The following is a 44,347-nucleotide window of genomic DNA, read 5'->3' as shown; positions in this document are numbered from 1 at the left end:
ATCTCTGAAGAGCCACCAGGCTCTTCAGTTGGCCTGGCGGCCAACCACGGGCCTGACGGCCCGTTAGGTAACGCGTCGTCATGCCTGACGGCATGACTGTGTGTTGACTGGGTCGGCCCTGACGGGCCGACTGGGAAGGAAGGGCGGGGCCTGGTGGCCCCGCTGTCGTGTGTTCAGGTGTCATGCCTGGCGGCATGACTTTGGGGTGCTGGGTGAATCGGTCCCTGCCCTGCCGGGCAGGTTCGGGAACCGTGCGTCTCGGCGCCTACGGCGCCGTGATGTCGTAAGGGTTTTTTAGACAGTTATCCGGTTCCCCTCTGGCGTATCTGGGCGTGTGGGCTTTGGCCCTGACGGGCCAGCAGAGCGGGGCCGTGAGACACGCCTGCCGGCGTGTCCGGTTCCCTGTAGCGCCCCGCTGCCGCGGGGGGGCGTCTTTGCCGGTTTTGAAGTGCGTTGTCAGTGGCGGCTTGTATGTTCCGGAAGCTGTTGGCCCGTTTGGAATGAGCCCCGAATGCCACTGGTGGGGCGTGGAGGGGTGATGAGCTGTTCCTGTAAGTCAACATGTTGCCGCTCAGAGGATCATTACCGCTGCTCTGCGGGCCGGAGCAGCGTGGATCAACTGGGTTGAGGAGCCTCGTGCGTGGCGGGAGCTGTCGCGTATGCACGGGGTGCTCTTGTCGAGTCTGCCGGTGGGGGCAGGCCCTTCGACTCCTGCCGAGATGATCGATCCGTTGCCCTGGGGCGAACTGCCCTCTGCCATGGGCGATTTGATTGTCCTGACGGACAACAGTGAGCCGACCGAGGATGCTTTCGAGGCGGGAATGAACTATCTGGCGGCCCTGTACGGAGACGACGGATACTTCGAACTCGGTGGGACGTGCTCCCTGCGTGGGTTCGACAGACGGCTGAGCAGACAGAGCGGGCTGCCTTTCGGCACATCCGCTCCGATGGGCAGGCCGGCTACGTGGCGGCGCGGACCATGCTGACCGAGGTGCCGTACGGCACGGAGCGCGCGTTGGTCGAGGAGTACTCGCGACGTGGCGCGGCACGGCGCGGATGGACGTGTATCGGCTTGTTCCCTCGGACCGGGTGTGGGCGGGGGCATCGTCGTGGTTGTGGCCGTGCCAGCAGTGCCGGGATTCCCCCCTCCTCACCGCTATGGTCCGCCCGCGCTGACAGCGCCCCGTCCGGCCGAGCCGTTCAGCTCCGAAGAGCGGTGCCCAGCGCGATGATGCCGCAGAGCAGGGTGAGCGCGACCGCGAAGGCGCCGCCCGCGCGGATGATGGCACCGGGCAGCGTGGCTCCGTCCCAGCGTGCGAGGAATCCGGCCGCGGCGGCTGCGACAAGTGCGACCAGGACTGCGGCGAGGACCGCGGCCGCAAGCATCCAGACCGCCGCGCCAAACTGTGTGATCATCGTTCAATCTCCCTTTTCCCGTGGGTCGTTGTCCGCAATTCACGATGCCCCCCGGTGTGTACGCTGGCGTTCGGGTGAACGCATCTGAACACCCCGGTCGGCTGCGCGGCCGGGGCCCGGAGGGTTCTGTGGCAGATTCGAACGACGCGGGGCGAGACCGGCAGGATGACCGCTCGGCGGCGGACCGGCTCCGTCGACTCCTTCGCAACCGCCGTGCTGAGCTGCGGATGACGATGATCGCACTGGCACGCCAGGCATCCCTTGGCCGCACCACGGTCAGCAAGGCGCTGAACGGACCGGAACTGATGTCGTCGGAGACCTTGGACGCGCTCGCCAAGGCCATGAGGATGAAGGTCGAGCCGCTGCACGAGCTGTATGACCGAGCGGAGGAGGAGCAGACCGATCCCCCCAGGCCGCAGCTGAAGGAGTTCTTCGACAACCTCATCGGGCAGCACACGCATCTCTTCGCCGGACGGCAGGTCGAGACCGCGCTGATCACGGCGCACATCCGGGACCGGGGCTCCGGCTACGTCTTCGTCGAGGCGAAGTCAGGCTTCGGTAAGACTTCCCTCCTTGCGGACCTCGTCCACCAGAACCCCGATTTCCACTATCATTTCATCAGCCAGGCGTACCGGGGCGGCAGCGGCTTCGATCCCACCAGCCTCGTCCACGTGCTGAACTGCCTGTGCGAGCAGCTGGATCCCGCGCACGTGCCGGGCCTCGACCCCACCAGCCTGCAGCAGCACTTCCGCGGCCTCCTCGCCCGCCAGCCCAGGAAGCAGACCGTCGTCGTCCTCGACGCCATCGACGAGCTGGCGGAAACCTCCGAGCTCGGTCCTCTGCTTCCGCACCGACTGCCACCGGGGATGACGGTCGTGCTGTCGGCCCGGTGGCTGGACGGGAGGTCCTACCTCGACGACATCGGCTTCAGGGCGGACCACCTGGGGCTTCGCGTGTCCCTTCCGGGCCTGGACCTGGCGGCGCTTGTGGAACTGCTTGGCATGGCGGGCGGCGAAGCCCTGGCGCTGGCGGCCGACGAGGACTTCGTCGCGGAGATGTACCGGGTCTCCGCGGGCGACCCGTTCTACATACGGTTCCTGGTCGACGACGCCGCGACCGGACGGCTGACACGCCAGACCGTCAAGCGCATGCCCACGGGCCTGGAAGGCTATCTCGACCAGCAGTTGGAGCAGCTGTACCGCAGCGCGCACCAAGCGGAGCACCTTCGGATTCTCTCCTACCTGCTGAAGGCCGGCACCCTTAGCGGGAGTGACCTGGTCAGGGGCGTCCCGGGCCTGGCCTGGTACAACTTCGATCCGATCATCCGCGAGATCCACCGCTTCCTGCTGGTGCAGTACCTCGACGGGCCCCTCGCCGGGCTTAACCGTCGCAGCTACAGCTTCTGCCACGACCGCTTCCGGCAGTATTTCCTGAGCCGGCTCCAGGACGGGGAGGCATAGTCGATGGGCGACTTCCTCAGCGAGATGCGGGCCCTGTGGAGCAGCGGCGAGCTCGACGCCGGCCTGTCCGCGCTCGCTCGCGACTGGCGGGCGGACCCCACCGACTACTCGATCGGGAATGCCGTCCGGTGCGCCGCCGACGAGAACCGCGGCGACGACCTCCTCGACACGCTCCTCGACCCGGAGTTCCAGCGTCTGCGGCGGCTGACGACCGGTCCGGTGGGACGCATGGACGACGGGCCGAACGCCCTCGGAGCCGACCTGCGCATCGCGCGCGACCACTTCCTGAAGAGCAGTCCCGATCTGGTCCGCTACCTGCAGGTGGTGCTCGTCCAGCAGCACCCGTTCGCCAGGCCCGGGAGCATGGAGGCGCAGCGGGCGCACTGCCAGGCCTACGCCGAGTTCCTGCAGCTCGACCTGCTGCCGGACGAGCGGTCGGCCGCCGGGCTCGACAAGGTGGTGAAGCGCCTCTTCGCCTCGAAGGCCCGCTACGGCTTTCGGCTGCGGCTCGCCGGCTACGAGCTCGGAGAGTGGACCTGCTCCTGCGGCCGGGTGACCGGGCTCGCCCGCCGGTTCGACCACCACTGCCCGTGCGGCGAGGTCGCGGGGCACGGCCGGATCCCGCACCCTCCCCCCGACTGTGCCTCGTGCGGCGAGTCCGTCTGTTACGCCGTCTGCCCCGACTGCCGCACCAGAGTGACCCTGGCCAACCTGTGGCAGGTGAGGCACGGCGGGGCGGGGCCGGACGATTTCCTCGTCCCCCTCACCGTGGACGTCCGCGTCGAGGACGAGTCGGGAGAACTCAAGGAGGAGCAGCGCCTGTTGCTGATGTGGCTGCCGCTGCCGATCGGTGTCCGCGAGCGCGACGGGACGGTCGGCTTCGACCCGCCTGCCGTCTTCTGGGCCAGCGGCCGGGCGGAGCGGGACCGGCCGGAGGTCGGCGACCGGTTCCTCGGTTTCGAGGACACGGTCGCGTACGACCGGCAGACCGGGTTTCAGCCCCCTCTGCTGGAGGCGATGCTGCGGCGCACGCTGCTGAGGCACCGTAGTGGATACGACCGGTTCACGGACCTGCTGCTGGGCCAGCTGATGCAGTGGGACGACCACGAAGGCGTGCGCCCTCACCTCTACACCCGCGGATTCTGGAACCGGCTACGGAAGGTCGCCGTGCCCGACCTCAGTCCGGGCGAGTTGGTGAGCCGGGGCACCGTCACGTTCCAGTGCACTGTCGCCGCGTCACCCAGACTACGGGGCAGGGCCGCGGTGGTCGCAAAGGACTTCGCGGCAGCGGACGATCGTGCGGTGCCCGTGCTGCACCAGGCCGGTGTCGCTCTGACGAACGGTGCGTTCCTCACCGCAAACCCCCCGTCCGTCGACACCGAACAGGCGTCAAGCCTCGATGAGTCCGGCCTGCCCGTGCCAGGTTGCTTGGTGCTGCCCGGCCAGTTGCTGGTGGGCATCGCCGCGCCCATGGGGCCGGAGACACCCCGTACGCCCGAGCAGAAACTGCTGGAGGCCATCTACCCGGGTCAGATGATGGAGGACCGGTCGCTGCGCATGCCGGGAGACCAACCGGGACACGTGCTGGACCAGTGGATCGATCCCGGCTTCCCGGCGAAGCACAGGCTCCCGGCTGCGTTGGGGCGCCGTTCAGACGCCGGGAACGGGCTGCAGACCCGGGTCACGGTGACCGTGGCCACCGAACACCGGGTACGGGACGGCGATGTCCTCACCGACGCGGACGGCGCCGATGCCGTGGTGTGCGGCCTGATCGGGAGAGCCCTACTCGAGCGGCTCGCCGCCACCGGCGCCTCGCCAGACATCGTGGTCGCACCGGACCACCCCTGGGCACCACCGCCCGGGACGCCCCTTCGCACGGTCGTGGTGAGCTTGTCCGCACAAGGTCTGGCGAGCCTCGACACGACGGCGCGCGGCGCCGGCGGGTACTCCCTGCTGAACCACCAGCCCCTTCAGGGCGACGGCGGTGCCCAGCTGGTCGAGCCCGCGGACTTCCGGTGGCTGACCGCTCACGGAGCCCGCCACCTGGCCATGGAGCTCTACGGCCCGCGGAGTGACTGTGCGGCCTGGCGCGAGAGCCTCACCACGAGGCTGGAGACGGACGGGGTCACGCCACTCGGCCCGCCCGCCAGCGGCCCCGCGAACCTGGGCGAGGCCGCGAGCCACGCCGTGCGCAGCCTCGGCTCGACGCTGCATGCCGCCCGCGTCCTCCCCACGCTGACGGCCGACCGCATCAGCCTCCAGCTGATGACCGACAACGACGTGGTGGACCAGTCGCACGGCGAGGTGCGTGACCCGGAAGGGATCAACTTCCGCACGACCCTTCCGAATCCCGGCGGTATCCACTGCCAGCGGATCTTCGGTCCCCTCCGGGACGATGTCTGTCCGTGCGGGGAACCCCGCCACCCCACGGACTCCGGGCGCACCTGCCGTGCCTGCGGGCAGGCGACCGTCCCGTCCGGCGAACGCGGCCGCCGGTTCGGCCACATCGAGCTCCCGGTGTCCGTCGTCCACGGCTGGTACCTGCACGGCCGGGCCTGCACCGAGCTGGCCCGCGCCATCGGAGTGACCGAGCACGAGCTCCGGCAGATCGCCGACTGCATGACACACGTGGTGACGGAGCCCGGGTCCACGGGCCTGCGACCCGGGCAGCTGCTGGCCGACGACGAGTTGGCGGCGCACCCCGGCAGATACGAGATCTCGACTGCCACCGGCGGCCGGGCGGTGAAGATCCTACTGCACCGGGCCTCCGGCCGTAGCCCCTCCGGTCGGTACGGCCCACCACTCGACACGGTGGCCATCCGGCGGATCCCGGTCCTGCCACCGGATCTCCGCCCGCACGTGCGCACGCTCACCGGCTACTGGGCCACCAGCGACCTCAACACCCTCTACCGGTCGGTGCTCACCCGCGCGGCCGCCTACCGCCGCCGCCAGGAGGAGGGAGCCAGCCCCAGGTACTTGGACCGCGAGCAGCGTGAACTCCAGCTGGGCGTCACGCGTCTCCTGGCCAACCGCGACTGCCCCGATCCCGCCGTGGGAAGCGAACGGCACACGCTGGTCGGCCTGTCCGACCACTTCACGCCCCGGCCGACTACCACCGGTACGCTGCGCGAGGCGCTCCTGCTCCGGGCCGTCGACTACAGCTCCCAGGCGCGGTTGGTGATCGACCACCCGTCGGCCCCCGGTACGGAACACCAGCCGGAGGCGGACCTGCCGACGGACGACCCGGGCGCCGTCGTCCTCGACCGCGGCATGGCCTTGCGGCTCCTCGGTCCCCTGGTAGTGCATGCCCTCACGTCCTCGGGAGCAGCCCTGCGGCTGCGGGACGCCCGTGCGATGGTCCGGGCGCGCTCCACGGCGGCGTTCGACTGCCTGGACGCGGTGTGCGAGCGCGCGGTGATGCTCCTCGGCCTGCCGCACGGGCCCTGGCGGCTTCTCTCCGTCCGCGTCCGGGCAGCGCACGCGTCTGCCGCACCGATCGGGTCCGGCGTCGTCGTTCCGCCTGCGCTCCTCGACCAGGTCGGCTGGGAGAATTTGGGCGAGACCGTCCGGATCTTCAGCGTCCTGTCCCAAGAGGCACGGCAGGAGGCGGACCGCTTCCTCGCCGCCGCGGCGTTGCGGCGCCGATCGGTTCCACGACAGGTCGAACCCGCCGCGGAGGGCGCGTTCTTCGACCTGCCGTGCGACGGACTCGACGGTCGCCTCGCCGACGCCGCACGGACACACGGCTCGATGCCCCTGGTACCGGACGACGCCCTGCTGCTGTGCGACCCCGCCTGGCTCACCGGCCACCGACCGGGGCCCCCGGCTGACCCAGGTAGGTGAGCAGTTTGCGGATGGCCCAGTGGGTGAAGGGCTGCCCGAGCTTGGCCGGGCGGGTGGTGGCCGTCTGGACGACGAAGTCCTCGTCGTCAGTGCTGAGCAGGAGGGGACGGCCTCCCGCCCATCGAGGGTCCAGGCAGGCCAGGCCGATCTCGTTCAACCGATGGATCAGGTCCCGGACGGTGTCCTCGTCAGCCTGGACGAGCTGGGCGATCACTGGCACCCGGTTGCCGTCGGCCGAGGACGTCGCGAACTGTTCGCCGTGAGCACCGTCGCCGAGCTTCATCTCCATCAACGCGCGTTCGATGCCGTCCAGCAGGACGACGCAGTCGACCCCGCCGGTAGGTGTACCTCTACGCGCTTTCATCTGGCTTGTCTTGCAGGGCTGGTGGGACGGATGTCGCTGTACCCAGGCCTTGCCCGGAAAAGTTCCGCGAGGAGGTTGTGCGGGCAAGGTGCGGCTTTGAAGCCGGGTGGGCCGCAGGCTTCGGGTGGCGGTCCGGGTCCTCGCTCAGACTTTCCATCTCGCCGCTCACAGTCCCGTTATGAAGTCACTTGGAGTAGGTCTGTTTCCAGCGTGATCGGTGGCTGGCTCCTCCTTGTCCACGTCCGTTGACTTCGGCCAGCGACAACAGCGGTGTCCCGTTGTTCCACAAGCCGAAGAAGTCACGGTGCAGGGTGAGGATCTGATGGCTGACAGCGAACGCCTCGGCCTGGCGGCTGAAGCGTGTGGTGGCGACGAAGATGGCCACATCGGCAGCGAAATGCACCTTTGCTCCGAGCAGATCACGTACTTCGCGGCTGGCGATCGTTCGGTGGGGTGCGTATCGCTTGCACTGGATCACCATGCTCCGGCCATCTGGCAGTCGACCGAGTACATCAGCTCCGTTGTCTCCGGTGCCGCCGACTGTGTGTACCTGTGTGCAACCGTCACGGCGGCACAACTCTGCGACCACTTCCTCGAACTGAGTTCCGGACAGGGTGTCGATCACCGCCAGAGTCCGCTGTCCCGCCGCGATCTGGTCCTGTCTTCTCCACGCGGCGTCCTTGCTGCGCAGCACCCTGTTGGTGCGCCACAGCCGCCAGGCCATCCAGCCGACTCCCACGGCGGCAAGGGCTGAGCCGATATACAGCCAGATCATGGGGCGCAGCAGAGCCAGCAGGATCAGTGCAGCGAGCGCGCCTGCTGCTGCCTTGTACCGGACGGTGCGGAGTCTGCGGGCAGTTCTGCTGTTGCGTTTGGCCGCCATGTACGCCCCCTCATGCGCCGAGCCGGATCGGTTCCTCCTTTCTGTGCAGTGTGGGCATGCCGAGCAGCTTTACCAGGTCGCGGTTCCGGCCACTGGCTTGAACTTCTCATCCTCTGCAGGCGCCGGTCGTTCTTTGAGGTAGCGGAATCGCCTTGTTTACAGGCCGAGTTCGGCCAGTGCTGCCTGTTTGTGCTGGCTGAGGCCTGAGCGGCGGCGGCGCAGGTTGCTCAGCCACTGGCCCAGGCGCACGGGGTCGCCTTCGATCTCCTCGATGTGGCGCTGAGGGACATTGAGGTGGCCTTCTCGCGTGCGGAATGCCTGTGCAGCGGCCAGTCCGCGTTGGAAGGCACGCTCTCGTGCAGGCAGGTGGCCCTCCCCGCGCGGCGCGGCGGACTTGGCAGGCAAGTCGGCGAGTCCGAGCTCCTTCAGCAGGCTCTTCTGTTCGGGATGAAGGCGGTCGGATCGGGTGCGCTGGGTCTCGAGCCACTTCTCTTCCTCGGAAGCCGTCCCGTTGTGTTCCAGGTTCTGGCGGGCGGCGTGGTAGGTCCGCTGCCAAGTGATCGGCCAGGGCGGGTTCCACCAGCGGTCCAGAGAGGTGAGGGCGGCGGCACGCTGGTCGGTGAGCGCCTCCGCGCGGGTGCGCTGGGTGGCGAGCCAGCGGCCGAGGGGGAAGCCGTCGTGGATTTCCTCTACGGGCGCGGCGAGGTGGCCGTTGTGGACGGCGTAGGCGGCGGCGTGGGCCAAGGCGCGGTCGAAGGCCTGCTGGCGGGGGTCCCAGATGATGCCGAGACGTTCGAGGGCGTGGACGCGTGCGGCGTCGAGGGTGTTCTTGGCGTGGAGGTGGCGTTGCCAGGTGAGCCAGCGCCCCAGGGGGTAGCCGTTGGGGTCTTGGTAGGCCTGTGGGACGTCGAGGTGGTGGTGGGTGTGGCGGTAGCCGCGGGCTGCGGTCAGTCCGCGGCGCCATTCGGCGCTCTTGGGGGCGAGGACGCGCAGGGTGAGGGCGAGGGCGACTTCTTCCGTCTGGGTGGGGCGGTCGAAGCGGAGCCAGGCTTCGGGGTCTTCGCCGGGCATGGTGGGGCGGTGGGTGCGGGGGTCTGACAGGCGGGCGTCGAGGCGGTCGTCGTGGGCGCGCAGGGCTTGGATGGTGCGCCACAGGGGGGTGTAGGCGTCGGCGCCGAGGAGGTCGTCGGGGTCTTCGTCGGGGGTGAGGTAGACGGGGACGACGAGGGTGGCCTTCTTGCCGGCGCCGGGTTTTTGGCGCAGGGCGCGGCCGACGGCCTGGACGGTGTCGACGGGGCTGTTCTTGGGGTCGGCGAAGACGACGGCGTCGATGTCGGGGACGTCGATGCCCTCCCCCAGGACGCGGGCGTTGGACAGGACGGCCGGGGTGTCGGGGCTGGTGTGGGAGGTGAATTCGAGGAGGAGGCGGCGGCGGACCTGGGGGGCGTGGCTGCCGCTGATCCAGTCCGCCCACAACCCCTGGGGCCGCAGTTCGGCGGGGAGGGTGGCGGCGGTGTCGGTCAGGGTGGTGGCGAAGGCGCGGGCGTCGGCGACGCGGTGGTGGAAGGTGAGGATGCGGCGCAGTTGGTGGTCGTGGATGGCGCGCAGGGCGGCGACCTGGCGGCCGGCCAGGCGTAGTCCGTCGACGCCGGCTCCGGGTCCGGTGGCGAGCCAGTCGCGCAGGTCCGTGTCGGTGACAACGGGGACGAGGATCTGGTAGTCGGCGAGCAGTCCGAGGTCGATGGCGTCGGAGAGGTTGAGGTGGTAGGCGACGGGACCAAAAAGGTGTTCGTCGTCCATGGAGGCCACTGCCTCTGCTCCGTCGCCGTCCGTGGCGTCGTCGGGGTCCCAGATGCGGGGGGTGGCGGTCAGGTAGAGGCGGCGGGCGGCCGGGATCTGGTCGTCGTGGTGGACTGCGGCCCAGGACTTGCCCAGGCGGCCCGCGGTGCGGTGGGCCTCGTCGACGACCACCAGGTCCCAGGGAGGCAGTTGGTGGTCACGGTGCGCGGTGACCACTGCGGTCAGGGAGGCGTAGGTGGCGTAGGCGGTGACCGGTCCGGGCCGGGAAGCGGTGATGAGAGCGGACAGTTCCCCCGGGTCGGTGGTGAGGGGGACGTCGGCGCCGAGCGGTTCGTGGTCGAGGGCCTGGCGTTGGGAGCACACGGCAATGGCGGTGCCCTTGCGGCCGGCCAGGCGCCAGGACCGGATCGTCTGCGACAGCAGGTCCAGCGTCGGCAGCAGCACCAGGACCCTTCCACGTGGGGCGACGCGGGCCGTGGTGCGCGCGGCGATCAGGGTCTTGCCCGTGCCGCAGGCCGCGATGACGCTCGCGCGGGGGTGCTGGGCCAGGGTCCGAGTGGCTGCGGCGACCGCTTCCTTCTGGTGGGGCCGGAGTTCGATGTCAGCTTTCGGCATGCTCTCCTGCCGTGGGGACGCGGGTGACGAGGTGCCTGGCGGGTCTTCTGCGGCCCATCATCCTCCCTGCACTGATGCCGCAGGCTCGCTGTTGGCTTGCTTCAGGCCAGTGTGGACGGGGTGAGAAGAGGTCCGGCAGGGGCTCGCTGCCGTAGGAAACGAGCCCGGTGCGGCATGGGCGGCCAGGGTCATAGGTCGGTGGAGGCCAACGGCCGCAGTGTGGAGCCGTTGCGTTGTTTCATCACGCTGAGCTGGCTGGGGATGCGGCGTCCGAGTTCGGCGACGTGGCTGACGATCCCGACCGCCCGGTTACCGGCGCGCAGCTGGTCGAGGACGTCCATCACATCCTGCAGGTTCTGCTCGTCGAGGCTGCCGAAGCCTTCGTCGATGAACAGGGTTCCCAAGGGGCGGCCGCTGGCTTCCTGGGTGACCACGTCGGCCAGACCGAGGGCCAGGGCGAGGGACGCGGTGAAGGTTTCGCCGCCGGACAGGGTGGAGGTCTCACGTTCCGTACCAGTCCAGTTGTCCAGGATCCGTAGGCCCAGTCCTGCCTTGAGACGGCCGCGTCGGCCGGCGTCCTTCTCGTCGCTGTGCACGAGGAGGTAGCGGTCCGAGGTCATGGCCTGCAGCCGGATGTTGGCTGCGTCGGCGATCTCTTCGAGGCGGGCGGCCAGGACGTACGCCTCCAGTTCCATGCTGAGTGCGTTGGCTGCGCTGGTGGCCGAGGCGATGCCTGCCAGGCGGTCGGCCAGAGCGTAGCGGGCCTGCAGGGGTTCGAGTTCGGCCAGGCGGTTTTCAAGATCGGCGACGAGTACGGTCAGGGCGGCGAAGCGGTCTCGGGCTTGCTGGGATGCGCCTGCGGTGTTCTTCATGCGTGTTTCGGCTTGCAGGAGCGCCTGGCTGGCGGCTTGCGGGTCTGCGGGGGGCTGGGCGCCAGCCTCGAGTAGGTGCGGGGTGTCCAGGGTGTCGGTGACAACGGCGTTGTCCTTGTCCCACTGCTGGAGTTCTTCTCGCCACTGTTGCAGGAGTGCGGCGGGTTGCAGTGCGGTGACGGCTTCTTCGCGTGTGGGGAATCCTGCGTCCTGGGCTGCTTCGTCGGCGGTGGTGAGGGCGTCGCGGTGGCGGTCGGCCGCGGTGGCTGTGGTCTGCGCGGCGTCGATGGCGGCTGTGAGGTGTTCCGCGCTGCCGGTGAGCTCGGTCAAGCGGTCGCCCAGAGTGGTGGCGGTGCCGCGGGCGGCGTCCAGGGCGAGGGCGATGGTGTGCTGCTGCTGTGCCAGGCCTTTGTGACGTGTCCTGCATTCGGTCAGGCGGTCCTTGGCCTCCTGGCTCTGATGGGCGCGGGTGTCACGCTCATGTTGCAGCCGGGTCAGTTCGTCTTGGGCGGAGGGCAGTTCGCCGGCCTGGTCGCAGGCGGTCTGGTGGGCTGTGCGAGCGGCCTGAAGTTGGAGTTCAAGCTGGTCGGGCGGGGTTGACCCGGCTGTTCCGAGCGCCTGTGCGTGCTGCTCGGCGAGGTCGCTGCGGGCGCGGGCGGCCCGGCTGTGCGCGGCCTCGGCCCGTTCATGGACGGTGCGGGCCTTCTCCTCGTCTTCGCGCGTGGGCTGGTCGGGCCGAAGCTGTGCCGGGGCGGGGTGGACGGCTGAGCCGCACACCGAGCAGGCTTCTCCGTCCGTGAGTTCGGCGGCCAGTTCACCGGCCATGCCGTCCAGGCGGCGTTCGCGCAGGTCGAGCCAGTCCTTCTTGGCGTGCAATGCCTCCGCTTCACGTTTGGTCTCGCTCTCATCGGCTGTGGCCAGCCGGGCGGCGAGACTGTCGCGGGTGCGGGCTGCTGTGAGCTGTGTGTCCAGGGCCTGGATGTCACGCTCGAGCTGGGGGATCTGGTCGGCTGCCTTGACCATGGCCTCCACGCGGCCGGTGTACTCGGTCTGCAGGGCGGGCCATTCCTCCAGCCACTGTGCGGCCTCGTCGTGATCGGCTTGGGCCTGTTCTTCCTTCTTGTTCAGCTCCCTCATCTCGGCGCCGAGTTGGGTGTGGCGTTCCTCGTCGGGCAGGAGACCTTGGAGGCGGCCTCGCTCGGCGTGGTGTTGTTCGAGGGCCAGCTGCAGCTGAGGAATCTCGGCGTGGGTGTGGGCGGCCGGCAGCGGGGTGCGAGCGGTGTGCTCCGCGGTCTGGGCCTTTTGGAGTGCAAGAGCGCTGCGTTCAAGGCTCTCCAGCAAAGGGCGTAGCGCTTCGGCGCGTTGGCCTTTCTCGAGCAGTTCACGCAGGCGCGGGTGTTCGGCGGCTTTCTCGTCTAGGGCGGCGCGCTTTAGGAGGAGCTGGCTGCGCTGGCGCTGGTGGGTGTCGAGGTCGACGGCGCGCTGGTGGTCCTGTTTGGCCCTCTGGTGGGCTTCGTCGCTGTGCTCCTCGTCTGCCAGAGCGGCGGTCTGGGCAGCGCGGGCGCGGGTGAGCAGCTCTTGGGCCCAGGAGTGAGCAGCAGTGGGGTGTTCGGCGTCGGGGCGGGCGGGTCGGTCCGAGGCGGGGCCGGCTTCCTGGAGGGCTGGGCCGGCTTCTTGGTCGATGCGTTCGCTGAGCTGCTGTACTGCTGTGGCGACCTCGTCGAGGTCTTTCTTCGTGGTCTTGCTGCGCGTGGTGAGCCAGGTTTGCAGCTCTTGGAATCGGCCGGTGTCAAAAAGCCTGCGGAGCAGGGTGGCGCGGTCTTTGGCGTCGGCCCGCAGGAATTTCGCGAAGTCTCCCTGAGGCAGGAGGACGACCTGGCAGAACTGTTCCTTGGACAGTCCCAGCGCCGCCTCGATCTCTCGGCTGGCGTCTTCGTGTCTGGCGCTGACCGGCTCCCAGGCGGCGGAGCCGTCCGCGGTGCCGGTCTGTTCGTGCAGCTGGACGGTGGCTTCGGCAGTGGCGGTGCCGGTCTTGGCGCGTGTGCTGGGATAGGTCTGCTTGGGTGTCCGTGTGATTCTCAGGCGGCGTCCGGCTGCGGTGAACTCGAGGACGACTTTGGTGCGTGTGTCTACGGGGGCGTGGTCGCTGCGCAGCCGGTGGGTTGGGCGGATGCCGGGCACGGTGCCGTAGAGGGCGAAGCAGACGGCGTCCAGGATGCTGGTCTTTCCGGCGCCGGTGTCGCCGCGCAGCAGGAATAGGCCCGCGCTGGTCAGGGCATCGAAGTCGACGTCTTCGGTGCGGGCGAACGGGCCGAATGCCTGGACGGTCAGATGGTGGAGATACATCAGTTGGCCTCTCGCGCGGCGGCTTGGGTTCGGACGCCTTCCAAGCCCTCGTGCAGCAGGTCCTGCTCCGCGCGGGTGGCCGTGATGCCGCTGACGTGGTGGAGGAATCCCAGGGTGATCTCGTGGTCGGTGCGGCCCTGGACACGGGAGCGGTAGGACTCGCCCCCGGGCTGACGCTCGTGAGAGAAGCTCAACTTCAAGGCGTGGGGGAAGCGTTGCTGCAGGCGCTCCATGGCCATGTGCGGCCGGTCGGGATCGGTGAGGGTGATGTGCAGCCAGCATGTTTCGTACTCGGTGTACTCGGGGCTGGTCAGCAGGTCCTGCAGGGTGCCGGTCATCTGGCGCAGGCGGCGCGGGACAGGGCAGAGGATCTTGCGTGCCGTGAGGGAGGCGTCGGCACCCAGGTCGACCAGCCACATGGCCTTGGGGTGCTCTGCTTCAGAAAAGGAGTAGGCCAGCGGGGATCCGCTGTAGCGGATGCGCTCGCTGATCTTCTGGCAGCGGTGCAGGTGCCCCAGCGCCACGTAGTCCACCCCGGTGAAGACTGAGGCGGAGACTGACGGAACGCCGCCGGCGGTGATGTCGCGCTCGCTGTCGCTGGTGTCCGCGCCGGTGACGAACGCGTGGGCGAGGACCACTGATCGGGTGCCGGAAGGCTGGGCTGCCAGGTCGGCCCGGACCTGGTCCATGGCCGCGCTGAGTACCGCATGATGGCTGGCGCCTTCTGCGCCGAAGTGGGCGTGGACGAGGCCGGGTTCGAGGTAGGGAAGGCCGTATAACGCCACGGGTCCGTGGTTGTCCTGCAGGACGACCGGACGGGCGCAGTCTTCTACGCCGGTGCGCAGATGGATCCCGGCGTGCTCGATCAGACGGGCGTTGACCCCCAGTCGGCGGGGGGAGTCGTGGTTGCCGCTGATCATGACGAGCGGGACCCGAAGGGCGGCGAGTTCTTCGAGGACCCATTTGAACAGGTCTATCGCGTCCAGCGGTGGGATGGCGCGGTCGAAGACGTCGCCCGCGACGGCGACAGCCTCGACGTGTTCTCGCCGCACCGTGTCCAGCAGATGCTCCAGGAAGGCACGTTGCTCAGCGAGCAGCGGGACTCGGTGCAGCTGGCGGCCCAGGTGCCAGTCCGAGGTGTGCAGGATCCTCATGAGCACAGACCGTAACCATGGAGGTGGCAGGTGCGGGCGGTTTTCCCGATAAACGGTCATGTTTGAGGTGGCATCGTGACAGATGGAGCCCAGGGTTGCCGACGAGCGGGCCTTCCCGCTCGCCGGGCACCCCGGCGCTGCGTGTGCAGGAGTTCAGGTTCTCCTCTCGAGCCGGAGCGGGCTCCTGGCCGTCTCGCCGGCGTCCCGGCAGAGAGTCCGGCGCACATGCCGACGGACGGGACGTCATCCATGGCGCCTCCGCGGCCGTGCGATGCATCCCGTCCCGCAGACGGGGTGTCACGGCCCGCTCCGGGGTCTATGAGCCGAGCGGCTGACGCAGATCCAGGTAGCAGCGCAGCCGTACACCGGGCTGGCCCGGGTCGCGCGTGACACGGTCTGCGGTCGCCGTCGCCCACTGGGCGGCGAGAGCCTCCTGGAGGGCGAGCGCGGTCGTGGCGTCGGCGGCCGTGATGTCGACGACGGCCAACCCGGGCTCCTGTACATGCACTTCGTTGATCGGGTTCACGTACGGCACTACGTCCTGGCGGCGGGCAGGGTTTCGCTGATGCGTCAGCATCAGCCGTCCGTGTAGCGGCTGCCCCAGCTCCGTTCCTGCGCCAGGTCCTCCAAGGCGTGCTGCAGTTCACACGCCCTGGCGGCATCAACGGGGGAACAGGCAGGGGCAGTTCGCTGTTCTTGTGTACGTGGCTGCGGAGGGGACAGCGTCCCCGGGCCTCACCTATAGCCCATGGGGACGATCGTTCGGCTGAAGCCCCATGGAGCACTTCGCCGAGAGGCGACCGCCCTCCGCACGCCACCACCCACGGCCCCGGCTGGCCTCCCCCGTCCAGCCGGGGCTTTCTGCTGCCCGGTTCCCGCGCCCGCGCCGCGACTGGAGCAGGAACCGTGATCCCGCCGCGGCGTATGTCTGCCCGCGAGTACCCTCCAATCTGCGGGACTGGCACGGGAGGCGGGGGACCCTGAACTGGAGGTGCACGAGGCGCTGGAGGTGCTGCGGTCGACCGCTGGCGCGGCTGACGTTGTAGCGCTGGGCCAGGTCGGACTCAGCGAGACGTGGTGGAGGGGTTGGAGTGGTCCCAATCACCGCCGCTGGGAAGCCCTGCAGGACCCTCAAGGGAGTGCCCATGCTGGGGGGTGCACTTCACCCCCGATGGCCTGGCTACGTAGGAGCCTCCGGAGTCGTGCATTCCGTTTAGCGCAAGGTGTAGATGCCACTAACTGGCATCCACCATGGTGGAATAGGGCCCTGAGCTGCGGTTTCATTAATTGCCACTTATTGGGGCTACCTCGTTAGGGGACCTAATCCTCATTGCGTCCGCAATAAAGAATCTGGCCTAGGCCGAAGCGAGGCGCGGAACGCCTCTAGAGTGCGCCGTGGAGTACCGCTCGTGATGGTATTGTTCCCTATACTTCCTCGGCTGCCGGGTGGACGCCAGCTGGTTTCATCCAGCGAGAGGAGGTAGGTGTGAGCATCGGCACCGGTTCCCAGGACGGGGACAAGGAGTCGGTGTGGGCGAAGCTGCTTCGCCGGTCCGCTGACGCGGCCCGGTTGGCGGGGGCCTTGCTTCAGGCCGTCTGGTACGGCACGAAGATCTGGTGACCTGCACCTAGATGCAGAGATGGGCCCTACCCTGTCGCGAAGGGCGGGCCCATCTGCAGTCCGACACCGGTGTGGTACCTGCGCCCCGCGTTGTGCTTGATAGAGCCGCGTGGGGCGCAGCCATGTGGACTGTTGACAACCAACTCAAGGTTGTGCGGTCACGATACCACGTCTGGCAATTATTCGGTGGAAGCTCCCGAATTTGAAATCGCGTCGCCGATTCCTCCCACTGCAGGAATTTTCCCGCGAACCAAATTCATACTGAGCACCAAATCTGAACCCTCCTGACATGCGATGCCAGGTAGCAGATTCAAAATTTCCCCGCAGTCCGCAGGACACTGCAAATCACTTTCACCGCATCGAAAAAGCGAGGATTTCAGTCCCCCGGAGGGATCACATTCGCGGCTCTGAAACCGGTCTCCGGCAACGGCCCTGGACGCCTCTCGGATAACGGGCCAGGCCGGCGCAGCGTCGCACGAGGGCGTCGCGACGGGCCGTCGTGCAAGGAGGACAACGGCGACGGCGCGGGGGTCAACGCCTCCGGGTCCGCGGGTGTTGAGTCGGTCAACTCCGGGGGGTGCCCGCAGGATGACCGCTTCTGTCGACGACGGTGCACGGTGTGTAGACGACGGCCCGTCGGCAGTGGGCCGGTTGGCTACGACGCTGGTCAGACCGCTGGAACAGTCGGTCAACTGAGGGAGGTTGCCTGCCGGATTCACTGGGGTGGCCGCATCTTCCGACGAGGAGTGCATGGCGTGTAGACGACGCCCGGTCGCCGGTATACAAGCGGCGACGACGCTGGTCAGAGTCGCTGGAACGGGAGGCACACAACGGGGGCAAACGCCCGTTGTGTGCCTCCCCAACGCGCGTTTGCCTGGGGCCACGGTCAGGCAGGCCCGTTATCCGGAAGCGCCGACGGGTGGGCTCGCCTGTCGGCCGAACGGTGGACGTGGCGTAACCCGAAGCCCTCAGGATCGTTCAGGGACGTCTCGCCCGGTGACCTATTGGTGCTCGTCAGCCATGGGTTTTTGCCCACCTGCAGGTGCCGAAAGACGTGTCCGGTGATTCGTTCCTGGAGGACTGGCGATACTCACCTGCTGCTCTTAATTGGTGGGCCAAATGTTGCCACGCGGGGCGGAGTTGCAGTGTCCCTGACGTTCACAGCGACGTTCTCCCAGCTCACAACCAAACACGTCCGCTGAGCTGAGTGGCTGGTCCGGCGTCAGCTGCGCCGGCGGAGGGTTGGCGAACACGGTCTGCCGGTGCTCTCGGGCGGGGGCGACATGGGCGTCCGCCTGGTCGAGGACCTCCCCGGCCTCGGCGGCGAACCGTTGCCCTCGGGTGGGCTGGCCGGTGGCCTTCTCCTGGTCGAGCCGCGCGGCGAGTTCCCGGGCCTCCGTCTCCACCTCGGCATCGGCATCGGCATCGGCATCGGCGTCGTGCCGGTCGCCCTCGGCGATGAGGCGGTTCAGCTCCTGTCAGCTCCTGACGGAAGGCGGTGCCGTAGATGCGCTTCGTCCAGGACGGGACCCGCGCGTTCCTCGGCGCCAGCCCGGAGGCGGGCGAGCAGTCGCTTGGCCTTCTCCTCGGAGCGCCGAGCCTTCTCCTCGCGCTGGGCTTCATCCTGAGCCTGGCGATGGAAAAGGGACACCGACTTGGCCCGCCCGTGTCGTGCCAAGCGGGCCTGCCGGGACCTACGTTCGGATGCGGCGCGGGCCTCCTCGGCGGACAGGTCGCGCTGCCGGGGGGAGCGGCGTGGGGGCCGGCGGTTCCTGCAGCAGGTCGGAGACCATGCCGTCCGGCCGGTACTCCCAGGAAGCGGGCGAAGGTGTCGACGGCCTGCTCCAGACAGGGGCTCACCGAGCCCGGCCCGGGTCTTCTCGTCCTCCAGTACGGCCAGCAGCAGCCACCCCGACCTGGTGGAGACCTCCCCCACTCTGCTACTGGACGTCGTGGCGCACTCGCCGGCCCCGTTCGCCGAGAAGACCGGCGCGGCTGCCGAGGACGGCAGAGAGGGGCGGTGACGCTGTACCGGGCGATCCTGCGGTTCACCGCGGGCGGCCCGGCCGTCACCGGCGCGTGGGAGGACAACGGCGCCGTCGCCCGCCGCACCTACAAGCATGGGAGTGGCAGGGCCGCCGTCACCTCGCGTGAACGCCTCGCGGTACTCCGGCCCGGCACGGGGTGCTGAGCATGCACCTGTCCTACTGGCCGGAGGAGATCCGTGATCCGGGGCCCGCGCCCGCCGGGCCGGTCACCGAGCGGGAGACGGAGCTAGCCGAGATGCTGCTGACGCAGTGACGGGCGTCGACCCCGGCGCCCTGCGGGACGAGTACGCCGAGGCTCTGGACCAGTTCGTCGAGGCCGCCTCCGGGGGCAGGCAGCTAGAGGCAGCCGGGGCGGAAGAGGTGAGTTACGGGGAGTCCCGGCAGAGCACGGCGGAACGCCCGGCGCGGGTAGCCAACGCCCGGCGCGTGTAGCCCATGAACTGAGATCGGATGGAATCGGCCGGAACCTGCCCGGGCGGCTCCGTCGGCGCCCTAGGGTTTCGTGTGCCCTCGGAGACCGCCGGGGCTGGCTTGGCCCGCGGGGACCTCAGTGTACCTCGCGAGGTGTACGAGTGTGGGGTGCCGTCCTTGTTCCACCGCGTGGTGACGGCCTGTCGGCCGCTGCGAATTCCCCTGTTCCGACGGCACGTCACCGCACGCGTCCTGTCCTGGACCGGCACCGCCGTCTCCCCGGTCGCACTCTCCTTCGCCGTGCTGCACATCGGCGGCGGGCCCGGAGGGCTCGGCCTGGTGCTCGCCGCCGAGATGGGTTCGCTTCTGCTCATGCTGCTGATCGGCGGGGCCGTCGCCGACCAGGTCTCCCGTACCTGGGTGCTGGCATGGGCGAACGCTGGCGCGGGGGCCGGGCAGGGGGTGGCGGCATTGCTGGTGGCGTCGGGGCGGGCGGAGGTGTGGCACCTGGTCGTGCTGGCCGTGGTCGGCGGGGTCACCAGCGCGTTCAGCGGTCCGGCGGCCTCCGGGGTGGTGCGCGAGGTGGTGCCGGTCGACGAACTTCAGCAGGCGAACGCCTTGCTGCGGCTCGCCCAGAACACGGTCAAGGCCGGAGGTCCCGCTCTCGGCGGCATGCTGGTCGCCGTTCTCGGTCCGGCGTGGGCGATCGGCTGGGACGCGGTCACCTATCTGGTCGCGGCCATGCTCTACGCGCGTCTGCGGCTGCCTGTGCAGCGGGTGCGGATCGGTCCGCCTGGCATGCGCGGGGGGATCGCCGAGGGTTGGCGGAAGTTCCTCGCGCGCCGGTGGCTGTGGCTGATGGTGGGGCAGAGCGCGCTCGTGGTGCCATGCTGGCTGGTCTCCTATCAGACGTTCGGGCCGGTCTACGGGCAACAGCACCTGGGCGGGGCGCCGGGCTGGGGGCTGGTGATGTCCGGTTTCACGGTCGGGCTGATCGGCGGGGCGTCGGTGGCGCTGGTGTGGCGGCCGCGTCGGGTCGGTTGGCTGGTGTGCGCGGGGACGGCCGCGATGGCGGCGCCCATGGCGGCCATGGCGGCGGGCGGCGGGCTGCTCCTGGTCGTGGCCGGGGCGGTCGTCGCGGGGTGCGGGCAGACTCTCGCGTCGACCGTGTGGACCTCCTACGTGCAGCGGCAGGTGCCCGAGCACCTGTACGGCAGGGTGTCGTCGATCAGCACGCTCGCCCAGCTCGCGCCCGTCCCCGTCACCGCCCTGCTGGCCGGCACGGTCGCCGGGCGCACCGGCGTTCAGCCGGGGCTCGCGGTGTGCGCGGCGGTCACGGTGGCGGCGGCGGGTGCGCCTCTGTGCCTGCGCCGGATCCGCGCGCTCGCTGTTCCGCAGGCCACTGAGAAGGCCCTCGTACGCCGCTGACCGGGCCAGCCCGCCGCGTGCGTCAGGCCGTCGCCGCGGCGGCGGGCGCGGGCAGGAAGCGGCGGGCGCCGATCGCGTGCAGGTAGAACGGCCGTACGGCTTCCACGGCCGCATCCGTGCTGGGGAAAGCCCGGTCGCGGGCGGCGGCGTCGAGTTCCCGGGGTCCTCCGGGGCTCTGCCAGGTCTCGGCGAGGTGGGCGTGCAGCCGTTCGGGGTCGAGGAGGTGGACGTGGCGGCCGGGTCCGGAACGGGCGATGGCGCGGTTGAGGAGCCATGCTTCGGCGGTGTGCTGCCCGCTGTCGATGCGGGGGCTGAGCAGGCCCGCCGCCTCGTCGCGGGTGGAGGGCCAGACCAGGGTGGCCGCGTCGATGCGCGCCGAGCGGACCAGCAGGCGCAGCAGTTGTTCGCGTTCGTCACATTGTGCGGTCTCGGCTGGGGTGATCCAGTACCCGGCTTGGTCCGGGGTGAGGGTGTTGAGGGTGATGCCGCGCCCGGCCGCTGTGCGCAGGGCGGCGTCCTCGGTGCCGGGGGCGCCGGCGGGCAGGCCGGTGATCCAGGCCAGGACGCGGCCCCGCCAGCGGCCGGGGAAGCCGGGGTCGTAGAGCTGCTGGTGCTGGAGTTCGGCGCGGAAGGGCACCGTGGCGCCCGCGATGTCGCGGACGGTGTAGGCGGTGGTCCAGTGCCGCAGGAACGATGTCCGCCACGGCGTGCCTGCCCAGGTGCTGGTGGCGGGCGGGGGCAGGGAGCCGGTGGCGGCCCGCAGGGCGGCGACGGCGTCGCGGTGCTTGAGGTCGGCCGACCGGGACCGGCAGGCGTAGCGGTCGGTGACGGCGTCGACGGCGGCGGCGAGGTGGGGGTCGTGGCGGGCGGCGCGGCGTACGGCGGTCCAGGAGCGGCGGCTGTAGTGCAGAGACCGGGCCAGGGTGCTGAGGCGTTCGGCGTCCGCCGCGCTGATGGTGCCCGCTGCGCTCGCGGTGTTGAGGGTGTGCAGGAGGTTGACCAGGGGTTCGCCGAGTGGCTGTCCGTCGGGGGTGTGTTGGACGGTGACCGCGTCGTCGGCGGTGATCCGTCCGTCCCGGTAGGCCTGGTAGATCTCGCCGATGCCGTGCATGCCGTACGGGTGCAGCTCGGCGGCGCGCAGGGCGCCCATCGAGGAGGCGCCCACGACGGTGACGCCGTCGGCCAGGACGGAGAGGATCTCCTTGTGGCGGATCGGGGCCGCTCCGTGGAAGAGGCCGTCGATGATGACCACGATGTCGTCCGGTGTGGGGGCGAGGGTGATGAGGTCGCCGTGCTGGATCGGGGGGTGGTGTACGGCCTGCGGGCAGAGGGCGGTGACTTCGGCCGGGGTGATGGTGGGCCCGCTGTAGACGTGGATCATGCGGCGGCTGCCTCCTCGTGGCGGGGGATCTCGTGGCGGGCGAGGTACGTCAGGCCGGGGCACAGGACCTTGACGACGGCGAACTCGGGCCGGTCGGCGAGGTCGACGGCCATCGGCTCGTGTCCGGTGTGGGCGGCCACCGCGGCGGCGAGCGCGGTGGCTTCCTCGGCGCACGTCGGGTGCGGGGTGGTGGTGCCGTAGGCGGCGGGTTGCCAGGGCCGGGCGGCGGCGGGTGTGACGGGGCGGGCGAAGCCGTCGGGGGGCAGGTAGGTGGAGGTCACGATGTCGTCGCGGGTGCCCGCGATGAACGTCAGCCGGGACTGGGCGGCCTCGGTGACGGCGCGGGACAGGGCCACGGCCGGATCTGCGTGGGCGCCGGAGCCGACGACCATGGCGGCGGCCGCGTCCTCGTGCCACAGATAGGCGGCGAAGGCGGGGACGCCGAAGCGGGAGGGGGCGTGCACGATCTCCAGCCAGGCCCCGGCCGCCCGGATGCGGTCGATCAGCTCTGCGCAGTAAGGCTCGTCGACCGTGGCGGGGTCGACGTAGTGCCGCTGGTGGACGGGGACGGTGCTGAGGGCGCTGGTGGCGTCGCGTTCGATGACCTCGTACAGGGCGTGGACGTCTGCCTCCGCGCGGGTGTTGCCGGAGGCGAGGCCGTTGGAGGAGGCGGTGAGGGTGTGGCTGCGCCAGCCTTCGCGCAGGTCGCGGCCCATCCGCACGGCCTGGCGCGGCACCAGGGCCGCGGCGTTGTCGCTGATCCGGCGGGCGGTGATCCAGTCCAGCGGGGTGTCCTCGGTCAGGAGGCTGCCTGCGTGCTGCTCCAGGGCGAGCACCGGGTACGGCAGTCTCAGCTGGGCGGCGGGGACGTCGCTGAGTTCGGCCGCCGGGACGGCGTGCTCGGCGTGGTGGAGTTCGATGGCCTCCATCGCGGCGGAGATCCGGGCGAGGTCGAGGGTGGCGCCCTTGCCCTGGGACACCGACAGGGTGCGGGCCAGCGGGCGGACGGACATCACCACGGGGACGCCGAGGACGTCCAGGCCGGTGACGTCGGCGAGCCGGGTGATCCCGAACTCGGGCAGCAGGGGGGTGATCGCGGTGAGCGTGTCGTGGGGCGGGCGTTCGCGGTGGGTGCCGGAGAAGAAGACCTTCACGATGCCTCCGAGGGTGGCTGTGGGCAGACGGCGAAGCCGGGGCGGGGACCCGGGCGCAACTCCGGACCTCCCGCCCCGGCCGGTCGGCAATCGCACTGTCCGGCCGGTGGCCGGGGCGCGGGATCAGCCGGTCAGGCGGTGGCCGTGTAGACCGTCTCGTCGCTGAACTGTCCGTCCGGTACGGCCGCGTCGCCGCCGGCGTTGTGCGCCGGGATCTGGCCGGTGGCGAACAGCTCCTCCAGGTACACCGGAGTCGGCTTGACGGTCACGGTCTCGGTGATGTCGATCGCCATGAGGTCCTCCTCATCGGGTGGTGCCTTGTGTGGGATGTGCGGTCCCCGCGGTCACAGGGCGCAGTAGCAGAAGGTGCCCAGGACCCCGAAGTCGTGCTCGAACGGCGGGCGGTGGTGCGGGATGCCCCAGCCGTCGAAACCCTGAAGCCGCCGGTAGGGGATCGGCAGCGGCTCCTCCTCCTCGGGGAAGAGGCCGTGCCGTCCGGCGTACTCGATCACGGTGGTGCTGTCGGCCGCCCGCAGTGAGGGCACCCAGCCCATGACGCCGAGGTCGCCGATCAGGCCGGTGCTGAACGTGGCGGTGCACCGCACGTCGTCCCGGTGCAGGGCCATGAAGTCGCCCGGCCCGTACACCTTCAGGCCCCAGCGGACGGGGACCACGTCTGTCGTCCCGGTCACCTCGCGGGCCAGGTCCAGCACCCGGGCGGACGTCGCGAGAGCCGCCAGCGCGGGGCCGCCCGGGTGCGCGCGGCAGCGCTGCGGGGAGATGATGCTGCCGTCGCGCCGGGGGTGGAGGCCTTCGCGGTCGTTGACCCTGTCGAAGGCGGCTTTAGCGCACACCTGTGCCTCCGCCGCGATCTCCTCCCACTCCCCGGCCGTCACCAGGTCCTCGGACAGAAGTGCCGCCCCGGTCGTGCGCCACTGGTCGTGGAGTTCGGACACGGTCCGCCGCCTCAGAGGTTGAAGTAGCAGAAGGTGCCGAGCACTCCGGCCTGCCCGGGGCCGGTGACCAGGGGCCGCCAGTGGGGGATGTTGTAGCCGTCGAACGCCGACAGCCTGCAGAACGGCACCTCGCGCTCGGTGAAGCCGTCGGGGAAGCGGCTCTCGCGCTGGACCAGGGCGGCGAGGTCGTCGCCGGTGGCGTCGGCGAGTTCCGGCGCCCACCCCATCGGGGGAAGCCCCTCGGTCAGCGCGAACGTCACCGTGAGCGTCGCCTTGACGCTGTCGCGGTGCAGGCCCATGTAGTCCCCGGGCCGGTAGTAGTTGTAGCCGCAGCGGACCGGGATCAGCCGAGGGAGGGCGGTCGCCTCACGGATCACGGCCAGCAGTTGCGGGTTGCGGGACACGGCCGTCAGCACCGGCCCGCCGGGCACTGAGAGGTACTGCGAGGGCGTGCAGAAACTGCCGTCCCGGTGGGAGGCGGTGTTCGTGAACCCGGACTCCGATGCCTCCTGGCGCCGCTGCTTGGACTCCGCGATCAGCCGGTCCCATGTGCCGGCCGTCAGTGCGTCCTCGAACAGCAGACCCTCCCGTTGCCACGTCTGTGCCGCATCCGCCGGAGCACTCGTCTGCATCCGTCCTCACCCCTGCCATCAGCCGGTCGGGAATCTGACGAACAGTGAAGTCACCGCCACGCAGGGTCGGTAGCCTGCGGGGTGCCCGACCCTGCTGCACGTGCTGCACGCCCACCCGCATCCGCCGATCCCGGGGGTTCCTGTGACACGGACACGCGAGCGCAACCAGCAGCTGGAAGGCCTCGTGAAGGCCTCCGGCGCCACCCATGACGTTCTGGCCCGGCTGGTCAACCGCGTCGGCGCCGAGGCGGGCGAGCCGCTGCGCTACGACCGGTCCGCCGTCGCCCACTGGATCGGCGGCCACTACCCCCGGGGCGCGGTCCCGTACTACATCGCCGAGGCCCTCGCCCGCCTGCTCCACCGCGGCGTGTCCGTCACCGAACTCGGGTTCGGCGAGCCTCCCTCCCCCGGCGGACGGGTAGATACCGTGGAGGAGGTCGCCGAGATCGGGAGGGCCTACGTGGACAGGCGCCAGTTCACCCGCCGTGCCGCCTACTCCCTCGCCGCCCTGTCGTTACCCCACTGGGCCGAGATCAGCGAACGCGGGCGTCTGGCCGCGACCAGCCCCGGCATCCGGATCGGCGACAGCGACGTCCAGGCCGTCACCGACATGGCCGACATGTTCTCTCTGGCCGACCACCGCTACGGCGGCGGCCACGCCCGCGCCGCCGTCCACGCCTACATCGCCCACGACGTCACCGGATTCCTGCGGGCGGACGCCCCCGAAGCCGTCCGGCGGCAGCTGCACGCCGCGGTGGCAGACCTCGTCTATCTCGCCGGGTTCATGGCGTGGGACGACGAGGACCACGGCCTCGCCCAGCGCTGCTACCTGGCCGCATCCCGCCTCGCGACCCGGGCCGACGACCCGCTGACCTACTGCCACGCCCTGCGGGGTCTGAGCATCCAGGCCCTCCACCTCGGCCACCACCGCAGCGCCCTCGCGCTCGCCGAGACCGCGCACGACGCCGGGCGCTCACGCGCCGAGCCCCGCACCCGGGCCTTCCTCCTCGGGCAGATCGCCGCCGCGGCGGCCGGCGACGGCGACCGTCACCTCGCCCTCAGCCAGTTCACCGAGACCGAGCGGCAACTGGAGCGCTCCCTGTCCGGGCCGGCGGTGTTCGGCACCTACCACCGCGCCGCGCTCGAATTCCAGCGCGGGCAGATCCTGGCGTTCCTCGGCGACCTCCGGGGCGCCGGCCGGGCGTACACCGCGAGCCTGCGCCACCGGCACAAAGAAGAACGCCGCTCCCGCGCCATCACCCTCGCGCCCCTGGCCGAGATCCAGCTTCGCCAAGGGCATCTCGACCAGGCGTGCACGACCTGGGGAACCTTCATCGACACCGCCGCGCAACTCCACTCCGGCCGCGTACGGAAAGCAGCCGTCCACGCGGACGAGCTCCTACGTCCCCACCACAGCCACCCAACTGCACAGGCGACGATCCGCCGCGTCCGCAGCTACCTCGCGACGAGCTGAGAGGCCGCTTTCGACAGCCACCACATGAAGAAGGACCGCACGGCATCGGGCCAGAGAGCCGCCGCTTGTTATCAGCCTGAGCCGACCGACGGGTGTCCCTGCCCGATGCAGTCTGCTGTTCGGTGTTCCGCACGATGACGCATCCAGAGCACGACATCACAGATCCGTAGCGCACTGACCGTCTCGGGGATCCTGGCGGACCGGCGCAGTGCCATCAGTTCGTGGTGCAGGGCCCGGTCGTCGGCGCTGAGCGCGGCATGCAGGTCGAGCCAGAATGATGCGGGCCGGCCAAGGGCACAGCGCACGACTTGGTCGTATACGGGAAGGAGCCGTGGTCGCTTGCGAGCGAGGAGTTTGCCAGCGGTGACCCACCCTATGCCGGGTTGGCCGGTGAGAAGACGCCAGGAGGCATCAGCCGGCGATCCGGAGGCTAGATCAGCAGCGTCAGCCTCGGCCATGTCGAGGTGGTTGGGGATGTGGTGCAACAACTCGGACAGCTGCACGCCAAGCTGGCCTTCCAGAAGATCCAGGGCAGCTTCTGCCGGAATGGTGACCGACAGGGTCTGCACCGCGATGAGGTCGTCGGCAGTCACTGCGTTAGCGGCTTCGGGCCGGTCTCCCCCGCCTGCCAGATGCTCGAACCGCCTCCCAGTGAACGACACGGCGCCTGGCGGCTGGCCGATGCCGAAATACCGTCGAAGATCTTCAATTGCTTGATCACTCGCAAGAAAAGGCTGCAGTCGGCTGATGAGCAGCTGCGGGTCAGAAAGCACAGACTCCTCCGAGGTGCCGCCGACAGTGGGACGGTGCCGGAGCACAGGACCGTTGCGGCCGCTCGGGCATGACGGCTGGTGCGCTTTCAGCGGCGGCCTTGGGCGCGGCGGCGCGACGGAGCAGCGCGGTGCTCACGATCGCATCCAGGTGGCGAAGGCATCGACGAGGCCGGTGTAGAACTGTTCGCCCGGCACCGAGCCCGGGTTCTTGCTGGCGTCGTAGAAGGCCACGTTGGTGAAGGTCGCTGAGGCGGAGGCGTTGAGGTTCTTGTAGAAGGCGAGCTTGCCGCGGCCGAATCCCACAAACAGCCAGAACACCCCCAGGGACGCGGTGTTCTGCAGGAGCGAGCGGACTTCGGCTTTGTCCCAGGGTTCGTCCCCGACCTGGGTGATGATGAAGGCGGGGTCAGCCGCGCCGGCTTCCTGGTAGTGGCTGACCGCGCGGCGCATCGCGTCGGCGACATTGCCCCAGCCCCAGTCGACTTGAGTGTGCAGCTGCCCGATGCGGCCTCGGTAATTGTCCAGGCGGATCTCTTCAAGGAACGGCTCTCGTCCGCTGGAGAAGACCACGGGCACGGTGCCGTCATCGTCCAGGTTGGCCGACAAGGCAAGGACCCGTTCAGCGAAAGCCTGGACCGCGAAGGACTCGTACAGCTCTTCCATGTGCCAGTCGTGGTCCAGGATCAGGTACACCGCTGCCCGCCGACCGGAAATCCCTCGGTTCACGAGAGCCTGGCCGGCCTGTCGTGCGGGATCCAGCAGGCCAGGAGCCTGTCGTTCCACCTTTGCCAGATTCACGGTTGCCGGCGCAGGGGCAGGACGCGTCTGTGCGGGAAGTGGTGCAGAGGGCGCAGTGGCGGGTTCTGGGTCGACGTCGACGCCGTAGTCCGTGGCCAGCCCTGACAGGCCAGAGGCGTAGCCCTGCCCGACGGCGCGGACCTTCCAGCCGTCGCCACGCCGGTACAACTCCGCCAGAACCACGACGGTCTCTCCCGCAGCGAAATCCGGTGCGGTGAACGAGCAGGCGGGCGCACCGCTCTGGTTGATCGTCAGTTGGGGTGCATGCGTGAAGACGGCACCGGGTTGCAGCGGATCAGCGCTCGCTACGATCACCACCTGGTGCACGTCGGAGGGTAGGCGGGGCAGGTCAGCGGTGACCGCCGGGCCGGTGACCGACACGCCGTCCTGTGCCGGATGATTGTAGAAGACGAGGTCCTTGTCGCTTCGGACCTTGCCGTCCGGTCCGAGCAGCAACGCGGACACGTCTGCCGCAAGCCCCTGCACTGCCACGGACAAGACCGTCGACGCCGTCGCCAGTGCTGTGTTCTCGCCCTTGCGCAGCGATGTCGTCTGCATCCCGTCCTCCTTGATCAGTGGAAAGACACGGTAGTCACCCACACGCCCAACTGTCGCCGCTTTGATCGGAATTCGCCCCACCAGCACCCGCCGAAACGGTGCAGTCTGTGGGCTCTCGACTTTCCTGCGCGGTATTCGGGGGCATGTCGTCCGGGACGCATCAGCCTCGAAGGACGGCTCGTCTGTCCGCAGGTTCACGGCGGGCACGTCCCAGCTCCGTGCCCGCCGGCCTGGCACAGCCAACACGCTGCGGCCCGACGGGCATTGCGAGCATGCGTCCTACGCATCGGCATGGACCGCAACGTCGCATCCCTCGGCCGCCACCACGAGGATTCCTTGCTCGTCACCGGACGGCAGTGAGGCGCGGCGCACTCGGGTTTCCCACTGCGCCGGCCACAAGGTCGTTGCATCCCACAGAATTCCCTCCAGGGGCACGTCATCCAACTTGGCGTTGGTGAGGTCTGCTCCGACGAAGTCGTTGCTGGCCCGCTCGACTTCTGCGACAGCCTTGACCAGCGCGTCGGCGTACTCGCAGCTTTGGACCAGATCGTCGATGAGGTCCTGGGCTACTACCTCGACACCGAACAGGTAGGCGCGTCCGGTCGTCACGAGGGCGGCGACAGATGGAGCCAGTTCCTCGTCCACGAGTTCCCGGATGCTGTGGAGTTCATCGGCGAGGCGCTCGGCCGGATCGGCGAGTGCGGACTCGACTGCGTCGAGATAGTCCAGGCCGGTGACGGCGGCCTGGGACCGATACGGTGCGGGCCGCAGGGACATGCCCTCCAGGTGCTCGCGGAGTTGTTCCACCGCAGTGTCGGCGCGGCTCAGCGGCTGCGTGCTGTCGCCCGCGAGTTCACACAGGTCCTCAACGATACGGACAGCGGTGCGCACCGCATCTGCCAGGTTGAGAGGCAAGTAGTTGCGGACCAGCCGGAGTGCCTCTTCGCGGTACTTCACCCGGATTGTTGCAGGGCGGCGTGCCAGGGGGCCCCGGGTGCCCAGACGTGCTTGGAGGGCGGAATCGCGCTGAGCGGCATAGGCGTCCCGGGACAGACGGCGGCTGACAGCTGTCCCCGTGGCGCGGTGGGTGGCAGCCAGCAGGCGGTCCAGTGCAAGGTCCGGGGTACGCAGTTCGGGCGGCCCGCCATGGGCGTTGAGGCGGTCGACCACGGCAATGCCCAGTTGACGGTGCGCGCTTGTCAGCAGGGCGTCGAGGCGTTCGTTCTCTTCCGCTGCGCGGGACTCGCTGCCCATCACGCCTTCCTCCTCTCGGTGGTGAACCGGCCCTCGAGCCGCATGCCTTGCCTGAGTGCGGCTCTCGCGCGGGCCAGGTTCTGGCGTACGGCCGCCTGGGTGGTGCCCATGGCACGTGCGCTTTCCTCAGTGGTGAAACCGTCCAGATGCCAGGCCATCGCGGCACGTTGCTTGGCCGGCAGTTGATGCAGTAGAGAGATCACCTGGCGTTCCTCCTCCCCTAGTTCGGCGGCGTGAGCCGGCGTCTGCCAGCGCAGGCTGGGCTGCGGTTCCGGCAGGTCCGCACAGGTCTCTTCGAGTTTCACCTGCTGGCTCACCCAGAACCGCCAGGCCACCGTGCGCAGCCAGGCGCGGGGGTAGGTGATCGTGACGCCTGGCGCGCACATCTGAGTGAAGGCGTCCTGCGCGGCATCCTGGGCCTCTGTCCAGGATGCTCCTTGCAGAAGCAGGAAGCGGACCAGAGCGGGATACTGCTCGTCGTGCAGGGCACCGGCGAGCTTGATACCCGGCAGCGGGGTGGCATCTGCCTCCAGCGGCTCGGCAAGGTGCAAGTCAGTGCTGACGGAGTCGTCCACGCTCGCCACCCCCGCTCCGGCCGGCGGGCTCCGCCTCGCGGCCGCCGCGGTAAGCGACGGATGTTGCGGACCGCCCGCTGATGCAGCGAACCCGCTCGGTCTGTGCCGCCTCACTGATGCGCGCTATCTCCACGGAGACGTTCAACCTTCGCTGAGCGATCTTCACTATGGCGTTGATGACACTGACGGCCACGGTCACCACCGCTGCGGTGATCACAGGCTCCATTCCGCACCTTTCCCTCTTCCGTACGGGCTTTTCGCCCGCTCCCACGCGCCCCGCGCACCTCAACAGTGCGATTTCCCCTAGGAGTTGTGACATTTTGCTGGTCACGAGACTGCACCGCACGGAAGGAGGCTGTAGAGGCAGGGCGGCAGCACACCGCCATCCGAATGGGTGCGCCTTCTGTGCGCGCCGAGGACAGGCGTCGGACGGGAGGGCTGTGGCAGGAGACGGAGCGCCGTGGGGTGATCCGGTGTATGCGGGGCAGCGGTCTGCCTCCGGTCACTGATACGGCCAGAACTCGTTCGTCATCACTTTCATCTGTGCCTGCATCAGGTGGAGCAGCCAGACGCGCCCAGATTCACCCGGGCCGGCTTGTCTGGTCTGCTGTCGCGCCATTGAGTGCCCCGAGCACGCACAGCGTCTCGCTGCACAAGGCCAGTTCCGACACTCCCGCCTCGACTATCGACTGATCCCGTCCGCGCCGAGGGAGCCATCCTCATCCGTGCAAGGGTGCAGCAGGCAGCTGCAAGGTGCACGCCCCCTTCACTGCGGAGTCGGCAGGACCCAGTGAAGGTCTTCCGTATCGGCGGAAATCCGCCACGCGTTCAGCAGCCCTGCTGTCGTCATCTGCTGGAGTACGTGGGGCAGTTCCTCGGGTTGGATACCGCACTCGTGGGCTGTCCGGTCAGCTTCGTTCAGCCCGTGGCCGGTTTCGGAATCGCTGTGTGCCGCGAGATAGACCCTTACTACTTGCGGCAGCGGACCGAGTCCCCCTGCCTGATCCCGGCAACTGGCGCGCAGCGCCCAGTCAGCTGCGTGACAGCGGTCGGTGCGGGTGGGCGCCTGGCCGAGCAGCGCGGCGTCCAGTAGGACGGCAGCGACTTTGGCGGTGGCGTGGTCGGGGATCCGGCGCAGCCATCGCGCTTGTTCCAGTTCCCGCCAGGGGGTCGGGTCGGAGCCGAGCCGGAGGCTGCGCAGCAGGCCCGCGGGAAGGCTGACCTGCATGCTGGCGCTTATGCGCAATGCGCACTGCAGGGCGATCAGCCGGGTGGCGGGTGAGGTCCCGGCCGGGAGCGCGGCAGCCAGATAGCTGAGCATGTCCCGGACTCTGGTTTGCCTGTCCGGCTCGCTGCGCCGCTGCCGTCGGCGGCGGGGGCGGGGGCGGAGGGTGGCCGGCGTCTGTCGGGGGGTGGGCAGGGCGGTGTCGGGTACGACGGCGGCGTGGGTGGTCGCTGCGGCGCAGGCGGTGCAGGTGTCGGTGAGTCGCCATACGCGGCCGCCGTGTTCGCAGGCGAGGAGCAGGCGGATGGGGCCGGCGCAGCCGCGGTGGCGGCGGTGCCAGTGGCAGCCGCGTTCGTGGCACTGGCAGGTCCTCAGGTGGGGCGGGAGGGTGTCGCTGCGGGCGTGGCGTGCGAGGTGGGCGAGGGCGGCCGCGCGGGCGGATACGGCGGGGATGGGGCTGGCGTCGCGGGGGCACTGCCGGCAGGTGAGAACGAGTCCGCCGGTGTGTGAGCGCAGCTCCACGGTCCAGGTGCGTGGGGTCGTGGGGCATGGTGCGCGCAGCCTCATGGGCGGGTGGCCCTCCTTATCGGTGCCTCCGCTGGTGTCCGTCCGGGAAGGGGCGGCGGCGGACACCGTAGTGCAGACCTCTGCCCTTTACTTGTCGCTGCCACCTGGGCAAATAGGGCAGAGGTCTGCACTGACAGGGCAGGGGTCTGCACCGTCGGATGGTCGGGTGACGATCTTGCCGCCCGATCCGGACCTCAACGCGCTGCGGCTGGAGCTCGCGCGCCTGCGGGCGGTGCGCGGGTGGACGTATGACGAGCTCGCCGCCCGCAGTGGCCTGGCCAGGCGCACGGTCATCGAGATCGAGCAGGGCCGCACCATCGGCACCCTGAAGACCTGGCACGCTCTCGCGCACGCCCTGGGAACCCCGTTCGAGCAGCTCTTCGGCACGCTGTGCCACGACCACGATCTTCCCGGCCCCGCCGAGGGCTGACGGCTTCCCAAGGGCTGCCGCGGATCACCTGATGCAGCGACGGCGAAACGAACGTTCAGGCGCCTCTTCGCACACCCGTAGCCTCATAGAGGGCCGACCGGGCGACGTGGCGGCGCCAGTTCCGCAGGTGCGGCGTGTTGGCTGGCAGGTTCACGCGTATGCGCTCCACTCCTTCGTCTTCTGCCCGGCACTGGGACGGCAGCCCCGTCACCGCCCCAGCCCTCCGTTCTTTGCGGGTGAATCCTGGCGGCACCAGCCGGCTGCTGCGCTGCGGCCAGCACAGCCGTTGCCGTGAGTGCGGCAACCGGATCGAGTGGTACCACCGCAGCGGCCCGCGAATGGTCCGTCTGCACCCGCGCGAACTCCCCGCCGCCCGGGTACCTGCCGACTGCCGCTGGCACGTCAGTTCCGGCATCGCCCACCCGGCCGGGGACGGCAGCAGCTGGTGCCGCATCCCGCACGCCCTGCTCTGCCCCGCCCGGGACACTCCCCCGGCAGCCGGGCTGGCAGCGCTGCGCAGAGCGCTCGCGGTGAACACCCGGCGCCTGATCGACGCCGACACCTTCATCCCGGCCGCCGCCCGGCCGGACGGGGCAGCGGCGCAGCAAGCCGTGTGCCGCCCGGTCCGGCCTGTGGTGCAACTGCTGTACGTCCGCTATCTCGCCGCCGGGCCGGTGGAGGACATCCAGTGCGTGGCCCTGACCCGGCGCCGCCGCCGCTGCACCCGCCCGGTCCTCGCTCCCCACATCCCGGCCGGCACCTGGACCCTGATGCCCGCCACCTCCTCTGCCACCGGCCAGCTGGCCCTGCCCGCCGACGTGATGGCCGTCTACGACCTCAGCGCCCTTTCCTACGCCGAGCAGCTGCGCTGGCGCGCCCAGCACTGCCCCCAGCACGCAGCCACAGCCGTCGTACCCGACCTGACGGTGCCGGACTGGGAGCCCTTCGACCCCCTCCTGCACCGTGAGCACATCCACACCCGGCTGCCCAACCTCAGCCGCCCCGGGCCCTCGGGCCGCGCGCGGAAGGCGGCCCGGCCGTGACGCGACACCATGCCGTCGAGATCCTCCTGACCCGCCCCCTCTCCCCCGGTGAACTCAAGCACGCCCGGCGGACCGTACCGCTGGCCGTGAACGCCGACCGCACCCGGCTGATGGCCGTACAGGACGCCCGCAGCCCGGGCGACGCCCTGCACCGGCTGCGGCGCCGCCTGGGTTCACGGCTGCCCATCGACGTCCTGAGCACGCACTACCCGGACCGCAAAGGGCAGGTGCGGCTCAATATCGCGTTCGGCCGGAGCGATGATGCGGCCATCCGCCAGGCCGCGGCCTGCCGAGGCCAGCGGCCCGCAGAGTTCCTCAGCCGGCGCGTGACCGCGGCCCTCGCCGAGCAGGAACGGCAGCGCCTTCGCTCATTGGAGGACCGGCTACAGGTCCTGCTGGTTGACCACGCCCTCGAAGAAGTGCTGACCTGCGCCATCCATGCCCTCAGCCGGCACCGCCGTTCACCGGCGGCACCGTAACGCCCCTTTTCCCGTGAGGGTTCGCCTTGGCTGAAGGAAGCCCGGGGGCTCCCCTCGTCTTCATGCTCGCTGCGGAGTTTCGTTGCCTACGCCCACCGATGAACAGATCCACGCCACCGACGCCTTCCGCGCCGGCCGCCACCTCGTCCTGCAAGCCGGCGCCGGCACGGGCAAGACGGCCACCCTCGTCATGCTCGCCGCCGCCACCAGCCGCCGCGGCCGCTACCTCGCCTTCAACAAGAGCATCGCCAGCGACGCTACGGCCCGCTTCCCCCGCACCGTGCACTGCAAGACCGCGCACGCCACCGCCTACGCTGCCCTCGGCCACCGCTACACCCACCGCCTCAACAGCCCCCGCCAGCCCGCCTGGAAGACCGGCCAGGCGCTCGGCATCACCCGGCCCGTCCGCATCGGCGAGCACGAGATCACCGCCAGGTCCCTGTCCAACACCGTGCTGCGCACCGTGACCCGCTTCTGCTACTCCGCCGACCACACCCTGGCCCGCCACCACGTCCCACCACTGCGCCGCCTGGGGGCACCCGGCGAGCACGCCGAACTCGCCGAAGCAGTCCTGCCGTTCGCCAGGCGCGCCTGGGCCGACCTGCACAACCCCGACCAGGGAGCAGTCCGCTTCGAACACGACCACTACCTGAAGATGTGGGCGCTCACCCAACCGCGCATCGACGCCGACTTCCTGCTCCTGGACGAGGCACAGGACACCAACCCCGTCCTGGAACAGGTCTTCTCCGCCCAGCGCGACCGCGCCCAGCTCGTCATGGTCGGCGATTCCGCTCAGGCCATCTACGGCTGGCGCGGCGCCCGCGATGTCATGACGGGCTTCGACGCCACGCACCTCACCCTCACACGCTCCTTCCGCTTCGGCCCTCTGATCGCTGACCAGGCCAACCGGTGGCTCGAACTCGCCGAGGCACCCATCCGCCTGACCGGCACCGAGACCGTCCCCGCCACGGTCGGGAGTTTCGACCGACCGGACGCGGTGCTGTGCCGCACCAACATCGGCGCCATGACCGAAGTCATGCGCCTGCTCGCCGAAGGCCGGCGCGTCGCCCTGACCCGCGGCGCACAAGCCCTGGCCGCGCTGGCGCTCGCCGCCCGCGACCTCAAAGAGGGCCGCTCCACGGCCCATCCCGAGCTTGTCCTCTTCAGCTCCTGGGGCGAGTTGCAGGAGTACGCCGAACACGACCCCGCCGGACGCGACCTGCAGCCCTTCGTCAACCTCGTCGACACACACGGACCCGACGCCATCCTCACCGCGATCAACCAGCTCACCGACGAGGCAAACGCCGACGTCACTGTCTCCACCGCGCACACCGCCAAGGGCCGCGAATGGCCAGCTGTGAGAATCGCCGACGACTTCCCCCCGCCCAAGGACACCGATCAGCAAGACACCCAGGGCCGCCCGATCCCCGAACCCGTCAGCGACACCGACGCCCGCCTCGCCTACGTCGCCGTCACCCGCGCCCGCCACCACCTCGACCTCGGCGGCCTCTCCTGGATCAACACCCACCCCACCACAGCAAGCGCAGGCTGAAACGACGCCTGCGCCACCGATCTCACTGAGGTGCAATGCCTTGAGAGCTACTCGTCGTCAACATCCTGATCAGCCAATGGAGTTGATCCCAGCCTGCACCCACCGGGAAGACCGTCTAGGCACTCGCATCGCCACCACTGGCTTTGTACACGAGAACGGGGTTGGCACAGATCTTGGGGAGCGGTCGCGGAGGGTTACCGCGGTGTTCGATTGCGAGGGTCCGGGTCCGCGTGAGACCGCGTACGCATCGCCGTCTGACAGGCGGAGTGACGCTTCGTCAGGTCTTCGGCTGTCTGTGCCGTGGCTGGATATGGCCGGTGACGGTGTTGGCCATGCAGGCCGACGAATCGTTCTGGGACTCTCTCGTGTTCGACGGGATCGACGACGTGGACGTCGAGGCGGTGACCGCCGCTTTCGGCACGGTGGACGTGATGGCGAGGGGCCGGGCGGCTGGTGCGGCATGTCCGGACTGCGGCCGCTTCTCGGACCGAGCGCACGACTCCTACCAGCGCAGACTGAAGGATCTGCCGCTTGGTGGACAGAGCGTCGTGATCCGGCTGATGGTCCGGCGTTTCCTCTGCGGTGCGGGCGCCTGCCCTCGTCGTACGTTCGCCGAGCCGTTCCCTCAGCTGACTGCCCCGTACGCGCGTTTCGCCATGCGACTCAATCACGTCTTGGAGCACGTTCCAAGATCGGTGAGAGACGGCTTCTCACCTCTGAGCAGCACATACACCGCGCGCCCCAAGATCCTGGGAACTCCGTTTCGTGGGTCATCGGCGTGCCAAGGCCCGCCGTCTCAGTCGCTTGGCCGGAGCAAGACGGCGGGCCTCGCTCAGACGCGGAGACTCCGCATCTGTCTAAACGCCAATGCCACACCAGTCTGTGAGCACCAGCGAACTGTTCAACGATGCTGCCGTCAGGAGCGTTTAGTTCAGAAGCTGTGAACTTGTCCACGCTACCCAGGTCTTGGATAAATCCTGTGACCAGTCCCACACTTCAAAGTGTCATTCTCGCGGGGCTTTCCGCCGCAGTCCTTGGCCGGAGCACGGTGAAAGGCCCTCTCAGACACCGGAGGTCACCATGCATTTCTGTGGAACGCTGCTCGTTCCAGGTCACGGCAAGGCGAACGTCTTGGTAGTCATCATCCTGCTGTCGGTCGCGGTGGGGATCGCCGCGCCGGCGCCTGCAGTCGCGGCTAGCACCGCAGCCCTTGTCCAAGCAGGAGCCGCCCTGTGGATGGCCCTGAATAGCCCCAGCGCCTCGACGGCTGACAGCTGATGTCCGCATCGGGAGGGTCGGCTCCCCGCCCCGAGAGCGGGGAGCCAGCCATGGGAATCCAGAACATCGCCCAGTGCGTGGAGCGCGCCCAGGCGGGCGATGGTGCGGCTTTCGCTGAGCTTTACGCCGCCTACTGCGACACGGTGTACCGGTACGTCTTCTACCGAGTCGGAGGTAAGCCAACCGCCGAGGACTTGACTAGCGAAGTGTTCGCTCGAGCGTTCCAACGCTTGGAGACGTTCACCTGGCGAGGGCGGGACTTCGGGGCCTGGTTGGTCACCATCGCCCGCAATCTTGTGGCCGACCACTTCACCACAGCGCGCTTCAGGCTGGAGGTGACCACTGGCGAACCCTTGGACAGCAACGAGCCCGAGCGAAGCTCCGAAGATATGGTCGTCGAGGGCCTCCGCAATAAGGCGCTGGCCGAAGCGCTCAGCAGGCTCCCCCACCGCATGCGGCAGGTCACGTGGCTGTGGACACACGGTGTGCCGACAGCGCACATCGCGCAACGACTGGGCATCAGCCCCAGTACGGTCCGGGTCCACCTCTTTCAAGCGCGTCAGCGCCTTGCAACTGATCCCCTCGTGATCCTCCTCGCCAGCCCAGCAAGATCCTGAACACACAGGTCAGGAGGCGGATGCCGCACCCGGCTGTCCCTCGGTTGGTCGACGTAATGCGCACGCAGCGCGGTGTGGACCGCGTCGGTTCCGGACACCAACTGCCTCTCACGACATTGCGGTCTCACTCGCCTGATTGCTCGTGGTTGTCGGAAGCGGTTCGACCTCGAAATGGCATCCACGGAAAGTGACACAGCTAACTTGCTCATCGCCAAGGCCACGAGTCCCACACTACGAGGGGAAGGCCGACGACCTCGATGTCCGGCTCGAGGGTGAGCCGTATCGCGATCACGCTGTCGTCCGGCACCCTGGGACCGGCAACGTAGCGGAGATGCGGTATCCCCCGGCCGGCAGCGGTCCGGCCCACAGGTGCCCGCCGACGGCGCGGACCCGTTCGTCGAGACCGATCAGGCCTTGTCCGCCGGACAGCGCCATGGTGTCGGCGGCGCGGTGGCCGCGGCCGTCGTCGGTGACCGAGATGACGAGGCCATCGTCCTGCCAGTCGAACAGGACTGCGGTACGGGCGCCTGCGCCCCCGTGCTTCAGCGCGTTGGTGAGCCCTTCGCTGACCACTCGGTGGGCGGCCAGCTCAACGCTGGCGTCGAGCTGCTGAGCAGTGCCCCGGTGGTTGACCTCCACGGGAAGCCCGGCGGCGACGATCCGTGCGACGACCGGGTTGAGTTCCGCCAGACCCGGAGGCGGTTCGACCTCCCCGGTATCGTCACCGAGGGGCATGCCAGCGGAGGCGAGTACGCCGAGCATCCGGCGCAGTTCGCCCATGGCCTGCTGGCCAGTGGCCTCGATATTGGCGAGAGCCTGGTTCACCAGGGGGGAGCCGGACGGCAGGATGCGTCGTGCCCCGGCCGCCTGTAGCACGATCACGGTCACCGAGTGCGCCACGATGTCGTGCAGTTCGCGCGCGATCCGGGCCCTCTCCTCGGTGATGGCTCTCAGCCGTCGTGCATCGGCCGCACGCAGGTCGCGACCACTGCGATGGGCGATCCGGGCGACGCCCCAGACGGTCACGCCCAGTGCCAGGTACAGGATGATGTTGATCGTCGCCATGTCGTCCCGCAGGTCCGGCGTCGTGCGGATGACCTCGTCGGCGATGCTCAGCGCGAACGCCCCTGAGGCGCCTGCCAGGGCGAGCAGCGACCGGGACAGGCTGGTTCGGGCGACGACGGTGTACAGCGCGACGATCACGCCCAGCAGGGGCCGCCAGGGTAGAAACAGCTGGGCCAGGACGTTGTGGGCCAGGATGACGGCGAACACCGTCCCGGGCCGGTGGCGGCGCCAGGCAAGCGCGGCGTATCCGGCTATGGCGTATCCGGCGACGACCGGCAACGGCACCTGATCGGCGCTGGTCAGCAAGTTGGCGGAGGACCATTGCGTGCGGAGGTCGGCTGCGCACAGCAGCACCGCGAGGAGACCGTCACGCCAGATCACCGGAATGCCGAGCCACAGCGCCGGCCCGAGACGTCGGTCCCCCACCACCGGCCTCCTGTCTACGGTCGGGAGCGGAAGAAGCCGCCTCGTCCGCAATCCGTCTTCGGGGAGAACGGGCAGTTCGCGATGTCCGACGGCGAGCGGCCGAGTAGCACGTCTACCAATGACCGCCGTTGTATGGCCTCGATCTCGTCAAAGCGGTCGAGGAGCGCGTCCGGTCGGACATCGCGCAGCGGTCGCCGCGCCAACTGCAGATCGATGAGGGCAGACCAGATCTCGCCGGTCCGTTCCAGCGTCTGTTCCACCACGTCGTGGTCCAGCCGCGGCCCTGCGGCGCCGTAGCGGGACGAGTGGGCCAGCGGGACCAGTGCCACGCGTGCCTGTGGCGTCTCCCTGAGAGACCGCACCAGCACCTGCAGCGGGCGGATCCGCTCGATCACGTCGTGCTCGCCCGCCTCGGCCGGCGCGATTAGAACCTCGAGCAGAGTCTCGTCCCTGAAAACCAGTTCGGCCGGAAGGTCGAAGATCGCCTGCTCGGCCGTGAGGAGGACCCCGAGTGCAAGATGACCCCGTGCGCTTTGCTGGTTGATCGAGCGGTCCTGCAGCGACACTACGATCTCGCCGCCGTCCGGAAGCGTCATGGCCCCGTCCTTTCCCCGCGGATCCGCTGAATCACATCCTGGCTGAGCAAGTTGGGGCAAGCCATCCCCCAGCGGCTGATTCGAAGCATCTACTTCAAGGCCGACAACGGTCACCGTGTACGCCCTGAGTCGTACGCCCCGCGTCATACAGCGCGGGAGGGTCGACGGGAGGGGGCGTATCGGGGTGGAATGGGCGGGATTGGGGGACGTCGATGATTAAAGTACTTCTGGCGGACGACCAGTTGCTGGTGCGGACGGGCATCGCGATGCTGTTGGCGTCCTCGCCCGACGTTGTGGTGGTGGGCGAGGCGGAGGACGGCGGGCGGGCGGTCGAGCTCGCGGCGGAACTCCAGCCGGATGTGCTGCTGATGGACGTGCGTATGCCGGGCGTCGACGGTGTCGAGGCGACCCGGCGAGTGACTGCGGACGGCTTCGCGCCCGATCCGGACCGGCCGGTCAAGGTACTGATCCTCACGACATACAACGTCGATGCCACCGTCTACGCGGCACTGCGTGCCGGCGCTTCCGGCTTCCTGCTGAAGGACGCGGCGCCGGACGAACTGGTCAGCGCGGTGCGGGCGTTGGCCGACGGGGACGGCTGGCTCGATCCGTCGGTCACCCGTGGCTTGCTGCGTGAGTTCGCCGAACGGCCGGAGACCCATCTGCCCACACCGGCCGAGATGGCCGTGTTGACGCCGCGGGAACGTGAGGTCCTGGTACTGATGGCCCATGGTCTGTCGAACGCCGAGATCTCCCGGCGGCTCTTCATCGGTGAGGGCACCACGAAGACTCACGTCGGCCGTATCCTGACGAAACTCTCCCTTCGTGACCGTGCCCAGGCTGTCGCAACGGCTTATCAGTCGGGCCTTGTCCGCCCGGGGGCTGTGCTGCCGGAGCTCCGGTCCTCGGAGTAGGCCGGCCGTTGCGCAGGCTTGGCGCGCGCCGAGACGTGGTCTGAGCCAGTCGGCACCGCCGGTCCAGGGCACCAACTGGGGCAGGGCCGTAGGCAGCAGCAGAGGTCGGGGACGACGTAGGCGTTCCTCGGTGAAGTGAAGTCGAGAGAGGGCAGGTGCCCTGGCGGAATGGGCCGCGTCGTCTGCCAGAGGTCATAGGCCGGGGTTCTTCCCTCTGTCGCATCCCGGCAGGCGACTATGCCCAAGGCCCATCATTCGCCGTCCGACTGGAGTGAGACGACACCGAGCCCCGCGGCGACCGACTCTGAAGCCCATCGCCGCCGGTGTCGCGTACGCCGGGTCCGGCGCCGTTCATCCGAAACGCGCCAAGGAGATCAAATGCCAGAGAATCGGGTGACCTGTGATGCGAGTGGGCTCCTCAACTGCGAAGTGGCCGACTCCTCCAGGTTCGTCTTCTCCCGGTACTTCGTACCGCTCCAGCTGACGTTCGGCGATTCCACGACGCCGATCCTGCCCAAGTACAAGAAGGTCTTCCTGGAAGAGCTGGTCGCGGGCGGGGTGCTGGATCCGCGCCGGATCGGCCGAGTGCTCGCCTCGGGTGACCAGCCGGACACCGTCGAGCGGAACTCCCTCCAGTTGGTCGTGAACGAGGGAACGCCGACGGACGTCGGGGTGCGTGGCCCGGTCGGTGAAAGGGGTGGGCTGCTCGGCGAACTCGCCGAAGTGACTGCTCACTCCCGGTATGCGGATCGGTTGCTGCGCCGGGTCGGCGAGGAGGTGCGGTCGTCGCTGGACGGCGTGCGGGCGGTGGAGGAGCGCGGCGCGGTGTCCACCTCCCAGCCGCTGCCGAGCAACGTCATGCGCCGGCCGCGCGCAGAGACGGACGAGGATTGGCACAACCTTCTCCTTGGACTGCTCAAGTCCGACCTGGGTTACCTCTTCCTCGACCGCACGAGGATCCGGCCCAAGGGGTTCGCGGTCGGCGAGCACGTGTACGCGCTCGGGCTCGCGCCGGGAGAAGAGGTGACGCTCGAACAGAAGACGTTCGCGAAGCGACAGACGACGTACGAGGAGCAGAACGAGCAGGAGACCCAGTTCGATCTGGAGCTGGCCAGCACGCTGACCACTGAACTGCAGGAGGGGTTCGAAGCCACCAAGAGCCACAACGACGCCTCGGGCCTCAACGTCAGCCACACCGGGCAGTACACCACTCCGGACTTCTTCTGGGGGAAGATCAACGCGAGTCACACCATCGGCTTCACCCGGAACGTGACCGACGCCAGCCAGGAGACGAACCGCCGCTCGGCGAAGGACAGTCAGAGCGCCTCGTCGAAGACCGCCGCGAAGTACCGGACGCTGCACAAGACCACGTTCAAGGTCGCCGCGGAACGAGGCTTCGAATCGACGTCCAAGCGCGTGATCCGCAACCCGAACCGGTACACCCCGATCACACTGCACTACTTCAAGATCCTCCAGCAGCTGGAGCTCAGCCAGGAGCGGTACGGGGTGCGCCTGTGCTGGTCGCCGACGGTTCACGACCCAGCGGGCGCCTTCTTCACGCAGTTGGAGGTGGGCCGGAAGAAGATCCTGGACGATGCGACGGCAACGATTCCGCCGGCACCGACGCCACCGGCCAAGCCCGGTCCGGGCGGGACCTCGGCCGGTGCGGTGGAGGAGCGCTGGCTCCACTCGTCGCTGACGGACGCCGACAAGTGGGGGATCTTCGGCGACCAGCGGCACGACTACTCGGTCGACATCCCGTTCCCGTCGGACTTCCAGTGGGACGGTGTGGCCGAGTCGGTCCGGCTGACCGTGGACACAGGCCGCACTGACTACAACGTCCACGTCAAGGGCATGCCGATCGTGGCGTCCAGTGAGGGTGGCACCGTGCTGCGCGTGGTCGTTCACGTCGGCGCCCCGGTGTGGATCAACGGGCCGAAGATCTTCTTCCAGGTCGCCGCGCGCTTCGTGAAGACACCGTCTCCCCGGAACCAGTCCACGGAGGACGCGGCGTATGCCGCCGCAGTCGCCGCGTACCAGACGGCGCTGCGTGAATGGGAGGACAAGCGGGACGAGATCATGGCCGCCGCGCGATCCTTTGCGGCCGCCTGGGAGGCGGACATGCTGCGCCGCATGGACCCCGTCACCGAGATGATCAACCAGATCATCAAGGGAATCTTCCCTCCCAGCGTGCGGGACGAGCTGTGGGAGATCGACCTCTGGCAGCGGCTGTTCGACTGGAGCCAGGCGAGTTACGTGGCCTACCCCTCGTGGTGGGCCGAAGGTGCGATGCGCGACCCGACCCGAGACGCGAGCGACTTCGTGAACGCCAGCTGGGCGAAGCTCTACCTGCCGATCCGGGTGGGCATGGAACTGGTGGCACTGCGGTGGATCTTCGGGAAGAAGATCGACGGGGCGCTGGACCCTGCCGTCGAGGCGAGCTTCGACGGCCTCCTGGAGGACCTGGCCGCGTACAGGACGGAATCGTTCGGAGACGCCCAGGAGATCGCCCTGGCCGAGGGCGTCGAACCGAGCGCCGCAGGCGGCGGGCCCGGCGCCGAGTCGTGCCGGTCCGTCCGCGAAGTCGCGCCGTGCATCGGACGGTGGACCGAGCTGATGCCCACGGACGGAACACATGTCGAGGTGATCCAGGGATACTCCACCGCGGCCGACACCACCACCGCACGCGAGGCGGGCGACGCCGCCGCGCTGCGCAAGGCACGGCTCCAGGACCTGGGCGCGGAGACAGCGCTCAAGCACAGCGCCGGAGAGCATCTCAAGGAGCCGACCGAAGTGACCATCCGAATCGGCACGCCGTCCGAGCGTTGCTCCGACTGACTCGTCTCGGGATACTTGCCATGCTGAGTCCAGCGGAACTCACCCGCCTGATCGATGAGTTCGAGACGATCGCGGACGCGGACCACTACATCGTCGCCCTGGACGACAGCGACGCTCTGGTCGCCCTGGACGATGTGCTGACCTCGTACGCCGTGATGGCGAGCGGCAGCGCGGACCCCGAGGCGATCGGGGCCCTGGCAGCGCGGCTGGACGATATCCTCGGCGGGGCCGGGGACCGGAGCGTCGAGGAGGACCCGGCCATCACGTTCAGGCCGTTCGTGTCGAGCGCGGACGTCGCGGCCTTCCTCGACCGACCCGGTGCGGCGGCTCCGCTGGACGTCTCTCGCGATGTCCGGAACGCGGTGACCTACTCGGCGGCGGTGGGCGCGGTGTGGGGGCCACGGGCGTCCGCGATCGCGCGTCACCTCGAACCGTCGGTCGCCGCCAGCGACCGGCTCGCACACGAGATCCTGGCGGTCGCAGGCGTTGTCGCCGTGCCGGTTTCGGTCATCGCCTTCACTCTCGATCGCGACGGCGCCTGTCGTTTCCTCTCCAGCGTCTTCGCCACGGCGGAGGCCCTGGCGGCGAGGATCACGGGGGCGCCGGTCGCACGGCCCGAGGCAGCGGATCTACGCGCGGACCTGATCCGGCTGCTCCGGCGGAAGCAGGAGCAGGTGCGCGCCGCCGCCACCACGCTCCCAGAGTCGAGCGTCCCGGACGGCCCATCACAGAAGCACATCGCCGTGCTCAGATACGTGGGCGCCCTGCTCGAACTGCGGGCGGAATCGGTGGAGCTGGCCGAGGAACTAGCCGGCCTCACTATCCCCAAGCACAAACTGGTGAACAGGCTGTCACAAATGGGGCTCACCGACCCCATCCACATTGACCAGAATCCTGCCCTGGACACACTGCGGCGGCTCCAACCACTGGTCGACAACTGGATCACGACGGCCCTCGACCATGCGGGCAGCTCGCCCGGCGACGGGTCGCTGGCCCACCAGGTCGACCGTATCGCCGTGACCGTCGGTGCTCTCCGGACCCGATTGGCGATCATCAAGGTCACCGAACGCGCCATCAGCGCAGGCCAGGTCGGGCTGTACAACGACCTCAAGCCGCAGGCCACCTCACTCGACACGGCCCTCGTCTTCCTGGAGCTGGACAAGGACATCGAGAACGTGCGCGCCGCGGTGGTCACCACGGCCAGCCAGGCGTCGACGCTCGTCACCAGCTACCGCTGGTCGCGCATCGTGCTCCAGGCGATGCTCGACGCCACAGACATCGTCCTCGCGATCGAGACCGGCGGCCGGATGGGCGGCATCGGGCCAGCGCTGCGCGGCGAGGCAGTCGCCGCGTCAGGCGGTGCGGCGATCCGAGCGATCGGAACCGCGGCCGAACTCGACCGCCTGCTAGTGCCGCATCAGGCAACGTTCGCCCTGTCGACCACTGCTCGTAGCCGTTGATCGTCGGCGTGACGGTTTCGCCAGATGATGTAGCGGCGGAT

35 protein-coding genes and 2 pseudogenes are annotated in these 44,347 nt (G+C 69.2%); 16 read left to right on the top strand and 21 right to left on the bottom strand.

Annotation, left to right across the window (positions count from 1 at the left end):
• Positions 1–578 precede the first annotated feature (578 nt).
• A complete protein-coding gene (locus ACWCRJ_RS41450; protein ID WP_450944152.1) occupies positions 579–986 on the top strand; it encodes a pPIWI_RE_Y domain-containing protein in 408 nt (135 codons plus the stop codon).
• Between the two features lie 214 nt (positions 987–1,200).
• Here ACWCRJ_RS41450 and ACWCRJ_RS41445 read toward each other — a convergent pair whose 3' ends face one another.
• Complete coding sequence (locus tag ACWCRJ_RS41445; RefSeq protein WP_450944149.1) at positions 1,201–1,416, bottom strand: hypothetical protein; 216 nt, start codon at positions 1,414–1,416, stop codon at positions 1,201–1,203.
• A 44-nt stretch (positions 1,417–1,460) separates the two neighbouring features.
• Between ACWCRJ_RS41445 and ACWCRJ_RS41440 the strand changes: the two genes are divergently transcribed.
• On the top strand, positions 1,461–2,876 hold the full coding sequence (locus ACWCRJ_RS41440; protein WP_450944148.1) for a helix-turn-helix domain-containing protein: 1,416 nt from the start codon (positions 1,461–1,463) through the stop codon (positions 2,874–2,876).
• Positions 2,877–2,879: 3 nt separating this feature from the next.
• A complete protein-coding gene (locus tag ACWCRJ_RS41435; RefSeq protein ID WP_450944147.1) occupies positions 2,880–6,719 on the top strand; it encodes a hypothetical protein in 3,840 nt (1,279 codons plus the stop codon).
• Here ACWCRJ_RS41435 and ACWCRJ_RS41430 read toward each other — a convergent pair.
• The 6 genes and pseudogenes from ACWCRJ_RS41430 to ACWCRJ_RS41405 all read right to left on the bottom strand — a co-directional run.
• Positions 6,709–6,960, bottom strand: a pseudogene (locus ACWCRJ_RS41430) (helix-turn-helix domain-containing protein); the annotation flags it as partial. The gene ACWCRJ_RS41435 and the pseudogene ACWCRJ_RS41430 sit on opposite strands and share 11 nt — an antisense overlap.
• Positions 6,961–7,267: 307 nt before the next feature.
• Positions 7,268–7,966, bottom strand: a complete 699-nt coding sequence (locus ACWCRJ_RS41425; RefSeq protein WP_450944146.1) for a restriction endonuclease — start codon at positions 7,964–7,966, stop codon at positions 7,268–7,270.
• 156 nt (positions 7,967–8,122) lie between these two features.
• Positions 8,123–10,381 (bottom strand): Helicase associated domain protein, encoded by a 2,259-nt coding sequence (locus tag ACWCRJ_RS41420; protein WP_450944145.1) that lies wholly within the window; start codon positions 10,379–10,381, stop codon positions 8,123–8,125.
• A gap of 188 nt (positions 10,382–10,569) precedes the next feature.
• The gene (locus ACWCRJ_RS41415; protein ID WP_450944144.1) at positions 10,570–13,599 is read right to left on the bottom strand and encodes an AAA family ATPase; all 3,030 of its coding nucleotides are present in this window, start codon (positions 13,597–13,599) and stop codon (positions 10,570–10,572) included.
• Positions 13,599–14,753 (bottom strand): exonuclease SbcCD subunit D, encoded by a 1,155-nt coding sequence (locus ACWCRJ_RS41410; RefSeq protein WP_450944143.1) that lies wholly within the window; start codon positions 14,751–14,753, stop codon positions 13,599–13,601. Before ACWCRJ_RS41410 ends, ACWCRJ_RS41415 begins: the two co-directional genes overlap by 1 nt.
• Before the next feature lie 316 nt (positions 14,754–15,069).
• Complete coding sequence (locus tag ACWCRJ_RS41405; protein WP_119581024.1) at positions 15,070–15,279, bottom strand: DUF6207 family protein; 210 nt, start codon at positions 15,277–15,279, stop codon at positions 15,070–15,072.
• Positions 15,280–16,239: 960 nt separating this feature from the next.
• Here ACWCRJ_RS41405 and ACWCRJ_RS41400 point away from each other — a divergent pair.
• Entirely contained in the window at positions 16,240–16,374 is a 135-nt protein-coding gene (locus ACWCRJ_RS41400) for a hypothetical protein (protein ID WP_276205752.1), read from the top strand.
• Between the two features lie 1,103 nt (positions 16,375–17,477).
• On the opposite strand, the gene ACWCRJ_RS41395 is transcribed toward ACWCRJ_RS41400, so the two are convergent.
• Positions 17,478–17,780 carry a hypothetical protein gene (locus ACWCRJ_RS41395; RefSeq protein WP_450944142.1) on the bottom strand — a complete coding sequence of 101 codons (303 nt, stop codon included), beginning with the start codon at positions 17,778–17,780 and terminating at the stop codon, positions 17,478–17,480.
• Between the two features lie 614 nt (positions 17,781–18,394).
• Between ACWCRJ_RS41395 and ACWCRJ_RS41390 the strand changes: the two genes are divergently transcribed.
• From ACWCRJ_RS41390 to ACWCRJ_RS41380, 3 genes are all read left to right on the top strand, one after another.
• Positions 18,395–18,565: a hypothetical protein gene (locus ACWCRJ_RS41390; protein WP_450944141.1), complete on the top strand. Its 171-nt coding sequence runs from the start codon at positions 18,395–18,397 to the stop codon at positions 18,563–18,565.
• Between the two features lie 106 nt (positions 18,566–18,671).
• On the top strand, positions 18,672–18,854 hold the full coding sequence (locus ACWCRJ_RS41385; RefSeq protein WP_450944140.1) for a hypothetical protein: 183 nt from the start codon (positions 18,672–18,674) through the stop codon (positions 18,852–18,854).
• A gap of 147 nt (positions 18,855–19,001) precedes the next feature.
• Positions 19,002–20,261: an MFS transporter gene (locus tag ACWCRJ_RS41380; RefSeq protein WP_450944139.1), complete on the top strand. Its 1,260-nt coding sequence runs from the start codon at positions 19,002–19,004 to the stop codon at positions 20,259–20,261.
• A gap of 22 nt (positions 20,262–20,283) precedes the next feature.
• On the opposite strand, the gene ACWCRJ_RS41375 is transcribed toward ACWCRJ_RS41380, so the two are convergent.
• The 5 genes from ACWCRJ_RS41375 to ACWCRJ_RS41355 all read right to left on the bottom strand — a co-directional run bounded on the left by ACWCRJ_RS41375 (position 20,284) and on the right by ACWCRJ_RS41355 (position 24,384).
• Entirely contained in the window at positions 20,284–21,642 is a 1,359-nt protein-coding gene (locus ACWCRJ_RS41375) for a TfuA-like protein (protein ID WP_450944138.1), read from the bottom strand.
• Positions 21,639–22,796 carry a YcaO-like family protein gene (locus ACWCRJ_RS41370; RefSeq protein ID WP_450944137.1) on the bottom strand — a complete coding sequence of 386 codons (1,158 nt, stop codon included), beginning with the start codon at positions 22,794–22,796 and terminating at the stop codon, positions 21,639–21,641. Before ACWCRJ_RS41370 ends, ACWCRJ_RS41375 begins: the two co-directional genes overlap by 4 nt.
• 131 nt (positions 22,797–22,927) lie before the next feature.
• Complete coding sequence (locus ACWCRJ_RS41365) at positions 22,928–23,089, bottom strand: hypothetical protein (protein ID WP_450944136.1); 162 nt, start codon at positions 23,087–23,089, stop codon at positions 22,928–22,930.
• Positions 23,090–23,140: 51 nt separating this feature from the next.
• Positions 23,141–23,752 carry a hypothetical protein gene (locus tag ACWCRJ_RS41360; RefSeq protein WP_450944135.1) on the bottom strand — a complete coding sequence of 204 codons (612 nt, stop codon included), beginning with the start codon at positions 23,750–23,752 and terminating at the stop codon, positions 23,141–23,143.
• Between the two features lie 11 nt (positions 23,753–23,763).
• Positions 23,764–24,384 (bottom strand): hypothetical protein, encoded by a 621-nt coding sequence (locus tag ACWCRJ_RS41355; protein WP_450944134.1) that lies wholly within the window; start codon positions 24,382–24,384, stop codon positions 23,764–23,766.
• Positions 24,385–24,526: 142 nt separating this feature from the next.
• On the opposite strand from ACWCRJ_RS41355, the gene ACWCRJ_RS41350 reads away from it, so the two are divergent.
• Entirely contained in the window at positions 24,527–25,858 is a 1,332-nt protein-coding gene (locus ACWCRJ_RS41350; protein WP_450944133.1) for a tetratricopeptide repeat protein, read from the top strand.
• A 71-nt stretch (positions 25,859–25,929) separates the two neighbouring features.
• On the opposite strand, the gene ACWCRJ_RS41345 is transcribed toward ACWCRJ_RS41350, so the two are convergent.
• The 5 genes from ACWCRJ_RS41345 to ACWCRJ_RS41325 form a co-directional block, all read right to left on the bottom strand.
• Positions 25,930–26,631 carry a DUF6308 family protein gene (locus ACWCRJ_RS41345; RefSeq protein ID WP_450944132.1) on the bottom strand — a complete coding sequence of 234 codons (702 nt, stop codon included), beginning with the start codon at positions 26,629–26,631 and terminating at the stop codon, positions 25,930–25,932.
• Between the two features lie 132 nt (positions 26,632–26,763).
• Positions 26,764–28,029, bottom strand: a complete 1,266-nt coding sequence (locus ACWCRJ_RS41340; RefSeq protein WP_450944131.1) for a VWA domain-containing protein — start codon at positions 28,027–28,029, stop codon at positions 26,764–26,766.
• A gap of 237 nt (positions 28,030–28,266) precedes the next feature.
• Positions 28,267–29,241: a hypothetical protein gene (locus tag ACWCRJ_RS41335; protein ID WP_450944151.1), complete on the bottom strand. Its 975-nt coding sequence runs from the start codon at positions 29,239–29,241 to the stop codon at positions 28,267–28,269.
• Positions 29,241–29,816: an RNA polymerase sigma factor gene (locus tag ACWCRJ_RS41330; protein ID WP_450944130.1), complete on the bottom strand. Its 576-nt coding sequence runs from the start codon at positions 29,814–29,816 to the stop codon at positions 29,241–29,243. The genes ACWCRJ_RS41335 and ACWCRJ_RS41330 overlap by 1 nt, the downstream gene beginning before the upstream one ends.
• A 766-nt stretch (positions 29,817–30,582) precedes the next feature.
• Positions 30,583–31,137 carry a hypothetical protein gene (locus tag ACWCRJ_RS41325; protein ID WP_450944129.1) on the bottom strand — a complete coding sequence of 185 codons (555 nt, stop codon included), beginning with the start codon at positions 31,135–31,137 and terminating at the stop codon, positions 30,583–30,585.
• Between the two features lie 637 nt (positions 31,138–31,774).
• On the opposite strand from ACWCRJ_RS41325, the gene ACWCRJ_RS41320 reads away from it, so the two are divergent.
• The 6 genes from ACWCRJ_RS41320 (at position 31,775) to ACWCRJ_RS41295 (ending at position 37,007) form a co-directional block, all read left to right on the top strand.
• Complete coding sequence (locus ACWCRJ_RS41320) at positions 31,775–32,038, top strand: helix-turn-helix transcriptional regulator (RefSeq protein ID WP_450944128.1); 264 nt, start codon at positions 31,775–31,777, stop codon at positions 32,036–32,038.
• A gap of 236 nt (positions 32,039–32,274) precedes the next feature.
• Entirely contained in the window at positions 32,275–33,081 is an 807-nt protein-coding gene (locus ACWCRJ_RS41315) for a DUF6083 domain-containing protein (RefSeq protein WP_450944150.1), read from the top strand.
• The gene (locus ACWCRJ_RS41310) at positions 33,078–33,560 is read left to right on the top strand and encodes a hypothetical protein (RefSeq protein ID WP_450944127.1); all 483 of its coding nucleotides are present in this window, start codon (positions 33,078–33,080) and stop codon (positions 33,558–33,560) included. The genes ACWCRJ_RS41315 and ACWCRJ_RS41310 overlap by 4 nt, the downstream gene beginning before the upstream one ends.
• 82 nt (positions 33,561–33,642) lie before the next feature.
• The gene (locus ACWCRJ_RS41305; protein WP_450944126.1) at positions 33,643–35,112 is read left to right on the top strand and encodes a UvrD-helicase domain-containing protein; all 1,470 of its coding nucleotides are present in this window, start codon (positions 33,643–33,645) and stop codon (positions 35,110–35,112) included.
• A 332-nt stretch (positions 35,113–35,444) separates the two neighbouring features.
• Complete coding sequence (locus tag ACWCRJ_RS41300) at positions 35,445–36,056, top strand: transposase family protein (protein ID WP_450944125.1); 612 nt, start codon at positions 35,445–35,447, stop codon at positions 36,054–36,056.
• A 384-nt stretch (positions 36,057–36,440) separates the two neighbouring features.
• On the top strand, positions 36,441–37,007 hold the full coding sequence (locus tag ACWCRJ_RS41295) for a sigma-70 family RNA polymerase sigma factor (RefSeq protein WP_450944124.1): 567 nt from the start codon (positions 36,441–36,443) through the stop codon (positions 37,005–37,007).
• 288 nt (positions 37,008–37,295) lie between these two features.
• On the opposite strand, the gene ACWCRJ_RS41290 is transcribed toward ACWCRJ_RS41295, so the two are convergent.
• Positions 37,296–38,498, bottom strand: a complete 1,203-nt coding sequence (locus ACWCRJ_RS41290; RefSeq protein ID WP_450944123.1) for a sensor histidine kinase — start codon at positions 38,496–38,498, stop codon at positions 37,296–37,298.
• 14 nt (positions 38,499–38,512) lie between these two features.
• The gene (locus ACWCRJ_RS41285) at positions 38,513–39,094 is read right to left on the bottom strand and encodes a hypothetical protein (RefSeq protein ID WP_450944122.1); all 582 of its coding nucleotides are present in this window, start codon (positions 39,092–39,094) and stop codon (positions 38,513–38,515) included.
• Between the two features lie 212 nt (positions 39,095–39,306).
• Here ACWCRJ_RS41285 and ACWCRJ_RS41280 point away from each other — a divergent pair, with 212 nt between their 5' ends.
• Both ACWCRJ_RS41280 and ACWCRJ_RS41275 read left to right on the top strand, forming a co-directional pair.
• A complete protein-coding gene (locus ACWCRJ_RS41280) occupies positions 39,307–40,008 on the top strand; it encodes a response regulator (protein ID WP_450944121.1) in 702 nt (233 codons plus the stop codon).
• Positions 40,009–40,386: 378 nt separating this feature from the next.
• On the top strand, positions 40,387–42,846 hold the full coding sequence (locus ACWCRJ_RS41275) for a hypothetical protein (protein WP_450944120.1): 2,460 nt from the start codon (positions 40,387–40,389) through the stop codon (positions 42,844–42,846).
• Positions 42,847–44,263: 1,417 nt separating this feature from the next.
• Here the strand turns inward: ACWCRJ_RS41275 and ACWCRJ_RS41270 are convergent.
• A pseudogene (locus ACWCRJ_RS41270) lies at positions 44,264–44,347 on the bottom strand (transposase); the annotation flags it as partial.

The organism is Streptomyces sp. NPDC002324, assembly GCF_053593335.1.
The sequence above is the reverse complement of the archived record's forward strand: the minus strand, read 5'-3'. Positions and strand labels throughout refer to the sequence as shown.

Coding starts and splice junctions, on each gene's coding strand:
- ACWCRJ_RS41440 (WP_450944148.1), top strand. CDS start 1,461: ATGCCCCCCGGTGTGTACGCTGGCGTTCGGGTGAACGCATCTGAACAC.
- ACWCRJ_RS41425 (WP_450944146.1), bottom strand. CDS start 7,966: ATGGCGGCCAAACGCAACAGCAGAACTGCCCGCAGACTCCGCACCGTC.
- ACWCRJ_RS41275 (WP_450944120.1), top strand. CDS start 40,387: ATGCCAGAGAATCGGGTGACCTGTGATGCGAGTGGGCTCCTCAACTGC.
- ACWCRJ_RS41355 (WP_450944134.1), bottom strand. CDS start 24,384: ATGCAGACGAGTGCTCCGGCGGATGCGGCACAGACGTGGCAACGGGAG.
- ACWCRJ_RS41445 (WP_450944149.1), bottom strand. CDS start 1,416: ATGATCACACAGTTTGGCGCGGCGGTCTGGATGCTTGCGGCCGCGGTC.
- ACWCRJ_RS41415 (WP_450944144.1), bottom strand. CDS start 13,599: ATGTATCTCCACCATCTGACCGTCCAGGCATTCGGCCCGTTCGCCCGC.
- ACWCRJ_RS41420 (WP_450944145.1), bottom strand. CDS start 10,381: ATGCCGAAAGCTGACATCGAACTCCGGCCCCACCAGAAGGAAGCGGTC.
- ACWCRJ_RS41335 (WP_450944151.1), bottom strand. CDS start 29,241: ATGGGCAGCGAGTCCCGCGCAGCGGAAGAGAACGAACGCCTCGACGCC.
- ACWCRJ_RS41325 (WP_450944129.1), bottom strand. CDS start 31,137: ATGCTCAGCTATCTGGCTGCCGCGCTCCCGGCCGGGACCTCACCCGCC.
- ACWCRJ_RS41365 (WP_450944136.1), bottom strand. CDS start 23,089: ATGGCGATCGACATCACCGAGACCGTGACCGTCAAGCCGACTCCGGTG.
- ACWCRJ_RS41435 (WP_450944147.1), top strand. CDS start 2,880: ATGGGCGACTTCCTCAGCGAGATGCGGGCCCTGTGGAGCAGCGGCGAG.
- ACWCRJ_RS41280 (WP_450944121.1), top strand. CDS start 39,307: ATGATTAAAGTACTTCTGGCGGACGACCAGTTGCTGGTGCGGACGGGC.
- ACWCRJ_RS41285 (WP_450944122.1), bottom strand. CDS start 39,094: ATGACGCTTCCGGACGGCGGCGAGATCGTAGTGTCGCTGCAGGACCGC.
- ACWCRJ_RS41410 (WP_450944143.1), bottom strand. CDS start 14,753: ATGAGGATCCTGCACACCTCGGACTGGCACCTGGGCCGCCAGCTGCAC.
- ACWCRJ_RS41295 (WP_450944124.1), top strand. CDS start 36,441: ATGGGAATCCAGAACATCGCCCAGTGCGTGGAGCGCGCCCAGGCGGGC.
- ACWCRJ_RS41300 (WP_450944125.1), top strand. CDS start 35,445: ATGCAGGCCGACGAATCGTTCTGGGACTCTCTCGTGTTCGACGGGATC.
- ACWCRJ_RS41375 (WP_450944138.1), bottom strand. CDS start 21,642: ATGATCCACGTCTACAGCGGGCCCACCATCACCCCGGCCGAAGTCACC.